We start from the raw sequence: 57,671 nt of genomic DNA on the forward strand, positions 1-57,671 counted from the left end.
AACCCACAGAGGAAAGTGAATTAGAAACAGAATCTTATAGGGAAGTAGCAGGAATATCTGATAAAGCTAATGTTACTTCACATGTATTTTTAGTTCATTTAGCAGTTATAAGTGTTTGTATGACTATAGGATCTATGGCAGGTACATGGATCACTAAAGCAACAGGTGCAGCACTTCCAGGATATGTAGGAGCAATGTTTACTGCAGTTATATTTAGAAACTTAAATGATAAGTTTAACTTTGTTAAATTAGATTTTTACACTATTGATTTAATTGGAGATGTATGTCTTGGAATATTCTTATCAATGGCTTTAATGACTTTAAAACTTTGGGAATTAGTAAATCTCGCAGGTCCAATGATTATAGTAGTAGTTAGCCAGGTAGTATTTATATCATTATATACAATATTTATAGTATTCAGATTCTTAGGCAAAGATTTTGATGCAGCAGTAATGGCAGCAGGTATGGCTGGACATGGACTTGGAGCCACTCCAAATGCAATAGCAAATATGAGTGCTGTTACAGAAAAATATGGACCATCAACAAAAGCATTCTTAATAGTTCCGTTAGTTGGAGCGTTTCTAATAGATTTAGTTGGTATACCTAATATAGTATATTTCATGAATCTATTTAAATAAAGTATAATTTTAAACAGGGTAGCGTCTATAAAAATATAAAAAAACAGAATTTTTTAAAAATTGTTATAAAAATTAGACGATTTATTGATGGTAGTTGTAGTATAATAAAATCAGAAAAAACAAAAAATTCTATTTAAAAAGTAAAGTTTATAATTAAAAATTTAAAATTTATATATTTTGTGTAAAATTTAAGGAGGAATAAACCATGGCAAAATTAGTTGAATGTGTACCAAATTTTAGTGAAGGAAGAGATAAGGTACTTATTGAAAAAATAGTTGATGAAGTAAGAAAAGTTAGTGGTGTTAAATTATTGGATTATTCATCAGATGAAGATCATAACAGAACAGTTGTTACTATGATAGGAGCACCAGAACTAGTAAAAGAAGCAGTTATAAATGCAGCAAAGGTTGCAACAGAACTTATAGATATGACTAAACATGAAGGTGGACATCCAAGAATGGGAGCTACAGACGTTGTTCCATTTACACCAGTAGCAGATGTTACAATGGAAGAATGCATCCAGTTAGCTAAAGAAGTTGGAGAAGCAATTGGAAGTTTAGGAATTCCTGTTTACTTATATGAAGATGCAGCAACAAAACCTGAAAGAAAGAATTTAGCAGATGTAAGAAAAGGACAGTATGAAGGATTCTTTGAAAAGATCAAAGGAGAAGAATGGAAACCAGATTTTGGACCACATGCTATGAATGCAAAGAGTGGATGTACAGCTGTAGGTGCTAGAGTTTCATTAGTAGCATTTAATGTTAACTTAGGAACTGACAATGTTGAAATAGCAAGTGCTATAGCTAAAAAGGTAAGATTTATTGGTGGTGGATTAAGATTTGTTAAAGCTATAGGATTAAAGCTTGAAGAAAGAAACATAACTCAAGTATCAATGAATCTTGTTAACTATGAAAAAACAGCAGTATATAGAGCTTTTGAAATGATCAAAATAGAAGCTAAAAGATATGGTGTTCCAGTAATAGGTAGTGAAGTAATAGGAACAGTCCCAATGAAAGCATTACTTGATTGTGCTGAATACTATTTACAAATTGAAAACTTTGACATAAATCAGATTCTTGAAAAAAGATTACTTGAGTAATTTGTAATTTGCTTTGAAAATTCCTTAAAATAAATAATAAACGTCTATATTTTAAAATATAGACGTTTATGAAAAAACTTAGTAGTATTCTTTAGAAAAAAACGTTTAAATATATTATAACACATTAATTGAAAAATGGAAGTATATTCATAAAACTAAAGTAAGTGGGTGAGAACATTGAAAACTAAAAAAATAGTCTATGCAGCATTATTTATAGCAATGGGAGTAATAATTAGCAGATTCTTTTCAATACAATTACCTATTTTAAGAATTGGGTTTAGTTTTGTTCCAACAATGTTAGCAGGACTTTTCTTTGGTCCTATATTTGGAGGAATAATTACTGCTGCTATAGATGTTGTTGGAGCGACAATTTTTCCAGTAGGTTCCTTCTTCATAGGATTTACAATAAGTGCATTTTTATGTGGAGTTATATACGGAATATTTTTTTACAAGAAGGAAGTTACATATAAAAATGTTATAATATCAGTAATATTAAAAATAGTTTTTGTTGATATATGTTTAAATACTTTATGGCTTTCTATGATGACAGGAAAAGCTTTTATGGTATTATTACCTATAAGACTTATAAAAAATATAATTTTTGTTCCAATAGAAACCATTGTATTTATGACAATTGTATATTCTCTTAAAAATACTTCTCTTGTTAGAAAGATAAATAATGTTTTACAATAGAAGAATAGAAATAAATTTTTATATTACATACAATAAAAATATTTAAATGAGGTGGATGATTATGATTAATAAAGTACCAAGTGATATCGAAATAGCACAAAAGGCAACTATGAAACCAATAGCTGAAGTAGCTGAAAAATATGGAATTTTAGATGATGAATTAGAACTTTACGGAAAATATAAAGCTAAAATATCTTTTGACGCAATAAAAAGATTACAAGATAAAAAAGATGGAAAATTAGTATTAGTTACAGCAATAAGCCCAACACCAGCAGGTGAAGGAAAATCAACAACTTCAATAGGATTAGGTCAGGCTTTAAATAAAATAGGAAAGAAAACATATATAGCTTTAAGAGAACCATCTTTAGGACCTGTATTTGGAGTTAAAGGAGGAGCAGCTGGTGGTGGATATGCTCAAGTTGTTCCAATGGAAGATATAAACTTACATTTTACTGGAGATATGCATGCTATAACTGCAGCTAATAATCTTTTATCAGCTGCAATAGATAACCATATTCATCATGGAAATACTTTAAGAATAGATTCAAGACAGATAGTTTGGAAAAGAGTATTAGACATGAATGATAGAGCTTTAAGACATGTTACAGTAGGACTTGGCGGAAAAGCTTGTGGATTTGTAAGAGAAGATGGATTTATGATTACAGTTGCATCTGAAGTTATGGCTATACTTTGTCTTGCAAGTGACTTAATGGATTTAAAAGATAGATTAGGAAGAATAATAGTTGCGTATGATCTTGATGGAAACCCAGTAACAGCTAAAGATTTAAAAGTAAATGGTGCTATGGCAATGTTATTAAAAGAAGCTATAAAACCAAATATAGTTCAAACTCTTGAAAATACACCAGCTCTTATTCATGGTGGACCATTTGCAAATATTGCTCATGGATGTAACTCATTAATAGCAACTAAATTAGCATTAAAATTAGGAGACATTGTTGTAACAGAAGCAGGATTCGGTGCTGACCTTGGTGCTGAAAAATTCTTAGATATAAAATGTAGATATGGTGGCTTAAAACCAGATGCAGTTGTTGTAGTTGCTACAATTAGAGCTTTAAAAATGCATGGTGGAGTTAAGAAAACAGAATTAGGAAATGAAAACTTAGAAGCATTAGATAAGGGATTTGCAAACTTAGCTAAACAAGTTGAAAATATGAGAAAGTTCGGCTTACCAGTATTAGTTGCTGTTAATAGATTTGTAAATGATACAGAAGCTGAAATAGAATTATTAACAAATAAATGTAAAGAATTTGGAGTTGAAGTTTCATTAAATGAATGTTGGGGAAGAGGAGGAGAAGGTGGAATAGAAATGGCTGAAAAGCTTGTTAATATTCTACAAACTGAAGAATCCCACTATAAACCAATTTATGATGTAGAAGCTTCAATACCAGAAAAACTTAATACAATAGTAAAAGAAATCTATGGTGGAGATGGAGTTGAAATAGACTCAGCTGCTATGAAACAGATTAAAAAACTTGAGGAATTAGGATTAGATAAATTGCCAATATGTATGGCTAAAACTCAATTCTCATTTACTGATGATCCAAGTATTATGGGAGCACCTAAAGGATTTAAGATTAATGTTAAGGATGTTAGAGTATCAGCTGGTGCTGGATTTATAGTATGCCAGACAAGTAATATAATGGTTATGCCAGGACTTCCAAAGGTTCCAGCAGCAGAAAAAATGGATATAGATGAAAATGGCGTAATCTCAGGATTATTCTAATAAGTCACCTTTTATAGATGTCTTAAATTGTGCCTTTAGCCAAGAAAGGCACAATTTAAGACAAAATTTAAAAAGTTAATTTTAGGGGGAAAATGATATGTTAAAAGAAATGACAGTTAAAGAATTTATATATGAAACAGCTTCAGATTCACCAGCACCTGGTGGTGGAAGTATTGCAGCTCTTAGTGCAGCTTCAGCAGCAGCATTAATAGAAATGGTAGCTAATCTTACATTAGGAAAGAAAGGCTATGAAGAAGTAAAAGAAGAAATGGAAGAAGTTAAAAAAGTAGCTTCTGAATATAAAGAAAAATTTGTTAATTACATAGATGAAGATTCAGATTCTTTTAACAAAATAATGGCAGCTTTTAAAATGCCAAAAGATACAGATGAACAAAAGGCTGAAAGAACTAAGGCAATACAGCAAGGATTTAAAGGAGCGGCAACAGTTCCTTTAAATGTAGGTAAAGATGCTTTTGAATTACTTCAGTTAGCTGAAAAGGTAATATTAAAGGGTAATCAAAATGCAGTAACAGACGGAGCAGTAGCAGCAATGTCAGCTAGAACAGCAGTACATTCAGCATTTTACAATGTAAAAATTAATTTAGGTTCTATAAAAGATGAAGAATTCGTAAATAGTGCTAAAAAACAAATGGAAGAGTTAGAATCTAAAGTAAACGAAATAGAACAAGGAATACTTTCAAAAGTTAATTTATAAAATATATACCTCCAAGATGCTATTGACAGTTTATTAAATTAGGTTATAATAAAAGTTATTATAATAAAATATGTAAAAGCTTTGAAAAAGAGGAGTAAAGGGTAATAGTACCAAGAGAGGAAAATCCAATGGGTGGAAGATTTTCTGTATGAGTTTCCTTGAAGGTAGCTTTTGAGCTTCTTTGCCGAAATAGTAGTAGGTAAAGACGGTTTTCTTAATCGTTAAGTTTATAAGAGCCTGTAATTTGTTTTGCAGGAAAAAAGGTGGTAACGCGCGCTGTCGTCCTTTTAAGGACTGGCAGCGCTTTTTGTATAAAAAAATAAGCATAAGGAGGATATACATATGAATGAAAATTTAAATATTGCAAAGACTTATGATCCTAAAGAATTTGAAGAAAGATTATACAAGGTTTGGGAGGAAGAAAAGTATTTTACACCTGAAGTGGATAAAAGTAAAAAGCCATTTACTATAGTAATGCCACCTCCAAACATAACAGGTAAATTACATCTAGGCCACGCATTAGACAATAGTTTACAAGACTTCTTAATTAGAGCTAAAAGAATGCAGGGATACAGCACATTATGGCTTCCAGGTCAAGATCATGCAAGTATAGCTACAGAAGTAAAGGTTGAAAATGAGCTATTAAAGCAGGGTCTTGTAAAGAAAGAAATGGGAAGAGAAAAATTCCTTGAAGAAGTATGGAAATGGTCTGATGAATATAGAGAAAGAATAAGAACTCAGCTTAAGAAGATGGGAGTTTCAGCAGACTTTACAAGAGAAAGCTTCACTATGGATGAGAGCTTAAATAAAGCTGTAAGAGCAGTATTTGTAAAGTTATATAATGAAGGATTAATTTATCGTGGAAATAGAATAGTTAATTGGTGCCCTAAATGTATGACAGCATTATCAGATGCAGAAATTGAATATGAAGAACAAGCAGGACATTTTTGGCATATTAAATATCCTGTTATAGGATCAGATGAATACTTAGAAATAGCTACTACAAGACCTGAAACAATGCTTGGAGATACTGCCGTAGCTGTTAATCCAAAAGATGAAAGATATACTCATTTAATAGGTAAGAAGTTAATGCTTCCTCTAGTAAATAGAGAAATCCCTATAGTTGCTGATGATTATGTAGATGTTGAATTTGGAACAGGAGCTGTTAAAATAACTCCAGCGCATGACCCAAATGATTATCAGGTTGGAAAGAGACATGATCTTCCAGAAATTATAGTTATGAATGAAAATGGAACTATAAATGAATTGGGTGGAAAGTATGCTGGATTAGACAGATATGAGGCTAGAAAAGTTATAGTTGAAGACTTAAAGGCACAGGGATTCTTAGTAAATATAAAAGAGCATACTCATAATGTAAGTTGTCATGATAGATGTGGTTCAGTCATCGAACCTATGATATCAAAACAATGGTATGTAAAGATGGAAGAACTTGCAAAACCAGCTATTGATATTGTGAGAAATAAGGAAGTTAAATTTGTTCCTGAAAGATTTGATAAAACATATTTTAACTGGATGGAAAACATTCAGGATTGGTGTATATCAAGACAGTTATGGTGGGGACACAGAATACCAGTATGGTACTGTGAAGATTGTGGTGAAATGATAGTAGCTATGGATGCACCAACAGAATGTACAAAATGTTCAAGTCATAATTTGAAACAAGATAATGATGTACTTGACACATGGTTCAGTTCAGCATTATGGCCATTCTCAACTTTAGGTTGGCCAGATAAAACAGAAGATCTAGAATACTTCTATCCAACAGATGTACTTGTTACAGGATATGATATTATATTCTTCTGGGTTGCTAGAATGATATTCTCAGGATTACACAATATGAATGACATCCCATTCCACACTGTACTTATTCATGGTATAGTTAGAGATTCTAACGGTAAGAAGATGTCTAAGTCTTTAGGAAATGGTGTAGATCCATTAGATGTAATAGATAAATATGGAGCTGATGCATTAAGATTTATGTTAGTTACTGGTAATGCTCCAGGAAATGACATAAGATTCTATGAAGAAAAAGTAGAATCAGCTAGAAATTTTGCAAATAAGATATGGAATGCATCAAGATTTGTTATGATGTATCTTGACAAAGATCTTATGGAAAAATATAAGGATTGCAAAGATTACACAGCAGCTGATAAATGGATTTTATCTAGAGCTAACACTGTAGTAAAAGAAGTAACAGATAATATAGAAAAATATGAATTAGGAATAGCATCACAAAAGGTTTATGACTTTATGTGGAGTGAATTCTGTGATTGGTATATTGAACTTGTAAAACCTGTATTATATGGTGAAGATGAAAAGGCTAAGGGAGTAGTATTTAATGTATTATTTGATGTTCTTACTACAGGACTTAAATTATTACATCCTGTAATGCCATTTATAACTGAAGAAATATATACTCATCTTCAAGAGGAAGAAAAAACTATAACAACTTCTAAGTGGCCAGAATATAAAGAAGAGTTAAGGGATGAAAAAGCAGAAGAAGATATGAACTATATAATAGAAGCAATAAAAGCTCTTAGAAATGTTAGAGTTGAAATGAATGTACCTCCTTCACGAAAAGCTAAGGTTATGATATATGCTATGGAAGGAAAAGATGCTTTTGAGTCAGGAAAGGTTTATTTTGAAAAACTAGCTTCTGCAAGCGAAGTAACTTTCTTAAATTCAAAAGAAGAAGCACCAGAAAATGCTGTATCAGCTCTTACAAAAGGTGCAGAAATGTATATGCCACTACTTGATTTAGTAGATTTAGAAAAAGAATTAGAGAGATTGAACAAAGAAAAAGAAAAGCTAGAAAAGGAAATAGAAAGAGTAGAAAAGAAACTTTCTAATAAAGGATTCGTAGCTAAAGCTCCTGAAGCAGTTGTTAATGAAGAAAAGGCTAAGGGAGAAAAGTATAGAGAAATGCTTAACTCAGTAATGGAGAGAATAAACAACTTAAAATAGTGAAGAGTGAATAGAGAATAGTGAAGAATAAAGGAGGCTTTTCTTCCTTTGCACTACAGAAAAGCTTCAATTTATACTAATATTTAATTGAGAATTTTTCGTAATGCTAATGGAGAAAAATTAACATTTACTCTTCACTATTCATTCTTAACTCTTAACTAACAGAAAGTGTGGGATTTATTATGAATTATAATGAAGCAATGTCCTATATTGAAAATACAGCTAAATTTGGTAGCAATTTAGGTACTGAAAGAACAGAAAAAATATTAGAATTGCTAGGAAATCCTCATAAAAAGTTAAAATGTATACATATTGCAGGAACAAATGGAAAAGGTTCTACTACTGCAATGATATCAAAAATACTTATAGAATCAGATTTTAAAGTTGGAATGTATACGTCTCCTTTTATAGAAGAATTTGAAGAAAGAATACAAATTAATGGAGAAAATATTCCAAAATGTGATTTGGCAAAAACAGTTACTAAAGTATCTAAAGCAGTAGAAAAAGTAATAGAATTAGGATATGAGCATCCAACAGAGTTTGAAATAATAACTTGTGTTATGTTTCTATATTATTATGAGTCAAAAGTAGACTATGCAGTTATAGAAGTAGGTCTTGGTGGAAGAATGGATTCCACTAATGTTATAACTCCTTTAGTAAGTGTAATAACATCTATAAGCTATGATCATATGCAAATACTAGGTGATACTATTGGTAAAATTGCTTTTGAAAAAGGCGGAATAATAAAAGAAAATGTTCCTGTTGTATTATACCCACAAGAAAAAGAAGCGGAAGAAGTAATTAAAAAAATATGTGAAGAGAAAAATAGCTACTTAACATTAGTAAGTAGGGATTCCGTAAAATATATTGATAAAGATCTATCCAATGAATACTATCAAAATTTTACAGTACAAACTGAACAAAACAAATATGAAGTGCAGCTTTCCTTATTAGGAACTCATCAAATATTAAACTGTTCAGTAGTATTGCATACTATTGATGAACTAATAAAACAGGGAATTAATATTAATAAAGAACATATTTATAAGGCATTAAAAGAAGTAAAATGGGCTGGAAGATTAGAAATCATGAAGAAAAATCCATTAGTAGTGTTAGATGGAGCACATAATATAGATGGAATTACTAATCTTAAAAACAGCGTGGAAAGATATTTTAAGTACAATAAGATGGTTTTAATACTGGGAATACTTGCAGATAAGCAGGTTGAAGATATGGTAAGGACTATAACTCCTATGGCAGATAAAGTTATAGCTGTTACTCCTCATAGTTATAGGGCTGAAAATTCCAATATCTTAATGGAAGTAATTAAAAAACACAATGAAAATTGTGAATCAATAGATGATTATGAAGAAGCTTATAGAAAAGCATTAAGTTATTGTAATAAAGATGATTTAGTTTTAATTTCAGGATCTCTTTATATGATTGGAGATATGAGAAAAATTGTGAGAAAACTTCTATAGAGTACAGAGTACAGAGCATAGAGTACAGAGTGGAATTTTTGCCTTGCAAAAATAATAAATCTGTAATCTGTGCTCTTTTATCTTTTATCTGTTAATAGCTTCTTCTAGTGCTTTTGAAAGTTGATCTGGACAAGAAGTCGCTTTATTTCCACAAGTTATTCCTTTTAATCTGTTAATAGCTTCATCTACTGGCATACCTTCTATAAGATTAGCTAGACCTTTTAGATTTCCGTTACATCCACCAGTAAAGTTAACTTTTCCTACTTTATTATTAATTATTTCAAAATCAATTTTTTTTGAACAAACGTCCTTTGGTTCATAACTATGCATTTATATTCCTCCCTTTGTTTTTTAGGAAAGTTCCTAAGTAATCCTTTTACTATATGATTATACTATATTTAATATGCAACTCAAAACTCAATATTAATTAATAAGATTTTATCTCACTTTTTTGACCCCTTACATATTATATCTGTGAGGAGGGGAATATTATGTGCTATTTATATATTTGTAACACATCTTCTGATTGTATATCTAAGGTAAATTTAAATAACTTTAGAGAGGAAAGCAAAATTACCTTAAACTCCGACAATTATAGGAAAGTGGGTCCTCACGGGATATGTAAATATGAAGACAATCTAATAACGGCAAATAGTTATGGCAACAGTATTTCTATTATAGATATGATAGAAAATAAAGAAATAACAAATCATTTTATTGGAATGCATTGTAATGATGTAGTTGTATATGAAAATAATGCATATATAATATGTGGAGAATTAAATAATGTAGTAGTGTTTGATTTGATAAAGGGTAAGCTATTAGAGGAAATACCTTGTGGAAATCTTCCACATAGTATAGTACTCAATAAGGAGAGAAAATTATTACTAATATGCAATATGGAAAATGACAATGTTACTTTAATTAATTGTGAAAATAGAGAAAGCATTAAAAATATTAAAGTAGGTTCTTATCCTACTAAAGCTATATTTAGTACAGATGGGCAATATATAATTGTTTGTGAAAGTAATTTGGGTTCAGATTTTAGGGGAAGTATTAGTATAATTTCTTTAAAAACATTAAGAGTTCTTTATAGAGTAGAAGTAGGTAATTCACCTGTAGATATTTTTTTAGAAAATCAACTTTGTTATGTTTCTAATTTTGGAGATGGTACTATAAGTGTTATTGATATAAATTATTATGAAGAAATAAAGAAATTAAATATAGGTGGCATGCCTAGGGGAATTGTTAAAGTTGGTAATAATATTTATGTAGGAGATAATTATAATAACCTTCTTATTCAGGTAGACAGCGAAAATGGAAGTAAAAAAAATATACCAATAGGTGGGGAGCCTACAGGTATGATATTGATTTAGTTTATTAGTATGTTTAATATTTTACTATAAATTTCTGAAGACTCATTTTTCCATTTAGTACAAAGATCTCGTGCTTGCTTATTAGAATCTACAGTAACTTTTAAATCAATTAATACTATATTATTTTCTACAGCTTTTAGATTTACAATGAATTTGTCTCTATGCTCAATTGTATAATCAGAAGTTATAGTAACCTCTCTTTTTATAATATTAATATTGTTAGTTAAATAATCATTTATAATATCAATTTTGTTATTTGAGAGCCTATTTTTAAATAGAGAGAGGACTTTTTTTCCTCTTTCTGTTATTTCTAATCTATGTCTATCTTTATCTTCGGTATACTTTAAAAAATTAGAGGAAATTAATTCAGATAAATATTGCTGTAGTGTAAAATAATTAATAAAATTATTTTCTAAAATAATTTGTGTAACTTGATTATTTGTTATAGGAATTTTAATTTTATCAAATATATAAAGCAGAAGAAGTTTATTTTCCGCTAAATCCAAAGTATCTTCAAACATCCTTTATCCTCCCTAGAAAATTAATTTAGACTATATTAATTTTAACTATTCATACTTTATTATAACATAAATTTTTTAAAATGAATAAAACGGTGAAATAAAAATACATGTTTATAAATATATGAGTAATAATTGATGTTAAAGGAAGCATATAAAAATTAGAGAGAAGATAAATATGGGGGTATTATTGTTGAATAAAAAAGTTTTTAGAAAATTAACTGGTGCAATATGTTTGCTTCTTATCAGTATTGTAACTTCTTTATTATTTAATAGCAAAAGTGTATTTTTTAACACCGATAGGAGTATTCCTATATACAGTGTAGGAACAGAAGAAAAAAATATAGCAATTACTTTTGATGTTAACTGGGGAAACAGTAATACAAAAAAAATACTAGATATTTTAGATAAGCATAATATAAAGGCAACATTTTTCCTTATAGGAAATTGGATTGATGATTATCCTGAAGAAGCTAAAGAAATATACAAAAGAGGACATGAAATAGGAAATCATTCTAATACTCACCCTGATATGACTAAGTTATCTAAGGAGTCAATTATAAGGGAAATAAGTACAGCAGATGCTAAGATAATGAAGATAACAGGTGAAAATTCAAAACTTTTTAGATTTCCTAGTGGTTCTTATAACTCTAATAGTGTAGATGTATTAAATAACAATGGATACTATTGTATACAATGGGATGCGGATAGCATAGATTGGAAGGCTCATGGATCAGATAAAGAATATGATAGAATAATGAAAAAAACACAACCTGGTTCTATTTTACTATTTCATAATGATGGTAAATATACGCCTGAAACTTTGCCAAGGATAATAGAGGCTTTAAAAGCTAAAGGTTATAAATTTGTTAAAGTCGGAGACTTAATCTACAAGGAAAATTATTATATAAATCATGAGGGAAAACAAATAAAAAAATAGATATATGTACAAGAAAGCTTAAATCTATTGAAGGAGAAGTATATATGTACTATAATGGAAATATAAGTAAAACATAATATAATTTATAAACAAAGGAAAAGGAAGGTGAATACACCATGGCTTATAGTAATTATAAAATTTGTTGTAGATTGTTATTAACATAAAAAAGTATAAAATATAGACTCCTGTTAAAAATATTGTTAAGATCCAAAAAAATAGGAGTTGATTATATGAGAAACATAGTTGTTTTTGATAATAATAGGGAATTTAAAACTTATTTAAAAAACCAATTAGAATTAATTAATATTGAATGTGTTATAAATGAATGTCCTAAGAAATTTTATGGATCCTGTGATTATGTAATAGTAAATAATGGGGAATATTTAGATGGATATAAAGAAAATCTTTCAGGAAAATATTTATTGATAAATATGGATATGTTAGGTGATTCCATAATTAATTTTAATGGTAATGTAGTTACTTATGGATTAGGTAATAGAAATACTGTAACAGTATCTAGTATGGAAAAAGGCAATGGAAGTTTTGTATATTGTCTTCAGAGAGCTTTAGCTGGGAATAACCTTTTAGTTATTCAACCAGAAGAAATTCCTATAAAAACATATTTTAAAGATAACTATGAATTGTATTCTTTTATGGTTACCATTACTATAGCTTTAATTGAGGGGATTAACAGCGATAGTATTAGAAAATATTTTAACCTAAGAATAAATAATTTACCAAAATAAGTATAATTTCGGTTTTATCTGAATAATTATATGATGTATAAATTATTTAAGATACTAAGGGAAAGAGGGGTTACAATGGACAATTTATTACAAAACAATAAGATCTGTTTAGAGGGAAAAGTGTGTTCTGAACTGGAATTCAGCCATGAAATGTATGGAGAGGGTTTTTATACTTTTCATATTGAGGTGCAAAGATTAAGCGAAATTAAGGACACTTTATTTGTTACAGTTTCAGAAAGACTTATTGGAAATATGGATATACAAGTAGGAACAGAACTAGTAATTGAAGGGCAATTAAGATCATACAATAAGTTTATAGATGGAGCTAATAGGTTAATATTAACTGTATTTGCTAGAAATATTGATTATTGTATTGAAAAAAGTAAAAATCCAAATCAAATATTCCTTAATGGTTTTATATGTAAGCAACCAGTTTATAGGACAACTCCTTTTGGAAGAGAGATAGCAGATTTGCTTCTTGCAGTAAATAGAGCATATAATAAATCAGATTATATTCCAACTATAGCATGGGGAAGGAATTCCAGGTTTTGCCAAGAATTAAAAGTAGGAGATAATATAAGAATTTGGGGAAGACTTCAAAGTAGAGAATATCAGAAGAAAGTTTCTGAAAATGAAAGTATTAAGAAAGTTGCATATGAAGTTTCAATTTCTAAGATGGAAAGGGTTTTGAAAGACGAAAATGATGAAGATATCAATGAAAATGTTTTTGAAGAAGTAAGTGGAGAAGAAATAAGGGAAAAAAATATTACTCAAGAAGATAATGTTGAGGAAGAAAAAGAATTAGTAACTACTGAATAATAGGTGGTAATTAATAAATAATAAAAATATGGTTGCTTTCTTAAATGAAAGTAACCATATTTTTATCTGTCATCTATACTCTGAAATTTACTATCTTAAGTCATCTAGTATTTGAGTTTTGTCTTTAGTCTTTTCATCTATATTTTTAATGATTTTAGCAGGAGTACCAGCTACCACAACTCCAGCAGGTACATCTTCTACTACAACAGAACCAGCAGCTACTACGGAGCCTTCTCCAATATGTACTCCCTCTAATATTACAGAATTAGCTCCTATGAGTACATTATCCTCTATAATGCAAGGATCTTTACTAGGTGGCTCTAATACTCCAGCAACTACTGCGCCAGCCCCAAGGTGAACCCTCTTACCAATTTTTCCTCTTGCTCCAACTACTGCGTTCATATCTATCATAGCGGCTTCGCCTATTTCAGCGCCTATATTTATTACAGCACCCATCATAATTACTGCATTTTTACCGATTTTTACTTTATCTCTTATAATAGCACCAGGTTCAATTCTTGCCTCTAAATTAAGAATATCTAGCATTGGTATAGCTGAATTTCTTCTATCATTTTCTAATCTGTATTTTTTAATTTTATCTTTATTAACATTTATAAAGTTTAATATTTCTTCTCCGTCCCCAAATAAAACATAGAAATTATTTTCTCCATAGGCCTCAATCTTGCCAAAATCTAATCCTTGTAAATTTCCGTCTACATAAGCTTTTACTGGTGTAGATTTTTTAGCATCTTTTATGTATCTGGCTAATTCATAAGGATCTGTTAAATTATAGTTCATAGTTAAGCCTCCCTTTAGTTTATATTTATAATATGTCACTTAATATTAAAATTATAATAAATAATAAAAATAAAGAAAAGGGAAATATTAATTTTAAATAATAAAATTATTGAAAATATATACTTATAAATTATATAATACTCATAATATAAAAAAATGTGATGAATTTTTTTAGAGGGGAGGATTATCCATATTATTTTTGGATAGAAATAAGCATGAGAGATAATTATATTTCAAATTATGTACAGAATATAGAGATATCAGGCATAAGAAAATTTTTTAATAAAGTTGTTCATTATCCACAAGCAATATCGTTAACACTAGGCCAACCAGATTTTCATGTACCTGAGAAAATTAAGAAGGTATTGATAAAATCTATTGAAGAAAATAGGACAGGATATACATCAAATATAGGAATTATAGAATTGAGGGAGGAAATAAGCAAGTATTTAGGTAGTTTTGATATAAACTTTAATGTAGATGAAATTTGTTTAACTGTGGGAGGTAGTGAAGCATTATTTAATACTTTCACAGCTCTATTAAATCCTGGAGATAAGGTATTAATTCCTTCACCTGGATATCCTGCTTACGAAAGCTGTTCTAAATTATTAGGAGCTATTCCTATAAGCTATAAGTTAGGAGAAGGTTTTAAATTAAATATAGAAGAAATAAAGAGAAAAATAGATGAAGAAAACCCAAAAATATTAGTATTATCTTTTCCGTCTAATCCAACAGGAGCTACGTTAACCAAGGAAGATAGAAATGAACTTTATAAAATAATAAAGGAAAGAGATATACTAGTTATAAGCGATGAAATATATAGTGCATTATGTTTTGAAGATAACTATTATTCTATATGTCAGTTTGAAGATATAAAGGATAAAATAATACTTGTAAGTGGTTTTTCCAAAATGTTTTCTATGACTGGATTAAGAATTGGATATGTATGTGCTACGGAAAGATATATGAAACATATAATGAAGGTACATCAATATAATACTAGTTGTGCGCCATCCATAGTACAATGGGGAGTGGTAGAAGGTTTAAGAAATTGCATGCCAGATGTAGAATATATGAAAAAAGAGTTTATAAAGAGAAGAGACTATGTATATGCTAGATTAACGGACTTAGGTTTTAAAGTGAATTTACCTAAAGGAGCTTTTTATATATTTCCATCTATTGAAAAGTTTAATATGACAAGTGATGAATTCTCAGAAAAACTATTAAAGGAAGGTAATGTAGCAGTAGTTCCAGGTTCAGCTTTTGGAAAGTATGGAGAAGGATATATTAGAATTTCCTATGCTTATAGTATGGAAGAGTTAAAAGAAGCTTTAGATAGAATTGAAGAATGGATTAAGAACAATTTCTAAGTATAAAAAAGAAAAAGTTAACTTTATATAACATAGGGAACAGATTGTAGAGTATAGATTGCTAAGTAATTTTTACAGTGAATGATAAAGGGTGTGGTATAATGAAAAACATTATACCACACCCTCCATCATTTATTTTAACTCATTAAACAAGTTTTTTATCTATGATCTATAATTATAATCTAAAAAATTTAATTGGTAATTTTTTAAAATTAATCGTTTATAACATTATTCATATTATAAAGACCAGCATTCTTGCCTTTCATAAACTGGCAGGCTTTAAGAGCTCCCATTGCAAAAACTTCTCTAGATAATGCAGTATGTTTTATTTCAATAGTTTCACCAGTGCCTGCAAATATTATTTCATGTTCTCCTACAATGGAGCCTCCTCGAACAGCATGAATTCCAATTTCAGTATCTTTTCTTTTGGAGTTACCAACTCTTCCATAGGTGAATTCAGTTTCTTCAGATATGGAATCTTTTATTGTATTGGCTAGAAGAAGAGCTGTACCACTTGGAGAGTCTACCTTTTGATTATGATGTTTTTCTATTATTTCAATATCAAAATCTCCATACAATTTATTGCTAATATTTTTTAAAATAGAATTTATGATATTAATTCCTATAGACATATTGGCAGATCTAAATATAGGAATTTCCTTTGATTTTTCATTAATTTTATTTATTTGTTCGTCAGAATATCCAGTAGTACAAAGTACTAAAGGTAACTTGTTTTCTATGCAGTATGACAGTAAGTCATCTAACATGTCTGGTCTTGAAAAATCTAGAACAACATCACTGTCTATTGAACATTCCTTTATAGCAGAAAAGATAGGATATGAATTATTAACATTTGTATTTTTATCTATTCCCGCAACTATATTAATATTATTAAAGGAAATTACCTTTTCTGTTATAACTTTACCCATTTTTCCGTTACAACCGCATAAAATTAATTTTAACATCTTGTACCTCCTGTTATTTTAGTTAATTACTTTAATAAACCATAATTTTTTAATTCCTGTTTAAGAACATTTAGATTTTTTTCTTCCATACTACATAATGGTAATCTAAGATTACCTACTTTCATTTCTAAAAGATTCATAGCAGTTTTTATAGGAATAGGATTTGTTTCTATAAATAATGAATTTGATAAAGCTAATGCATCCAATTGAATTTTTAAAGCTTCATTTATTTTACCATTCATATATGACTCACACATTTGATGAACTTCTTTAGGTATAATATTTGCTAATACAGATATAACACCAATGCCACCTAAAGATAAGATTGGAATTATTTGATCATCATTACCAGAATAAATATCAATTTTATCTCTTAAAAGAGCTTTAATTTCTGCTATTTGACTTATATTTCCAGAGGCTTCTTTAATACCAACAACATTATCACATATATCACATATTTTTACTAAAGTTTTAGGTAATAAGTTTAAACCAGTTCTACCTGGAACATTATATATGATAATTGGTGTATTTACTGCATCATTTATAGCCTTAAAATGCTCAACCAATCCTTTTTGTGTTGTTTTATTATAATATGGTGTTATAACTAAAAGTCCATCTACTCCAATGAATTCAGCCCATTCACTAAATTTTACTGCAGAAAGAGTACTGTTACTTCCTGTTCCAGCTATTACAGGTACTCTTTTGTTGATTTTTTCCACTGTGAATTTTATGGTTTCTTTTCTTTCTTCTTCTGACATTGTTGATGCTTCACCAGTAGTACCACATATGATTATAGCATCCGTATTATTTTGTACATGCCATTCTAAAAGTTCTCCTAGTTTATTAAAGTCAACACCTTGTTCATTAAAAGGAGTAATTATAGCTATACCTGAACCCTTAAATATACTCATGAAAAAACCTCTTTTCTAAAATAATTTTTATTAAATATTATCCTTACATATAATTAATCAAGAAGTATATTTCTTAAATGTTAATATTAGGATATTGTTTTTAAAAATGCATTTCGGGTAACTCATAATTTTTAGTAATGTGTATTAAAATTTCCTTACTATATTATATAACCCATATAATTAAAATTACATAGTTTTTTAATAAAAATAAAAAATATAAAATGTATGCATACTTATTCATTTTATTATGCATGTCAAATGAATAATTTTTTTAATAAATTAGAATATAAAAAATCTATTTTCAGAATAGTAGGAAAATTTTCTAAGTGACTGAGAAGCGGCAGTATATAAAGTTAATAATTGACAATGTGAAGAAACTGTGCTAATATAATTTAAACAAATGAAGGAAAATTCATTTTAAGTTGCTTAACTTTAATATTTCAATTTAAAATAAATATGTATTAATACCAACAATTTCAATAAAATGTTTGGAATAATATGCATAATTACATAATAATGAGAAATATAATTTATAATAGTAATATGAATTTAATATATTCTATTATGGGTTATTTTAAAGATAATAAATTTTTATTATTAACAAAGCCTTTATAAATAAAAAGGGGGAATTCAAGTGAAAAGTAAAAAAATGTTAGCAGCACTTTTAACTGCGACTATGTTATTGTCAACAGCGCTACTTGGCTGTGGTGGAAGCGGTGACAAGAAAGCTGCTGAAGGTGGAAAAGGTGACAATTCTATAGTGCTTATAGCTTCTGATGCAAAGACTTTGGATTCATCAATGGCTACAGACCAAATGTCACATAATGCAATGACTGCGGCATTTGAAGGTTTAACAAGATTAAATAAGGATAAACCTGAAAAGGGTATAGCTGAAAGTTGGGAGACTTCAAAAGATGGATTAAAATGGACTTTTAAGTTAAGAGACGCTAAATGGTCAGATGGAAAGCCAGTTACAGCAAAGGATTTTGAATATTCATGGAAAAGAATATTAAATCCTAAAACAAAGGCTCCATACGCTTCTTTTATGTTTGTATTAAAGAATGGTGAAAAATATTATAAAGGACAAGCAAAGCCTGAAGAAGTTGGAGTTAAAGCAAAAGATGATAAAACATTAGAGGTAGAATTAGAAAATCCAACTCCATATTTTTTACAGTTGACAGCATTTCCATTATTAGACCCACTAAGACAGGATATAGTTGAAGCTAGTGGAGACAAGTTTGGAACAGATCCTTCAAAAATGGTATTTAATGGGCCGTTTGTTATTGATAAGTGGGAAAGAGCATCAAAAATAATAGCTAGTAAGAACCCTAATTATTGGGATAAAGATACAGTTAAACTTGACAAAGTTACTTTCCAAGTAGCAGAAGAAATGCCAACAAGATATAACATGTTCATTAACAAACAGGTAGATGCAACAGCTATAGTTGGAGAATATGTTCAGAAAATGAAAGATGAAGCTAAGGCTGGAAAATATAATTACATTGAAGAAATAAATCCATCATCTTTCTATTTGATATTTAAGCAAAATGGTGAAAATGTAAATAAATTATTAACAAATCCTAAGATAAGACTTGCTATTTCTCTTGCTATAGATAGAGAAGCTTATGTTAATAAGGTTTATCAAAGAGGATTTGTATCAAATGGCTTAATTCCAGCAGCAGTGTATGCTGGAGATAAAGTATATAGAGATTTAGTTCCAGAACCATTAAAGGATATAAAGAAAGATCCTAAAGCTTTATTTATAGAAGGATTAAAAGAACTTAAATTAGATCCAGATCCATCAAAATATACTTTAAGATATTTACCACAAGGAAGTGCTACTTCTGACAGAGCTTATGCTGAATTCTTCCAGGCTCAATGGAAAGAAAAAATAGGATTTAATACAAAGCTAGACACAGCTGCTGATTTCTCAGATTATAATAATAAAACAGATAAGGGTGAATTTGAAATAGCTATGTCAGGATGGGGAGCAGATTATAATGACCCAATGGCATTTGTAGAATTATTTACAACAGGAAATGGAAATAATAACGGAAAATTCTCAAATAAGGAATATGATGAAATAGTTAAGAAAATACAAAAAGAAAGTAACATGGATAAGAGAATTGAATTATATAAGAGAGCTGAACAGATATTGGTTCTAGAACAGGCTGGAGTGGCACCAGTATTTTATAAAGACAAACGTTTCTTTACACAAAAATATGTAAATGGACTTCAAGTGCCATCATTTGGAGGATTATATGAATTAAAATGGACTTCAGTGAATGGAAAATAATAAAATAGAAGTTTAAATGTAAAGCTACAGCAGGGGTTCCCTGTTGTAGCCTTTATATAGCTTTAATAAGAAAATTAAAAAGTGGTATTTTATTTACATAATTTTTTATTTTTTTGGGTTATTTAGGAATAAATCATTTATAATAACTAATATACATAAAAAGTGCTTTAAGAAGGATATGTAGTTGCAGGAAGGAGGAAAAGAATGGTAAGATATATATCTAAAAGATTAGGATATATGTTACTTACATTATGGGTTGTAGTAACGGTTACATTTTTTTTAATGAGTAGTATGCCAGGAGATCCTATATCTTCTCAAGCAAAGCAATTGCCAAAAGAGGTACAACAGAGTTTGAGAGCAGAATATGGATTAGACAAGCCTGTTTCAGAAAGATATGTAGTATATTTAAAAAACTTAACAAAAGGAAATATGGGGGACTCTTTTGTAACGCCAGGTATATCTGCCAATAAATATATAAAGGAGAGGTTTCCGAATTCAGCAAGAGTTGGTCTTCAGGCTGTACTTTTTGGGTTAGCAATTGGACTAACACTAGGTATTATTGCTGGATTTAATAGAAATACAGGTATTGATTATTTTGTTATTTTTATTGCTATATTAGGTGTATCTGTCCCAAGCTTTGTGTTGGCAGCTTTGCTTCAACAAGGATTGGGTGGAAAAGGAGGATTGCCTATTGCAGGATGGTATAATAATGGTGATGGATTTATGAATAGTTTAAAATTCACAATTTTACCTACATTAGCTTTAAGCTTTTCAAGTATTGCTACCTATGCAAGGTATATGAAAACTTCTGTTTTAGATGTTATAAGCCAAGATTATATAACCACCGCTCAAGCTAAAGGAGTTTCAAGAATAGCTATTGCTTGGAAGCATATAATAAGAAATGCCATACTTCCAATTATTACTATATTGGGACCGCAAATTGCATCTATTATTACAGGATCTTTTGTAGTTGAGAAAATATTTGCTATTCCTGGTCTTGGAAGTGCAATGATCGATTCAATAACAACAAAGGATTATAACATGATTATGGGATTCACTATATTTTATTCATTTTTATATATAGTAGCTTTATTAATTGTTGATATATTATATACAGTAGTAGATCCTAGAATAAGATTATCAGGTGGTAAAAGGTAGGAGGGTAGCAAATGGCAGAGTTAAGTAAAGAAAAATTTGAAATAATAGGTTGTGGTAGTTGTAATGCCGATGCTATAGTAAGGCCTAATATGACCTATTGGCAAGATGCTTGGAGAAGACTAAGGAAAAATAAAGTAGCTATTTTTTCTCTAATATTATTAGGGATTATTGCTATAATGTGTGCAGTGGGACCCATTATAGGAAAAATGATATCAGGGGTTAGTTATTGGCAACAAAATACGAATATTACCAATCAAAAACCAGGAGGACAATTTATATTTGGTACAGATAATCTAGGAAGGGATTTATTTTCTAGATTGTGGATTGGAGGAAGAGTATCTATTGCTATCGGTATAGTTGGAACTTTAATTGAAGTAACTGTTGGAGCTATGTATGGTGGAATTAGTGGTTACTTTGGTGGATTAGTTGACGATATAATGATGAGAATAGTAGAAATACTAAATAGTATTCCATATATGATAATTGTTATATTATTTGCTGTTGTGTTTGATAACCAAGGTATAGGAAGTTTATTATTAGCTCTGTGTATAACTGGATGGACTGGAATGGCTCGTTTAATTAGAGGACAAGTTATGCAGTTAAAAGAGTCAGAGTACGTACTTGCAGCTCAGGCATTAGGTTCAGATTCAAGCAGAATAATATCAAAGCATTTAATACCAAATACTATTGGAATTATAATTATCTATATGACATTTGATATACCTGGATTTATATTTGCGGAAGCATTTTTAAGTTTTATAGGATTAGGTATTCAACCACCTAAAACAAGTTGGGGTGCTATGTGTTCGTTTGGACAATCGGTTATGCAATTTTACCCACATGAGTTGATATTCCCAGCTTTAGCAATAAGTTTAACAATGTTATCATTTAACTTACTAGGGGATGGATTAAGAGATGCTCTAGATCCAAAACTTCGTCAGTAGCAAGGGGGATACTAATGGGAAAATTATTAGAAGTAAAAGATTTAAAAGTTTCATTTCACACATATGCAGGTGAAGTTCAATCTGTTAGAGGAGTATCCTTCGATTTAGATAAAGGAGAAACCTTAGCAATAGTTGGTGAATCTGGATGTGGAAAGACTATAACTTCAAAATCTATTATGAGATTAATACCTACTCCACCAGGAGAAATAAAAAGTGATTCTCAAATACTTTTTGAGGGTAAAGATATTTTAAAGATGTCAGATAAAGAATTAAGAGATTTAAGAGGGGAAGCTATAAGTATGATATTCCAGGACCCTATGACATCTTTAAATCCTACTATGAAGATTGGAAATCAAATTGCAGAAAGTTTAATAATACATAGGGGAATGAATAAGAAAGAAGCTCTAGAAGAAGCTATTAAAATGTTAAAGTTAGTTAACATTCCAAATGCAGAAAAAAGAGTTGAACAATATCCACATGAATTTTCAGGTGGTATGAGACAAAGAGCAATGATAGCAATAGCACTTGCTTGTAATCCTAAAGTGCTAATAGCTGATGAGCCTACCACAGCATTAGATGTTACTATACAAGCTCAAATTATGGACCTTATAAAAGAATTACAAAATAAATTAGGAACTGCAGTTATACTAATAACTCATGATCTAGGGGTAGTTGCTAGTGTAGCTACAAGAATACAGGTAATGTATGCTGGTAAAATAATTGAAAGAGGAACTACAGATGAAATATTCTGTAATGCAAAGCATCCATATACATGGGCATTACTTCAGTCAGTTCCAAGGCTTGATACAAAGCATAAAAATAAATTATATTCAATACAAGGAACACCACCAGATCTTTTAAAACCACCAGTAGGGTGTCCGTTTGCATCAAGATGCGAATATTGTATGCAAATTTGTAAAGAGGAAATGCCAGAAGTTACAAAAATAAGTGATACTCATAGTGTTCAATGTTGGCTTCAGCATCCGTTAGCACCAAAGGTAGAAGCTCCAATAGTAGCAGGAGGTGCTGAATAATGGAAAATAATAATTTAATTGAAGTAAAACATTTAAAGAAGTATTTTAAAGTTGGAAAAAATGCTGTATTAAAAGCAGTGGATGATGTAAGTTTCATTATAAAAAAAGGTGAAACATTAGGATTAGTTGGAGAATCAGGATGTGGTAAAACAACCTGTGGAAGAACCGTTTTAGGATTATATGAAGCTACAGATGGAGAGGTACTTTTTGAAGGTGTAAATATACATGGGCTTAAAGGAAAAGAAAAAAGAGCTTTTACTAAAAATGCTCAAATTATATTCCAAGACCCATATGCTTCATTAAATCCTAGGATGACTGTAGGAGAAATTATTGCCGAGGGAATAGATATACACGGATTATATACTGGACAAGAAAGAACGGAAAAAATTTACAACTTATTGGAGTTGGTAGGATTAAATAAAGAACATGCTTCTAGATTCCCTCATGAATTTTCAGGGGGACAAAGGCAAAGAATAGGTATAGCTAGAGCCCTTGCTGTTGAGCCTAAGTTCATAGTTTGTGATGAGCCAATTTCTGCTCTTGATGTATCTATACAAGCACAGGTAGTAAACTTACTAATTAAGTTGCAAAATGAATTAGGATTAACTTATTTGTTTATTGCTCATGACCTTTCTATGGTAAAGCATATATCAGATAGGGTTGGAGTTATGTATTTAGGTACTATGGTAGAATTAGCATCTAGCCATGATTTATATGCTAAGCCATTACATCCATATACGCAGGCTCTTTTATCAGCTATTCCAATTCCTGATCCAGAAATAGAAAAGAACAGATCAAGAATAATGCTAGAAGGAGAAGTACCAAGTCCAATAAATCCTAAACCAGGTTGTAGATTTGTTGGAAGATGTAAATATGCAAAACCTATATGTTCAGAAGCATCACCTGAATTGAAAGAAGTGGAAAAGGATCATTTTGTTGCTTGTCACTTATTTGATTAATAAATAGTTTATATATAGAGTGAGGATAATCCTTGCTCTATTTTATTTTTTATAGAAATTATATAATTGTCTTAAAATAATAAAGAAACATTACATATTTATTCTGAAAAAGTAAAATGCACTTTTTTAAAGTTGTGTATAATTCAATCCCTTCCTGTAAAAACTATCTAATATATATTTGTATTTTTTATTAATTTTAAGGGAAGGGATATTTATGAGTAAAACACCTTTAAAGAAGGTTATAAAGGCTAAATTAAAATCAAATAGAGAATTAACAGAAGCAGAAAAATTAAGAGAAAAAATGAAATATGAAATTGCAGAAGAATTAGGACTAAAGGAAAAGGTAGAAAAGTTAGGTTGGAGTTCTTTAACATCTGAGGAGACTGGAAGAATAGGTGGAATAATGACAAAGAGAAAAAAAGAACTTAATATTCCTAAAAATGTTGACTTGATGAATAAAAATATATAATATTTAGTAAGTATAAATTATCATTAAAAGGGGTATGGAAGATGGAGTGTTATAAAGATTTTGCTCATATATATGATGAATTAATAAAAGGAGATATAGATTATGCAAAATGGGCAAGTACTATGTTAGAGTTATGTGACAAGTATAATGTTAAGAGAAGGGATTATTTAGATTTAGCCTGTGGTACTGGAAATATAACAGAACAAGTTGGTAAATCCTTTTTAAATACCTGGGCTGTGGATTTATCCTATGACATGCTTACAGAAGCAGAGGAAAAATTAAGAGCTAAGAGTATAAAAGGTAAATTTGTATGTCAGGATATAAGTAATCTTAATTTAAACAAAGAATTTGATTTAATAACTTGCTGCTTAGATTCTACTAATTACATAATAGAAAAAGAAAAGCTAGAGACATACTTTAAGGGTGTATACCATCACTTAAAGAATAGTGGAATATTTATTTTTGATATTAATTCTTATTATAAGTTAACAGAAATACTAGGAAATAATATATATAATTATGATAGTGAAGACGTCTACTATATATGGGAAAATAATTTTCAAGAGGATATAGTGGACATGTATCTAACTTTCTTTATTAAAGAAGGGGAAGTTTATAAAAGATTTGATGAATTTCATAGGGAAAGAGCTTATACTAATGAAGAAATAGAAGAAGTAATAACTAAATGTGGATTTGAAATTTTAGATAAACTTGATAATTATGAAGATACATTTTTAAAAGAGGATACAGAAAGAATAGCTTATGTGCTAAAAAAATAGAATTTTGGAGGGATTTTTATAATGGATAAATTGGTAAAGGCTATAGCAGTGGATGGGGAAATAAGAATAATAGGTGCCATTACTACTGATTTAGTAAATGAAGGTGTTAAAATACATAATTGTAGTGCTACAGCAGCTGCAGCTTTAGGTAGAATGTTAACAGCAGGAGCACTTATGGGAACTATGTTAAAATCTGATAAAGATACACTTTCCATAAAAATGCAAGGTGGTGGAGAAGCTAAAGGAGTAGTTGTAACAGCTTATCCAGATGGCCATGTTAAGGGGTATATAGGTAATCCTTATGTAGATTTACCAGCCAATGATAAAGGAAAGTTAGATGTTGGTGGAGCTATAGGGAAAAATGGTATGTTAACAGTAATTAAGGATATGGGATTAAAAGAACCTTATGTAGGACAAATACCAATATATTCAGGTGAAATAGGAGATGATTTAGCTTATTATTTTACTGTTTCCGAACAAACCCCTTCTGCTGTAGGATTAGGTGTTTTAGTAAATAATGATTTAAGTATAAGTGCAGCAGGAGGATTTATAATTCAAATGATGCCTGGAGCAAATGAATTAACAGCTGATTTAATAACATATAGACTTCAGGAAATTTCATCAATAACTGATTTTATATCAAAAGGAATGAGTATTGAAGAAATATTAGAATTTATTTTTGAAGGAATGAATTTAAAAATATTAGAAAGTCTTACACCAGAATATAGATGTGATTGTTCTAGAGAGAAGGTTGAAAGAGCTCTTATGAGTATAGGTAAAAAAGATTTAGAGGAATTATATAATGACAATAAAACTGAAGAGTTGAATTGTCAATTTTGTAATAAAAGCTACCACTTCAATCACCAAGAAATAGGACAATTACTTGAGCAGATCAAATAATAAATACGAATAATTTCTTGAAAAATATATTTAATGTACTTGAAAAGTGTATGATTAAGTAATATAATTAACTTAGAATTGAATATTGATATTTTAGGTACTTATTAGTTTAAAAGAGAAAGTGGTAAAATCCACTGCAGCCCCCGCTACTGTAAAAGCAGACAAATCTCTATAATCCACTGGAATTTCCGGGAAGGGGAGATAGGATGAAGCTTAAGCCAGGAGACCTGCCTAAAATTTTTATGGATTCTTCGGAGGGAAGAGAGAAATAGTTGTATGTGTTTTTTCCCCTCACTTTTGTGAGGGGTTATTTACTTTATCCTATGACTACCCGCTCTAATACTCACATCTAAAGTGAAGTAAAGAGTGGCTACGTTCCTGGATAACGAGTTCTAAGCTTATAACTGTCAATCATCAACTAAAAGGTATATGTGATTTTAGAGGAGTGGAAGAGATGGAGTTATTACAAAAAACTTTAGCTAGTATTAAGGCAGCAGATAAAGAAGCCATAAAAAAAGCATGGGAGAGAATGGATAACCTTTCAAAACCCATAGGTAGTTTAGGTAAGTTAGAAGAAATTGCGGTTAGAATGTCAGGAATAACAGGAAAAATAAAAAATAAAATAAATAAGAAAAATACTATAATAATGGCTGCAGATAATGGAGTGTGGGAAGAGGGAGTAAGCGCTTGTCCACAAGAATTAACAGCTATAATTACTAATAACTATACAAGAGGAATAACTGGTATAGGTGTTTTATCTGATTATGCAAAAGCAGATATTTGTGTAATAGATATCGGTGTTAAGGCTGATTTTAATAATCCTAATATAATAAATAAAAAAATAGCCTACGGAACTAAAAATATGGCAAATGGTCCTGCTATGACAAGAGAAGAAACTATTAAGGCTATTGAAGTTGGTATTGAGGCAGTAGATAATCTCGTTAAAGAAGGTTATGATTTATTTGGTACTGGTGAAGCAGGTATGTGTAATACGTCAACTAGTGCAGCTGTAATAAGTGTACTTTCAGGAATGGATTCTGATATTGTGTGTGGTAAAGGTTCTGGTCTTACAGAAGAAGGATTTTCTAATAAAAAAGCGGTAATTAAGAGAGCTATAGAAATTAATAATCCAGATAAGAGTGATGCTATTGATGTGTTAAGTAAAGTAGGTGGATTTGATATAGCAGGATTGTGTGGATGCTTTTTAGGTGCTGCGAAAAACAGAGTTCCTATAGTTATAGATGGAATAATTGCATGTGCCGCGGCGCTTTGTGCATATAGATTAAGCAATGACACAAAAGATTTTATGTTTCCATCTCATCTATCAGCAGAACCAGGAGCTGTATATGTGATGAAAGAACTTGGACTAGATCCAGGACTAAATATGGATATGAGATTAGGAGAAGGGACTGGATGTCCATTAGAATTTTGTATAATTGAAGCATCGCTTCGTGTAATGAATGATATGGCGACTTACTCTGAAGCAAGTATACATAATAGTGAGTTCTTTGTAGATATAAGAGAAAAATAAATATCGTAAAAATAATAGAGATTTGCTTTTGCAAATCTCTATTATTTTTCTCTTGACAAAAAGATGAATAAGGATTAGAATTTTATTGAGAGTGAAAATCATTATCAATAAAGGAGAGATAATTATGAAAAATTTAGTTGTAATTTATTGGAGTGGAACGGGAAATACTGAGGCAATGGCAAATGCTTTAGCTGAAGGAGCTAAAATTGATGGGGTGGAAATTAAACTTCTTACAGTAGGACAAGCAACAATAGAAAATGTTGAAGGTGCTGATGCATTAGCTTTAGGGTGCCCATCTATGGGTGCAGAACAATTAGAGGAAGGAGAAATGGAACCATTTGTTGAAATGATTTCATCAGCAGTTAAAGGTAAAAACTTAGCTTTGTTTGGATCTTATGGTTGGGGAAATGGAGAATGGATGGAACAGTGGCAAGAAAGAATGGAGGATTATGGAGCTAAACTTGTAGATGATGGATTGATTATACATGAAACTCCTGATGAAGAAGGACTTGAAAAATGCAGAGAATTAGGAAAGTCTTTAGCTAAGGCTTAATTACAAACTATTATTTAAAAAGTGAAAAACGAAGAGTAAAGAAAAACTTTTTAGTCAACACTATAGAAAGTATTTATAAGATTTGAAGTTTTTGTAATAATAACGAAAAGTAAAGGTTACTTTTCGTTATTATTACAGAAGTTGCTTTTAAAAAAAGTGTTTTTTAAAAAAAGTGTTTTTTAAAAAAAGTGTTGACAACTTAAAAGGTTTTGTTTATAATAAATATTGTCTTCATGATTAAATCTATGGGCGCATAGCTCAGCTGGGAGAGCATCTGCCTTACAAGCAGAGGGTCACAGGTTCGAGCCCTGTTGTGCCCACCATAGATTGGCTGGATAGCTCAGTCGGTAGAGCAGAGGACTGAAAATCCTCGTGTCCCTGGTTCGATTCCTGGTCCAGCCACCAAAATGCGGGAGTGGCTCAGTGGTAGAGCGTCACCTTGCCAAGGTGAACGTCGCGAGTTCGAATCTCGTCTTCCGCTCCAATATGGCGCTATAGCCAAGTGGTAAGGCAAAGGTCTGCAACACCTCTATCCCCAGTTCAAGTCTGGGTGGCGCCTCCAGTAAAAAGCAACACCAATTGGTGTTGCTTTTTTATTTCAAATTGAAAATGTAGAAGTAATGAGAAGTTTTAAAAAAAGAATAGATAAGGACAATTCTTTTTTTAAACATTACGAAAAATTATCCTTATCTATATTTTAAACTCTATACTTTATTATTTATAATTATCAATTACAAAAATACTTCCTCTATCTATTAATTTACCATCATGTAAGAATATTGGTTTCACATCATGTTTATATAGAAAGTTCATAACTTCTTTTCCGTAAGCGTAATATTTTAGGTTGCCATAGAAGGCAATTATATTTTCATCTATCATTCCGCAGCACCCACCAATAAATCCATAATTTAGACCAGGCAAAATTATATCACCTGGTGGAAGAAGTAGAACATCGATATTTTCTTCTTTCATAATTGAAGCTATTGCATTATCACTAGTAATAATACCAGTATCTTTTATAATAGCTGTAGAACATTTGGTGTATCCTTGTTTAACATTTATAATTTTTTTATAATTAATCTTTTTAAGCAGAGTCTTATCTGTATATTTTATATTGTGCATAAAACAGTTTTTAAAATTAACTGCATTTAGAATTATATCATAAGGATATTTATCTATTAATTTATTGGAGGATAGTAATACATTATAATTTAAGGATTTTAATATATTTATAAAGTCTAAATTCATATCTTGATGAACGATAACATTTTCATTATCAATTATATGCATCAACATGTCAGGATGACCGCAAACAGCTTCATAAAGATGATTGCTAGGAGGACATTTTAATATTTTATATCCTAACTTTACTAAGCTTAGTTCTTCTTCTTCACTAATTCTGTAGTCCACAATAATATGTTTCATAGTGATTATTACCACAACCTTTCAGTGATTTTAAAATAGAAATAACAGAGTATAGAGAGTATAGAATGTAGGATTAAGAAGATGCATCTTCTATTATATTTTAGGAAAGTTTCAAATAAGGTTTTAAAATTATAAATATAAATAAATGGATATGGGTGGATTTTATAATTAGTTATTATTTTTTATATAATGATTATACTAAAATTGAAAGCCTAAGGCAATTTGTGGTTTGACAAGTTTTTAGTTCTTAAATTGTCGATATTTGAATAAATAATTATGAATATACCATGAAATTAAACGCATACTATTGTAGAAAGGAGTGAGGCTGATGGATTCATTTAAGCTTATATATGAAGAAGATTTGGAAGAAATAATAAAGGGAATACAAGATGTAAAAAACTTTTTTAAAAATAAAAAAATAGACGCAGGAATTTCAGAGAGCATAAATAATGGGACTCACTTCATTAAAATATCTTTCCCTGAAGAAGAGAAGTTAACCAAGAAAAATGAAAATATGTTTAATATATATATAGCTAATATATTGTATAAGGTATTGGTAGAAGAGTTCTTGAATAAATATGTATTAGAATTCCTTTCAGATACTTATTTTTTTCTAAGTGAAGAGGAAATTGAGGAAGTTAAAAATAAAAGTGTAGAAGTATTAAATAACGATAACTGTGTTATTGATGATTCTAATATATATTATATGAATAGAAAAAATGAAATAATAGATAAAATAGTTGGTTGTGTTGAAGAAAATAATGAAATAAATATTAAAGGCTTCTTAACTTTTAGAATGAAAGAATTAAAGAATGAATTACAGAATATGATAGAAAAAGTAGTTGAGGAATATTTAGTAGAGAAGGAATATAATGAATTTATAAAGCTTCTTAAATATTTTGTTGATATACAAGACAGCAAGATAGAAGAAGTTAATATTATTATTGATAAAGAGGGGAATTACATAATACAAGATAAAGACGGCGAAGATATAACAGAAAAATTATTTAGTGAATTTTTAGGAAGTAAGTTTACAGGGGCTGTGAATATGGAGGATATGCTAATCAGTGCATTAATAACCTATTGCCCAGATAAAATAATCATACATTGCTCCGAAAATTGCGTTAATAAAGAATTTATAAATACGGTGAAAAATGTTTTCATGCAGAGAGTAGTATTTTGTGATAGCTGTAAAATATGCAAAAAAATTAATAAGAAAACAAATAATTAATGGTTTTAATATTGACATTATAAAATCTAAAGAATATAATTATAAAAAAAGATGATAAAAAGCCGTGAAAAGGAAGAGTAAATAAGGAAACTATTAAAAGAGATGAAAATCCATAGGTTGAAAGATTTTCTTAATAGGATTTATTGAAAACCACCTTTGAGCTGTATGCTGAACTATTAGTAAGCATGTCCGTTGCCTGCGTTAAAGGTCTAAAGATGATAATAGGATTATTTTTTAGAACTATTGTTAATTTGGGTGGAACCACGGTATTAAAATCGTCCCAGTTTGGGAGGGTTTTTATTTTTTTGTTTTATTATTAATTGATTATTAATTGAAAATACATTTCATAGATAGGGAGGAAAAATAATGATTAAAGTAACACTAAAAGATGGAAAAGTAATGGAGTTTGAAAAAGGAACAAAGATTAGCGAAGTAGCTATGAAAATTAGTCCTGGACTTTACAAAAAAGCTATAGGAGCTAAATTAAATGGTGAAAATTCAGAGTTAATGGCAGAAATTAACGAGGATTGTTCTTTGGATATATTAACTTTTGAGGACAAAGATGGAAAGTGGACACTTAGACATACAGGTTCACATATATTAGCTCAAGCTGTAAAAAGATTATATCCAAATGTAAAACTAGCTATTGGACCTGCAATAGATACAGGATTTTATTATGATTTTGATGCAGACTTTACTATATCACCAGAAATGTTAAGTGATATAGAAAAGGAAATGGCTAAAATAGTTAAGGAAGATATTCAATTAGAAAGATTTGAACTTCCAAGAGAAGAAGCTATTAAGTTAATGGAAGAAAAAAATGAGCCTTACAAAGTAGAGCTTATACAAGACCTTCCAGAAGATGCTGTAATATCATTCTATAAACAGGGTGATTTTGTGGATCTTTGTGCAGGCCCTCATGTACCATCCACAGGAAAAGTTAAAGCTATTAAATTATTATCAGTAGCTGGAGCATACTGGAGAGGCAACGAAAAAAATAAAATGCTTCAAAGAATATATGGTACAGCATTTACTAAGAAGAGTGAACTAGATGAATATTTAAATATGTTAGAAGAAGCTAAAAAGAGAGACCATAGAAAGTTAGGAAAAGAACTTGATTTATTTAGTATCCATGAAGAAGGACCAGGATTCCCATTCTTCCATCCTAAGGGAATGATAGTTAGAAATATACTTGAAGGATTCTGGAGAGAAAGACATACAGAAGCAGGTTATGATGAAATAAGAACTCCTATAATATTAAATGAAGCATTATGGCATCAATCAGGACATTGGGATCATTACAAAGAAAATATGTATTTCACAAAGATAGATGAAGAAGATTATGCAATAAAACCTATGAACTGTCCAGGTTCAATATTAGTATATAAGAGTTCATTACATTCATATAGAGACTTCCCATTAAGATTAGGAGAATTAGGACTTGTTCATAGACATGAGCTTTCAGGAGCATTACATGGTCTTATGAGAGTTAGATGCTTTACTCAAGATGATGCTCATATATTTATGACAAAAGAACAGATAAAAGATGAAATATTAAATGTTATTAAATTAATAGATAATTTCTATAAAACATTTGGATTTGAATATTTCGTTGAACTTTCAACAAGACCAGAAGATTCTATGGGAAGTGACGAAGATTGGGAAGCAGCAACTAATGGATTGATAGAAGCTTTAAATGCAGCTGGTCTTCCTTATATAGTAAATGAAGGAGATGGAGCTTTCTATGGTCCTAAGATAGATTTCCACTTAAAGGATTGCATAGGAAGAACATGGCAGTGTGGTACTATACAGCTTGACTTCCAGATGCCAGAAAGATTTGATCTGGCATATGTAGGACCAGATGGAGAAAAGCATAGACCAGTTATGGTGCATAGAGTTGTATTTGGAAGTATTGAAAGATTCATTGGAATCCTTATAGAGCATTTTGCTGGAGCATTCCCAACTTGGTTAGCACCAGTTCAGGTAAGAGTTATGAATATAACAGATGCACAAAAAGATTATGTAAAAGAAGTAGCTAATAAGCTAAAGGCAAATGGAATAAGAGTTGAAATAGATGAGAGAAATGAAAAGATTGGTTATAAGATAAGAGAAGCTCAACTTCAAAAGATTCCGTATATGATCATTGTTGGAGATAAGGAAATGAATGAAAACAAAATAGCTCTTAGAACTAGAAAAGGTGGAGACTTAGGTGCTATGAGTTTAGATGAGTTTATTTCAAAAGTAACTGAAGAAGTAAAAGATAGAGTTCGTGAATAAAAAAATGTTGACAATGTAATATTAATATAGTAGAATGTAACATGTTAAGAAGAAACCAGCCGTTTCTCACCTTACAGCATAGCTAGTAAGGTTAGATATTAAGTACACATGTATGTTGTATATTAAGGACGGCTCTGCCGTCCTTTTTTATTTGTAATATATATTTGAAAACCACCTGGGAGGTGAATATTATTAGTAAAGATTTCCTCGTAAATGAAGAGATTAGGGAAAAAGAAATAAGGGTTATAACAAGTGATGGTGAACAATTAGGTGTTATATCATCAGCTGAAGCCCTAAGGATTGCAGAAGAAAAAGAGTTAGATTTAGTTATGATAGCTCCTACTGCAAAACCACCTGTTTGTAAGATAATGAATTTTGGTAAATTCGTATACGAACAGTCAAAGAAAGAAAAAGAAGCTAAGAAAAAACAAAAAGTCACTAACTTAAAAGAAGTAAGATTAAGTCCTACAATAGAAGAACATGATATTGAGATAAAGGCTAATAATGCAAAAAAATTCTTATTGGCTGAAGATAAAGTAAAAGTTACAGTAAGATTTAGAGGAAGAGAAGCTGATTATTCCTTTATAGGAGAAAAGATACTTAACTTATTTCTAACAAAAGTTGGAGATATATGTGTTATAGAAAAACCTGCAAAATTAGAAGGTAAAAATATGACAATGGTTCTAGCTCCAAAGAGAGCATGATCGTTGAGAGGAGGAATATACTATGCCAAAAATGAAAACACATAGAGGTGCAGCTAAAAGATTCAAGGTTACTGGAACTGGTAAATTAAAGAGAGCTAAGGCTTTCAAAAGCCACATATTAACAAAGAAAAGTTCCAAGACTAAGAGAAATCTTAGAAAGACTGGATATGTAGCTGAATGTCAAGAAAAAGCAATGAAGAAATTATTACCATACCTATAATTTAGGGCTTAAAAGGAGGTTTATTTAAATGGCAAGAGTTAAAAGAGCGATGAATGCTCGTAAATATCATAAAAAAATATTAAAGCTTGCAAAAGGTTATTATGGTGGAAAAAGCAAGTTATTTAAGACAGCAAATGAATCAGTTGTAAGAGCATTAAGAAATGCATATGTTGGAAGAAAGTTAAAGAAAAGAGATTTTAGAAAGTTATGGATAGCTAGAATTAACGCAGCTACAAGAAGTAACGGACTTTCTTACTCAAAGTTCATGAATGGAATCAAACTTGCAGGAATAGATATAAATAGAAAAATGCTTTCAGAAATAGCTATAAATGATCCAAAAGGTTTTTCTGATTTAGTTCAAATAGCTAAAGCACAAATTAATGCTTAAAATAATGCTTAGAAAAATGCAGCAGTAAAGCTGCATTTTTTAACTTATATGCCCTTTTTATACATATTAATGCTCCATTTTGGAGTTTGACAAGGTATTTTTACATGATATAATTATTGTTAATGTTTATCAATTATACTAATATACGGGGTGTATGTGATGAAAATAAATGTAATAAAAGGTTTTAAACTTACTCCTGTACAAATTTTAGCTATAGGTTTTGCAGTGGTTATATTAACAGGAGCTATTCTTTTAAATCTTCCTATAGCAACGCAAAAAGGAATTAGAACTCCTTTTATAGATTGTTTTTTTGTTTCTACGTCAGCTACCTGTGTAACAGGGCTAGTTACTGTAGATACAGGAACTCATTGGAGTTATTTTGGAAAGACTGTAATAATGTGCTTAATAGAGATAGGTGGATTAGGTTTCATGTCCTTTGCCACATTGATAGCTCTTGTACTAGGTAAAAGAATTACATTAAAGGATAGACTTGTAATGCAAGAAGCATTAAATTCTTTTTCTTTACAGGGACTTGTAAAAATGGCTAGGTATGTGTTGTTGTTTACTTTCACAGTACAAATTGCAGGGGCAGCTTTAATGTCAACACAGTTTATTCCAGAGTTTGGATTGGCAAAAGGATTATATTATAGCATATTTCATTCTGTATCTGCATTTTGTAATGCAGGTTTTGACCTTTTTGGAAATTTCCAAAGCGTAACAGGCTATGCGGATAATGCAGTAATAATACTAACAATTTCTTTTCTAATTATAATAGGTGGCCTTGGTTTTTATGTATGGCAGGAAATATACAATTTTAAAGGACTAAAGAAATTATCCTTACATTCAAAATTAGCTTTATCTGTTACAGCTTTTTTAATAATTGTTGGAACAATTTTGATGTTTATATTTGAATTTAATAATCCTGGTACCATAAAAAACATGAGCTTTAAAGGAAAGTTTTTATCAGCCTTCTTTGCTTCAGTAAGTCCAAGAACTGCAGGATTTAATTCTATCTCTACTTCAGATATGACTACTGCTGGAAGATTTTTAACTACTATATTAATGTTTATAGGAGGATCTTCAGGATCTACTGCCGGAGGTATAAAGGTTACTACAGCAGGCTTATTATTTATGACAGTATTATCTATTATAAAGGGAAGAGAAGATACTGAAATATTTAAAAAGAGAATTTCTAAGGATACAATATATAAGTCTTTAGCTATAACTGTTATAGGTTTATGTTTAGTGATTTTTGTAACTATGGTACTTTCCATAACAGAGCATGGTGCTTCATTAGAGTATCTTTTATATGAAGCTACTTCAGCATTTGGTACTGTTGGATTAACTTTAGGATTAACTACTAAGTTATCATTTATAGGAAAAATAATTATTGCTTTTACTATGTATGCAGGAAGAGTGGGGCCTTTAACATTGGCATTGGCCTTATCAAAAAAGAAAACTTCAAATACTATAAAATATCCAGAAGATAAAGTATTAGTTGGTTAAGGAGTGTTTATTATGGCTAAAAAACAATTTGCTGTTATAGGTTTAGGTAGATTTGGAACTTCAGTTGCTAAAACTTTATATGCTTTAGGTAATGATGTTTTAGCAGTAGACTCTGATGAAGATATGGTTCAAAATATTTCTGATAGCGTAACTCATTCAGTACAGGCAGATGGAACAGATGAAAATAGTCTTAGATCTTTAGGAATACGTAATTTTGATGTAGCGGTAGTAACTATAGGATCAGATTTACAAGCCAGTGTAATGGCAACACTTTTACTTAAGGAATTAGGAGTAAAGTATATAATTGCTAAAGCTAATAATGAATTACATGCAAAAGTATTATACAAAATAGGAGCAGATAGAGTTGTACTTCCAGAAAGAGATATGGGAGTAAGAGTTGCTCATAATTTAGTATCATCAAATATACTTGATTATATTGAATTATCACCAGATTATAGTATTGCAGAAATTGTAAGCCCTAAAGAGTGGCATGGAAAGAATTTAAAACAGTTAAGTGTTAGAGCGAACTATGGAATAAATGTAGTAGCAATTAAAAAGGATAATGATATAAATGTTTCTCCTAACGCTGAGGATATAATTGAGCCAGGGGATATTGTAGTTGCTATAGGCGGAGCGGAAGAATTAAGCAGACTAGAAAACTTAATATCCAAATAAAGGTGGAATAGGCTTGGATACTATTATAAGTAAAGAGAATTCTATAATAAAGGAAATTAAAAAACTTAAAGAAAGAAAGCATAGAAGAGAAGAAAATAAATTTTTGGTTGAAGGTTTTAGATTTGTAAGTGAAGCCTTAGAGTCAGATTTTAGTGTATCACAAATATTTTTATGCGATAATTCTTTAGATAAATATAAAAGTTTTAATATTAATGAGAAGATAAAAGACAATACAAATGTATATTTATTAAATGAAAAAGTATTTAAAGTTATAAGTAGCACAGATACTCCTCAAGGTATTATAGCTGTAGTTAGTAATAAGGATTTAAATATAAGCTATGAAAATGGATTCTATGTTTTAGCGGATAGAATACAAGATCCAGGTAATATGGGTACTATTATAAGAACTGCTCATGCAGCAGGAGCTTTAGGTATAATAGTTACTAAGGGAACTGTAGATGTATATAATGAAAAAACATTAAGAGCAACTATGGGATCAATATTCCATGTTCCTATACTAGAAGATAATAATTTTGAAGTTATAAATGATTTAATCTACAAAGACTTTAAATTATTAGCTAGTTCATTGCAATCAGATAAAAACTTTTTTGACTTACCTTTAAAAGATAGTAAGGTTGTTATATGTATAGGTAATGAAGGAAATGGAATAAGTGATGAAATATATAATATGGCTCATGAAAGCTTTAAAATACCTATGCCTGGTGGAGCGGAATCATTAAATGCAGGAGTAGCAGCATCTATTATAATGTTTGAAGTGGTAAGACAAAATTTAAAATAGCATTGACAATTCTGCTATTAATATGTAGAATTTAAAATTAAAGATGTTATAATTAAATATTTAAAAAACTATGATGAAGAGAGTAAATATAAAAGTTATTTTAGGGAGAAAAGGTCATAGACTGAAAGCCTTTTTATTAATTTTATATTGAAGTTCACTTCTGAGTTCTAATTATGAAATAATAGTAGTGATTAGCGGTGAATAACCGATATATTATAGAGATGAACACAATACATATGTGTTAATCAGGGTGGTACCGCGGATAAAAGTTCGTCCCTATGTGGATGGACTTTTTTTATTATTTAAAAAAATATATTGAAAGGAGCTCTAGTTATGAAAGAAAATTTAGAGAAGATTAAGGAAAGTGCCATAAATGAATTGAAATCAGTTATGGATAAAAGCCAATTAGAAAATATTAGAGTTAAATACTTAGGAAAAAAAGGAGAGTTAACTCAAATATTAAGAGGAATGGGAGGATTAAGTTCCGAAGAAAGACCTATCATTGGAAAGTTAGCTAATGAAGTAAGAAGTGGAATTGAACAATTAATAGAAGATGCTTCCAAGAAAATGAAATCAAAAGAAAAAGAAACAAGACTTCAAAGTGAAACTATTGATATATCAATGCCAGGAAGAAAGCAGACTTTAGGAAAAAGACATCCATTAGATTTAACGTTAGAAAGCATGAAAGAAATATTCATATCCATGGGATTTACAATTGAAGAAGGACCAGAAGTAGAATTAGATTATTATAACTTCGAAGCATTAAACATACCTAAGAATCATCCAGCAAGAGGTGAACAGGATACATTTTACATAAATGATAACATAGTTTTAAGAACTCAAACTTCACCAATACAAGTAAGAACTATGGAAAAGCAGAAGCCACCAATAAAGATGATATCCCCAGGAAAGGTATATCGTTCTGATGCAGTAGACGCTACTCATTCACCTATATTTTATCAAATGGAAGGTTTAGTAGTAGATAAAGGAATAACTTTTGCAGATTTAAAGGGAACTTTAGAATTATTTGCAAAGAAAATGTTTGGAGATAAGGTAAAGACTAAATTTAGACCACATCATTTCCCATTTACTGAACCATCAGCTGAAATGGATGCTACTTGCTTTGTATGTAATGGAGAAGGATGTAAAGTATGTAAGGGAAGTGGATGGATAGAATTATTAGGTTGTGGAATGGTTCATCCTCAAGTGTTAAGAAATTGCGGAATTGACCCTGAAGTTTATAGTGGTTTCGCTTTTGGCTTTGGTGTAGATAGAATGGTTATGCTTAAATATGGTATAGATGATATAAGATTACTTTATGAAAGTGATATGAGATTCTTAAATCAATTTTAGAAATTTGCGAATGGAGGAATAAATAATGAAAGTTCCAGTTAAATGGTTAAAAGATTATGTTAATATAGATATTTCAGCTCAGGAGTTAGGAGATAGATTAACATTATCAGGCTCAAAGGTTGAAGAAGTAATTTCTTCAGGAGATGATATACAAAATGTAGTAACAGCAAAAATTGAAGAGATAAAGCCTCATCCAGATGCGGAAAAATTAGTTGTATGTCAAGTTAATGTAGGAAAAGAAGAACTTATTCAAATAGTAACCGGTGCAAATAACATGAAAGAAGGAGACATAGTACCAGCAGCTCTTCATGGATCAACATTACCTGGAGGAGTAAAAATAAAAAAAGGAAAATTAAGAGGTATAGTTTCCAATGGTATGATGTGTTCAGAAGAAGAGTTAGGCATTGCTGGAGAAAAAGAAATACATGGATTAATGATACTTCCAAAGGATACTCCTATCGGTAAAGATATAAAGGAAGTATTGGGATTAGATAACTCTGTAATTGATTTTGAAATAACATCAAATAGACCAGATTGCTTAAGTGTAGTTGGAATAGCTAGGGAAACTGCAGCAACATTAGGAATAGATTACACTATGCCTAATTTAGATTACAAATGTTCTTGTGAATCTAAAATAACTGATAGCTTAAAAGTAGAAGTAAGAGATGATCTTTGTAGAAGATATGCTGCAAGAGGAGTTAAAAATGTAAAAATAGCTCCTTCACCAGCGTGGATGCAAGAAAGATTAATGGAGGCAGGGGTAAGACCTATAAATAATGTAGTTGATATAACTAATTTTGTAATGCTTGAATTAGGTCAACCAATGCATGCTTTTGATGCTAGAGAAATAACATCTAATACTATAGTTGTAGAAAGAGCAAAAGATGGAGAGAAGTTTACTACATTAGATGAAATAGAAAGAGATTTAACAAACGATATGCTATGCATAAAAGATGGTGAAAGAACTGTAGCATTAGCAGGAATAATGGGTGGATTAAATTCAGAAGTAAAAGAGGATACTACTAGCATAATATTTGAATGTGCTAATTTTGATGGAACTAATGTAAGAGTATCTTCTAAAAAGTTAGGTTTAAGAACAGAAGCATCTTCAAGATTTGAAAAAGATTTAGATCCAAATTTAGTTCAGATGGCTATTGATAGAGCTTGTAATTTAATAAATGAATTAGAAGCAGGAGATGTAATGGAAGAAACTATTGACGTTTACACTAAAAAGCTTGAAGAACATACTTTAGAAGTAGATTCAAATTGGATAAATAAATTTTTAGGTACAAATATTTCTAAAGAAGATATGAAACAATATCTTAATAGATTAGAATTAAGAACAGAGATAAAAGAAGATACTTTAGTTATTACAGTTCCTACATTTAGATGTGATGTAAACATAAAAGAAGATGTAGCAGAAGAAATAGCAAGGATCTATGGATATAATAATGTTCCTGTTACTATATCAAATAATGCTAGCGAAAGAGGCGGAAAAAATAGAAAGCAGCACTTAGATGATAGAGTTATAGAAGCTTTAATAGGAAGTGGATTAAATCAATCAATAAGTTATTCATTCTTTAGTCCAAAGGTTTTTGATACAATATTAATACCAGAAAATAGTCCTTTAAGAAAAGTAGTAAAGATAAAGAATCCTCTTGGAGAGGACTATAGTATAATGAGAACTACTACTTTATCTTCAATGATGGAAGCATTAGCTAGAAATTATTCAAGAAATAATGAAGAAGCTAGATTATTCGAAATGGGAAAAGTATATTTACCAGGAGATGATGAATTAAAGCTTCCAGAAGAAAGAAATGTTATAACTATAGGTTTATATGGTAATGTAGACTATTTAGATTTAAAAGGAATAGTTGAAAATGTAGTAGATCACTTAGGAATATTTGGAACTAGCTTTACTCGTGAAAGTGAAAATCCAACTTTCCATCCAGGAAAGACTGCTAATTTATATATAAAGAGAGATTTAGTAGGAACTTTAGGAGAAATTCATCCTGATGTAGCTGAAAATTATGGAATAGATGAAAGATGCTATATTGCAGAATTAAATTTAGACCTATTATATAATCATTCTAATTTAAATAAGATGTATAAACCTCTACCAAAGTTCCCTGCAGTATCTAGAGACATTGCTATGTTAGTAGACGATAGTATATTAGTTCAGGAAATAGAAGATATAATAATAAAACAAGGCGGAAAAATGGTAGAGAAAGTTAAACTATTTGATGTTTATAAAGGAAAGCAAATACCAGAAGGTAAAAAGAGTATTGCATACTCCATACTATATAGACTAGAAAATAAAACATTGACAGATGAAGAAGTTAATAAAGTTCATGATAAAATAGTTAGAACTATAGAAAATAAGTTAGGTGCACAGCTTAGATAAATTAATATTTTAACTATTAGTGATTTGTGTTAAAATATAGTTAAATATGAATTTATCTGAGAGGGTGTTTACATGAACATAGTAACTGTTAGGATAAATGGAGTAGAGTATAACCTAAAGGGTAATGAAAAAGAAGAATATTTACATAAAGTTGCTAGTTATGTAGATAAGAAGTTGAAAAATATAACAGACAATAATAGCAAACTTAGTACCTCCTCAGCTGCCATTTTAACTGCTATAAATGCCGTTGATGATATGTTAAAAAAAGACGAAGAGATTCAACAGCTTTTAGATAAAATTAATAAAATGGAAGAAAAAGAAAGCAATTTAATTAAAAAAATGAAGGAGTTAAATAGTAAAGCTATTCAATTGGAAAGTTATAATGAAGAGCTTAAGAAAAAGACCCAAGGTAGTCAACATGAAGAAACATTAAAAGCTAAAGAAGCAGAACTGAATTCTATAACTAAAGAACGAGATATTTTACAGGAAGCTTGCAAAAAATATTTGCAGGAAAATAATGTTCTAAAATCTGAATGTAAAGAATACAAGTTCCAAGTTCAGTCTGCAAAATACAAGGTAATGGATTTACAACATAGGTTAATTGAGACGCAAGTTCAATTAGCTAAGGAAAAGAAACAGAACAGTCCTATGTTAAACATGGAAAAAAAACTATAAACAAAAGGTGTGTATTTTAAATACACACCTTTTGTTTATTCGATGACTACCCGCTCTAATACTCACATCTTCTTCAAAGTGGGAGTAAAGAGCGGCTACGTCCCTGGATAACGATTTCTAAGCTTCAGTGTTCTGAAGCTAAGAACTCTGTTTATATAAATATTGTGATATTCACCTAAATACATGCATAATAATAGTCTAAAGATATAGAGACAAATATATAGGGGGATATATTTATGAAAGTTTTATTCTGCATTAGAGGTGACTTTTATAGAAACTTTGCTGGTGATTCAATGCAGGTTATAAAAACAGCGGAGCATTTGAAAAAAATGGGGGTTACCGTAGATATAAATAATGGATATATAAATGATTATTCTGTATATGATATAATACATTTATTTAATCTTACAACTATGGGGGAAACTTATAAATATTATAAAAATGCTAAAAAGTATAAAAAAACTATTGTAATTTCGCCGTTATATTGGAATTTAAAAAAGTATCTTAATTATGAAAAGGATTTCGAAGGAATTAAGCTATGGGATAAATGTAAACCATATAGATATGAAATACTTAGGGGATGTAAAATGGTTTATACTAATAGTGATATGGAGGGAGAATTACTAAAAAGAGAATTTGGTAGGTATTTTCCTTATACAGTTGTATATAGCGGAGTAGAAGTTGAAAATGAAGATGTACCTCTTTATAACTTTAAAGAAAGATATAAATTGGATAATTATATATTGTGTGTAGGGAAAATATGCAAAATAAAGAATCAATTAACCTTAGCTAAAATATGTAAAGACTTAGCGTTAGAACTTGTGCTTATAGGTAATATAACAGACAGAGAATATTATAATAGCTGTACAAGTTTGCCCAATGTTACCTATCTAGGATTTATGGATAGCTATAATATCTATAATGCTTATAGATTTGCTAAATTACATGTATTACCTTCTTTCATTGAAACCCCGGGATTATCATCTTTGGAAGCTGCTGCAAGTGGATGTAATATTGTATCCACAGAAGAAGGCAGTGCAAAAGAGTATTTTAAGGATATGGCTATGTATTGCGACCCTTACAATAAGAATAGCATTGGTGAATGTATAGAAGAGGCTATAAAGAAAAATAAAGATGATGATTTGAAAAATTATGTTCTTAATAATTATAGTTGGGAAAAGTCTGCAATAGAGTTGTATAACAATTATAAAAGGTTGTTAACAAGTTGACAATTGAACGTTCTTTATTATTTACAATCTAGGTTTTGAAGATAGGCTAAAATTTAATTAATAAAAAATGCTTTTTCAAAAGAAGGGCATTTTTTATTTTTTAATTTTAGATTTTCTGTAGAGTAGCAGAAGAAGATGTTATGTAATTATCTATTGCCCTCTATCAATTGTAAGAAATGAAGAGTACTTTTTTATCACTTTAGGTAAAATAAGTTTTAAATGCAAATAATATATTGTATAATAAACTTTAGGATTTAATTAGGAGAGATGTAAATGAAAAAAGTAGAATTACTAGCCCCAGCAGGAAGTATGGAAAGTTTATATGCAGCAGTACAGGCAGGAGCAGATGCAGTATATTTAGGGGGAAGTAAATTTTCCGCTAGGGCATATGCTTCAAATTTTGATGATGAAAATATGAAAAAAGCAGTAGAGTATTGTCATGTTTATGGAGTAAAGGTCTATATAACTTTAAATACTCTTTTAAAAGAAAAAGAAATAGAAGAAGCATTACAATATGCTAAGTTTTTATATAAGATAGGAGTAGATGGTTTAATAATTCAGGATACAGGATTGGTATATCTTTTAAGAGAACAAGTACCTGAACTTGAACTTCATGCTTCAACTCAAATGACTGTACATAATATAGAAGGAGCTAAATTATTAAAAGAATTAGGATTTAAAAGAATAGTTCTTTCTAGAGAATTATCTTTAGAAGAAATAAAAAACATATCTAATGAATTAGGAGTAGAAACAGAAATATTTGTTCATGGAGCACTTTGTATATGCTATTCTGGACAGTGTCTTATGAGCAGTATCATAGGTGGAAGAAGCGGAAATAGAGGAAGATGTGCTCAGCCTTGTAGGTTGCCATATACACTTTTGAATAAAACCTGTGGCATTGAAAAAAAGGGATATCTGTTAAGTCCTAAGGACATAAGCACTTTAGAAAATATTGAAGATATAATTTTAAGCCGTGCTTCTTCACTTAAAATAGAAGGACGTATGAAAAGACCAGAATATGTGGCAGGAGTAGTAGAAATATATAGAAAAGCTATTGATAGTTTAGAAGAAAAAATAGAAGATAATAAATTTGAGCATAAAAAAGAAAGTAAAAAACTTCTTCAGTTATTTAATAGAGAGGGTTTTTCAAAAGCTTATCTTTATGGAAATGTTGGGAAGGATATGATGGCATATTCTTTTCCTAAAAATACAGGACTCTTTCTTGGAAAGGTGAATAAGGATTTAACAATAACCTTGGAAGAAGAGATAAATTTAAAAGATGGAGTAAGAAATAAAGAAAAAGGTTTTACTGTATCTAAAATAATTAAAAATAATAAAGAAGTAGAAAATGGATTTAAAGGAGATAGAGTTAAACTATATCCTGTAAATTATAGTTTTGGTGATGAATTATTTAAAACTTCAGATATAAGTCTATTAAAAGAATATGAAAAATATTATATGAATCCTTATAATAAAAAGGTTAATTTGAATATAGAAATTAATTTTAAAGTAGATTCTCCTATAACTATTTCTACAAATATCAATGGAAAAGATATATTAGTAGAGGGAGATATAGTTCAAAAGGCTATAAAGAGACCGTTAGAAAAGAGCAAGATAGAAGAAAACTTAAATAAAACAGGAGATACACCTTTTAAATTCGAAAGTATAATTTTTAGGAAATACGAAGAAGGCTTCTTGCCAGTATCTTCTATAAATGATATAAGAAGAAGACTTTTATTAATGGTAGAAGAAGAAGTTTTAAGTAAATGGAATAGAGAAGTAAAAACTGTTTTAAAAGAAGAGAAAGTAGAAAAGTATAATAAAATAAAAGGAAATATACCTGAATGCTTAGTTTACATTACTACAAAAGAACAGTTAAAGGCAGCATGTGATTGTGGTATAGTAAATATATGTTTTAATCCTTTTATGAGAAAAAATCAAGTTTCTATAGAAGAACTTAAGGATAAAAATTTAAATATATATCTTAAAATACCTAATATTATAAAGCAGGAATTTAAAACTATAAAGAAATTCATAGAAAATAATGCAAAATATATTAGTGGAATAGTTACTGCTAATTTAGGTATTATAAATGAATTTAAAGAACAAGTTACTATAATAGGTGACTATAAATTAAATATGTTTAATAGTTATTCCATAAATTTTTATGAAGATATATTAAGTGGAAATTGTTTAAGTGTAGAATTAAATAAAAAAGAGATAGAAAATGTATTGAAGAATAATAAGAATAATATTCAAAATTTAGTTTATGGAAAAATAGAAGTTATGGTAAGTGAGTATTGTCCTATTGGAAGCAATTTTGGAGGAAAATGTAAAGATAAGGAATGCAATGGATACTGCAAAGGTAAGGATTTTCAACTAATTGATAGAATGGATGAGAGGTTTTCTGTATTAACAGATAATTTTTGCAGAAGTTATGTTTATAACTCTGTGCCTTTAAACCTTATACCGAATATAAATGAGTTGGAAAATATGGGTATAAGTTCTTTTAGATTAGATTTTATAGATGAGAATTATGACAATACTTTGGATATATTAAGGGCCTTTACTAAGAAAAGTTTCACCAAAGATTTTAATAATTTTACTAGGGGCCATTATAAACGAGGAGTAGAGTAACTAAAAAAGGTGGTTGAGAGAATTGAACGAAAGAGCATTGAGAGTTTTAGAATTTAATAAAATAAAGGAAATGGTAAAAAGTTATACTAGCACAGAAGCTGCTAAGGACTTAATAGAAGATTTAAAACCTTATGATAATATATATGAAGTTAAGGAACATCTGGAGGAAACTAAGGAAGCTCTTAATTTATTAACTAAAAAGGGAGCGCCTCCTTTTGAAGGAGTTTATGATATAAGAGAAGGAGTAAAAAGAGCAGAAAAAGGTTTTTCTCTTATGCCAGGACAGTTATTAAGAATTGCTACAATGTTAAGATGTGCTAGAAGATTTAAAGAGTATATAGATCATAAAGATGAGGAAGAAAGTTATAAGGTTATTGAGGATATATGTGAAGGAATAGTACCGCTTAAAACATTAGAAGATAATATTTTTAATGCTATTGTAAGTGAAGAAGAAATATCTGATAGAGCCAGTAGTGCATTATATAATATAAGAAGGGCTCTTAAGGATAAGAATACTTCTGTAAGGGATAAGGTTAATGCTCTTATGAGAAACTATGCTCCATATCTACAAGAAAGCATATATACAATTAGAGGAGAAAGATATGTTTTACCTGTAAGAGCAGAACATAAGGGGTCAGTGCCAGGACTTGTTCATGACCAGAGTTCTTCAGGGGCAACTTTATTTATTGAACCTATGAGTCTTGTAAATTTAAACAATGAGATAAAAGAATTAATGTTAAAGGAAAAAGCAGAAATTGAAAGAATTTTACAAGAACTTTCAGAGAGAATATATGACAATATTATAGCTGTAAGAAATAATGCTAATATAGTGTGGGAGTTAGACTTTATATTTGCTAAGGCTAAATTTGCTAGTGGCTTAAATTGTATATGCCCTAGTGTAAATGATGAAGGAATAATTGATATAGTAGAAGGTAAGCATCCACTTATTGACCCTAAAGTTGTGGTACCTTTAAATATATACTTAGGGAGAGATTTTACTTCTTTAATTATTACAGGACCTAATACTGGTGGTAAAACTGTTTCATTAAAAACAGTAGGTCTATTACATATTATGGCTATGAGTGGGTTAATGATTCCTGCAAGAGAAAATTCTACAGTTAGTTTCTTTAAAGAAGTTTTTGCAGATATAGGAGATGAACAGAGTATTGAGCAAAGTTTGTCTACTTTCTCATCTCATATGACTAATATAGTAGATATCATTAAAAAGGCAGATGAAAATTCTTTAGTATTATTCGATGAATTGGGTGCAGGTACTGATCCTACAGAAGGAGCGGCACTAGCAGTATCTATTCTTGAAAATTTAAAGAAGAGAAAAGTAAAGATAATGGCTACAACTCACTATAGTGAGCTTAAAGGATATGCTTTAAAAACAGAAGGAGTAGAAAATGCTTCAGTAGAATTTGATGTGGAAACATTGAGACCAACCTATAGATTACTTATAGGTGTACCAGGAAAGTCCAACGCATTTGAAATATCAAAGAGATTAGGATTACCAGAATATATTATAGAAGATGCAAAGGAAAGCATATCAAGCGAAAGTTTAAGATTTGAAGACTTAATTCAGAGTCTTCAGGAGAAAAGTATTAAGGCATCAGAAGATGCAAGAAAATCTGAAATGTTTAAAATTGAAGCAAGTAGTTTAAAGGATAAATATGAAGAAAAATTATATGGTTTGGAAAAAACAAGAGAAAAGCTTTTAATAGAGGCACAAAAAGAAGGAAAAAGATTAATTAAAGAAGCAAAAGAAGAAGCAGATAACATTTTGAAAAATATAAGAGATTTAGAAAGAATGGGATATTCCTCTGATGTAAGACAAAAATTAGAGGAGGAAAGAAGAAAACTTAAAAATAAGTTAGATAAACTCGAGGAAGAAACAGAGAAGAAGCAAAAGGATAAGGGAGAAAAAATAGAAGAAGTAAAATTAGGTGAAGAAGTTTATCTTCCAAAGTTAAATCAAAATGTAGTAATCTTATCAAAGCCTGACAATAAGGGTGAAGTGCAAGTTCAAGCTGGAATAATGAAAATTAGTGTTAAACTTGATGACTTGAGAGTATCTAACAAATCAAAAGAAGAAAATAAGAAAGCTAAAAAAAGAGAAGCAAAATTAAATTTAAGAATGGTTGACTCTTCTATAGATTTAAGAGGAATGGACGCTGAAGAAGCTATTTATTCTACAGATAAATATTTAGATGAGGCCTATATGGCAGGGTTAAAGCTGGTAACAGTTATACATGGAAAAGGCACAGGTATACTTAGAAAAGCTATAAACGATATGCTAAAGAGACATAGCCATGTAAAAACTTATAGATTAGGTGAATATGGAGAAGGCGGCAGTGGTGTAACAGTAGTAGAGTTAAAATAGTTAATTATAATTGATAGAGGGTGTTTTTATTGATAATAGTTAGTGCTTGCCTATGTGGAGTGAATTGCAAATATAGTGGGGGAAACAACTTAAATAATGATATACTAAAATTATTTAAAGAGGGAAAGGCTATATTAGTATGTCCAGAGCAGTTAGGTGGTTTAGAAACTCCAAGGGAACCTCATGAAATTTTACAGGGTACAGGTGAAAGTGTACTAAGCGGTACAGGTAAAGTGATAAGCAAAAAAGGTAAGAATTCCACAGATAACTTTGTAAAAGGAGCTTATGAAACTTTAAAAATAGCACAAAGTTGTAATGCTAAAGTAGCAATACTAAAGGCGAAAAGCCCTTCTTGTGGATGTGGAATCATTTATGATGGAACTTTTTCTGGAAATAAAAAAGAGGGAAATGGTGTTACAGCAGAACTATTAATTAAAAATGGTATTAAGGTTTATACAGAGGAAAATTTTAAGGATAAAAACTTTTAGAGAAGTTTAATGGGGTGAAGAGTCATTGTCGATTTACATGGATGTACCAAAGGAAATAGAAGAAAAAATTTCTCCATATATACAAAAAGGTGAAAATATAAAATTCATAAATATTAAGTATAATGATAAGATTTATAAGGAAATACAATTTAGGAAAAAGGCTTTTGGAAGAGGAAATTATATATTAAAGGGAATTTTATATCTTTCAGAAGAAAATGAAGTAGTTAAAAGTGGACCTATAGTACAAGAGTTGGGAAAGCTATCCTTTCATTATAAAAATATATTTGACAGAGATAATAGATTTTCCTTAATATCTACGCATGAAGATGAAGGAGCTATTAAAAGACAAGAAGATGACTTCCAAAAGGCTATTAATGCTATAAATCTTTTAAAGGATGATATTAACTTTGACATTGAAAAAATGAAAAGTATTATTCAAAAAGTTATTTCTATAAGAAAACAAAAGAATGAGAGCATTGAAAAAATTATAAAATTAGAAGAAGTATTGAAAAGTAAAAACTATGTTTTTGGTGAAGAAATGTTTTCAAAATCTTATTCTATTTTTGAAGATATACTAAGGGAAAATTTTAAAAGTATTAGATTAATATATTCTACTAATGAATATTATGATGAAATCAAAAGAGAATGTACTAAGAAAAAGAGAGGACTTTCAATAAGATTTAATTTGAAAATAAAAGAGAGTTTTTACAAGTTGGATTATGTTCTAGGTTATTTTAAAAAAATAATAAAAACTTATAGTAATATAGTAGATTTTAATGAAAATAGTTATATTAAATTTATAAGAAATAAACATAATGAAATAATAAAAGAAAACTTAAATGGACTAAGAGGATAATATATAAATAATAAATAATAAGGAATGAAAATTGATAAACCATATGATTTTAAAAAATCATATGGTTTATCAATAATCTGAGCTTACTTTAAGAATTAAGAGCTTTTCTTACAAGAAAAGCATCTTTATCTGTACTCTGTTATCTGTCATCTGTACCCTGAAAAAGTGCCTTGCACTTTTTATTTTACTACTTTTATATAATTAACCTCGGGATCTTCTGTACCTTGAACATAAAGACCAGTTTCTTTTAATCTTTGAACATAGTCTATTATTTCATTAGTTATTGTTTCACCAGGACAAAGTATTGGAATTCCTGGTGGGTATGCCATTAAGAATTCTCCACTGATTTTTCCTATACTTTCTTTTAATGATACACAAACTTTTTCGCTATTAAAAGCTTCTCTAGGAATTTTAACCTGACTTGGTATATTAGGAATATCAATAAAGTCAGCTTTTTTATTTCCTTTACCATAAAAGTCTTGACTAATTTCTTTTAATGCTTTTAATAAGGCATCAATATTTTCTTTAGTATCTCCAAAGGAGCCTACTGCTAATACATTATATAGATCAGACATCTCCATTTGAATATGATATTTATTAGATAAAATCATATCTAAATCGTATCCTGTTATGCCTAAGTCTCTACAAGTTATAGTTATTTTAGTAGGATCAAGTGCATATACACCAGGTTCTCCTAAAATTTCTTCACCAAAACAATAAAAACCAGGAATTTTATTTATCTCTTCACGTGCATAATTTGCTAATGAAATAGCCTTGTCTAATAGTTCACGTCCATGAAGGGCTATCTGTCTTCTTGCACAATCTAAGGATGCCATTAAAATATAAGAAGGTGATGTGGTTTGCAATAAATTTAATATTTGCTGTACCCTATGAACATCAACTCTTTTGGAACGAACTTGAAGTAGTGAACATTGAGTTAAAGCACCTATAATTTTATGAGTACTTTGAGCACAAATATCAGCTCCAGCTTCCATTCCGGACATTGGTAATTTAGCATTAAAGCCAAGATGTGGACCATGAGCTTCGTCAACTATTAATGGTATATCATAACTGTGAACTATATCAGCTATTCTTTTTATATCTGTAGCAACACCATAATAAGTTGGATTTATAATTAACACTGCTTTAGCATCTGGATTAGCTTTTAAAGTTTTCTCTACGGTTTCAGGAGTTACTCCATGAGCAATACCTACCCTTTTGTCCAACTCTGGCTGCATATAAACAGGAGTTGCTCCGCTTAAAATTACTCCAGCAGTTACAGATTTATGAACATTTCTTGGAATAATTATTTTGTCACCAGCACTAACTACAGACATAATCATTGCCTGAATAGCACCAGAAGTACCATGAATAGAGAAAAAGGTAGCATCTGCACCATAAGCATCAGCAGCTAGTTGTTGCGCTTTTTTTATAGGACCTGTAGGATGATGTAAACTGTCTACTAATTTAAAAACAGTAACATCAATTTTAAAAGGATTTTCTCCTATAAAACTTCTAAATTCTTCATCCATTCCTTCTCCTTTTTTATGACCAGGTACGTGAAAAGGAATAGTTTCTCTATCAACATATTCTTTTAAAGCATCGAATAATGGAGTTTCATTTTGATCTAATTTATACACCTTGATAAACACCTTCTTTCACAAATTTATACCCGTGAAACTATGAAAAATCAATGGTTCCCGTGGACTTTGTCTTAAAACAATATCATTATAAAGTAAATGTTAGGTAATTGCAATATATATTAGAAATATTTTTTACTATAGGAATCTTAAATGATAAATAACAAAAATTTCCGAAAAGTTAAGCAGAATTTTAATTTTATATTTTTCGTAATATTAATAGAGAAAAATTATCTATATCTATTATTTATTATTTATTTTTTATTATTTATAAATTACTATACTTTAGTGTATGTATTATTGATTTTTTTATATATTTATTAATAAAATATTTATGTAGGTTTTTGTAAGGTATATTATATTTGTAGATTTTTACAATATAACCATAGTATAATATGTTTATGCATATATAAATGTTAACTGTAAGGGGGATATAAAATGAATTATAAAGACAAATATTTTCTTTGGTTAAATTCACAATTTGTAGATGAAGATTCAAAAAGAGAATTAAATAATATTTCTGATGAAAAGGAAATTGAGGATAGGTTTTATAGAGAATTAGAATTTGGAACTGGTGGACTAAGAGGTATAATAGGTGTTGGTAGTAATAGAATGAATATTTATACTGTAGGAAAAGCTACTCAAGGTTTAGCAGATTATTTAAATTATCAGTATGAAAACAACACATCTGTTGCTATAGCTTATGATTCTAGAATAATGTCTAAAGAATTTGCTCAGGCTGCTGCAGAAGTATTAGCTGCTAATGGGATAAAAGTAAATATATTTGACTCTTTACGTCCTACACCAATGCTTTCTTATAGTGTTAGGCATTTAGGCTGTAGTGCAGGTATTTGCATAACTGCATCTCATAATCCAAAGGAGTACAATGGATATAAGGTCTATGGAGAAGATGGAGGACAAATAACTGATGAATGTGCTAAAAACATATTAAGTTGTATAAAAAATGTGGAAGAATTTAATTCAGTAAAAAAAATAAAATTTCAGAACGGAATGGAAAATGGTTTAATAAGTTATATAAAGGATGAAGTAGAAAAAGCTTATTATGATAGAGTAAAAGGCTTAGTAATAAGAAAAGATATGGTAAAGAATCATGCTGAGGATTTAAAAATAATATATACACCTATACATGGAAGTGGTAATATACCTGTTAGAAGAGTATTAGGTGAATTAGGATATAAAAATGTATTTGTAGTTAAAGAACAAGAATTACCTGATGGAAGCTTTAAAACAGCTCCTTATCCTAATCCAGAAATGCCTGAAGTGTTTAATTTAGCTTTAAAAATGGCAGAAAAAGTAAAACCGGATATTATATTTGGTACTGACCCAGATTGTGATAGAATAGGAGTTGTTGTAAAGGATAATGAGGGCATATATAGGGTACTTACAGGCAATGAAATGGGAACTTTGTTAACCCATTATATTTTAATGTCCATGAAAGAGAATAATTCTATACCTAAAAATGGTGTAGTAATAAAAACTATTGTTACTACAGATATGGCAAAGAAAATATGTGAAGATTTTGGTGTCCATATGTTGGAGGTATTAACTGGCTTTAAATATATAGGAGAAAAGATAAAGGAATTTGAAGAAAATAAAGATTATAAATACATTTTTGGGTTTGAAGAAAGTTATGGATATTTAATGGGGGACTTTGTAAGAGATAAAGATGCTGTAATAGGGGCTAATATTATTTGTGAAATGGCTTTATATTATAAAAAATTAGGTATGAATTTATATGATGCTTTAATTAATATTTATAATAAATATGGATTTTATAAAGAGGAATTAGTTTCAATAGAATCGAAAGGTGTAGAAGGAAAAGAAAAAATAGATAAAATACTACATTATTTTAGACATTCTATGGCAACTTCATTAAATGGACATAAAATTATTAGAAAGATTGACTATAAATTAGGAATAGATAAGAATATTTTAAATATAGAAGAAAGTCCTACTGAATTACCTAAATCTAATGTTATTAAATTTATATTTGAGGATAATTCTTGGTTTGTAGTAAGACCATCAGGAACTGAACCTAAAATCAAAGTTTATTTCTCTGTAATTGGTTCTACCAAAGAGGATGCAGAAAATGAAATGAATAGCTTTAAGGAAGCTGTAATGGCAATAATGAAAATAGACTAAAACATTAACTGTTACTAAAGAATAGGAGAGGATTGCATATTGGATATTAAATCACGTTTTTCAGAAAAATTATCCCAGTTATTATTTTTAGAAATTGATGAAAAAAAGGTTAAAAGTATATTTAAACTTCAGACGGATGAAGGAATATATATACCAATTAAATCTGAGGATATAATTAACAAAATAAAATCAGGGGAGCAGATGGATAATATACCTGTTAGCTATTTTATAGAATCTATGTTTTTTGTTATGGGTGCAGATAAAGAATTTAGATTTAATGATTTTTATAAAAAGATAATATTAAATATACCTGAAAGTATCAAATTTATAAAAGGAAAAATATATAAAGCTGTTGATAGTAATCAATATGAAGATGCTTATATAATGTTAAAAGGATTAATAGAAATTGAAAAAAATGAAGAAAATTATAGCAAATTAATAATGCTGGGAGATAAATTAAGGAGTTTGGATAAAGTATACAAAGAAGAAGAACTTAGTATTATAGAGGAAACTAAAGTGAATTTTCCACAGTATGAAATTCCTTATCTATATGAATGTTTAGTAAAGAAAGATGATAAAAAATATGATGAAGCTTTATTTGCACTAAATAATTATTTATCCAATGGTGGGGAAGAAACTGGTGATATTACAGAACTTAAAATATCATTAAGAAATGTAGTGAATTATGAAGAAGCAAAAGAGATACTTTATGATGATCCTAAGAAAGCATTGTCTCTTTTAATTCCATTATTGGATGAGTTTAATGATGATGCAGTATTATATTATTATATTGCTATAGCTTATAGAATTCTAGAGAATTATGAAAAGGCAATATATTATTTAATGGAGGCTGTTAATATAGATAGTAATATGCCCGAAATTGTAAATGAGTTAGGTATTAACTATGCTTCACTTGGAAATTTTGAAAAAGCTATAGAATTTTTAAGAAAGGCTTTTGAAGTTACAAAGTCAGTAGAAATTTGTACCAATATTATAATGTGTTATATAAATTGTGGAAAAATAGAGGAAGGTAAAAAACATTTAGAAATTGCTAAAAAGTTAGATCCAAAAGATGAAATAGTAATTCAATTGGACAATATTTTAAACAGTAATAAAAGTTAAAAGGAATTTAAAGTAAAGTATAATATTAATAGCATTGTATACATTATATATGGATAATACTGTTGCTGGAAAGGAGAAAGTCTAATGAAAGTTAAGAAAGCTATAATACCCGCAGCGGGATTAGGAACGAGATTTTTACCAGCTACTAAAGCTCAACCTAAGGAAATGCTTCCTATAGTTGATAAACCAACTATACAGTACATAATAGAGGAAGCTGTAGCCTCAGGGATAGAAGAAATTTTAATTATAACAGGAAGAAATAAAAGAGCCATAGAAGATCATTTTGATAAATCCATAGAATTAGAACAGCAGTTGCAAGCAACAGGAAAAGAAGATTTATTAAATATGGTTGAAGACATCTCCAATATGGCAGATATCTATTATGTAAGACAAAAGGAACCTAGGGGGTTAGGGCATGCTATAAGCTGTGCTAGAACTTTTGTTGGAAATGAGCCCTTTGCAGTTATGCTTGGTGATGATGTTGTGGATAGTGAAGTGCCCTGCTTAAAACAATTAATTGATTGTTTCAATGAATATAAAACTACCATATTAGGTGTTCAGCAGGTTTCAAAAGAGGATGTGTATAAATATGGTATAGTAAAAGGAATGCATATAGAAGATAGGATTTATAAAGTAAAGGATCTAATTGAAAAACCAAAGGTTGAAGAGGCTCCATCTAATATTGCTATACTAGGAAGATACATTATAACACCTCAAATATTTGATGTACTTCAAAATACAAGCCCTGGTAAAGGTGGAGAAATTCAATTAACTGATGCATTAAGAACTTTAGTTAATCAAGAAGCAATATATGCTTATGAGTTTCAAGGAAGAAGATACGATGTAGGAGATAAATTGGGATTTTTACAGGCTACTGTAGAGTTTGCATTAAAAAGAGAAGATTTAAGAGAGCAATTTATGAATTATTTGTTAAAATTACAGGACAATATTTAAAATAAATACAGCTGAGATGCTTATGAAGAGATTAAGAAATTCAACCCCAGGCATTTATCAAGGGGTTGAATTTTTATTTAACATGTAAATACTCTATATTTTTTATGTCTTATATGTTAAACTTTTGTTATGTAAAAGGAAGCCTGCTTATTGAATATTTTCTTAAATGTTGTAAAATTATTAAAGTAACGTAATATTATTTTGTTTCTAGGATGTGATAATAATGGAAAAAGATAAAAAGCTAATATTATATGATGTTATATTAGTGGTTTTATCACTTTATGTAGCCTTGCTATTAAGATTAGATTTTAGAATACCAATAGAATATATGGAGTTTTTTAAGCTTTCGATTATCCCTGCGATTATTATAACTTTATTTTTCAATAAGATTTTTCATTTGTATGATAGTATATGGAAATATGCATCTATAGAAGAATTAATGTCTATAATTTATTCTATATCATTATCTAATGTAGTTATTTTAATGTATAGTTATTTTATAAACTATAGACTATTGGAAACAAGATATATTAGATTTCCTTATGGTGTGCATATAATATTTTGGTTGCTATCAGTAGTATCATTAGGGGGTACAAGATTCTTATATAGGGTTGTAGACGAAGTTAATACAGATAAAAATTCTGATAAAAAGAAGAAAAAATTATTGATAATAGGTGCAGGAGATGCAGCAGCACTACTTATAAAGGAAATTAAAAAAAGTAATAATTTAAACTATGATATAGTGGGATTAATAGATGATGACTTGCATAAGCGAGGCAAGCATATAAGTGGAGCTAAAGTAATTGGTGGAAGAGAAAGTATTGTAGGTATATGCGAAGAAAGAGGAGTGGAAGAAATAATTTTAGCTATTCCTTCAGCAGATGTATGGACTAAAAGAAGCATAATAAATATATGCAAAAATACTAATGCTAAATTAAAAACTCTTCCTGGTATCTATGAAATAATAGATAGCAAAGTTAGCATGAATAAAATCAGAGATGTAAATATAGAGGATTTATTAGGAAGAGAAGAAGTGAAATTAAATAGTGATAATATAAATAAGTACATTAAGGATAAAACTATCTTGGTTACCGGTGGAGGAGGTTCTATCGGGTCAGAGCTTTGTAGACAAATATCTAGATTTAATCCTAAAAAACTTCTTATATTAGATATATATGAAAACAATGCTTATGATCTACAAATGGAGTTAAACTATAATCATCCTAATTTGAACAAAGAAGTTATAATTGCTTCAATCAGAGATGAAAAAAGATTAAGTGATGTATTTGAAAAATATAAACCAGATGTAGTTTTCCATGCCGCAGCACATAAACATGTTCCACTTATGGAGGATAACCCAGTAGAAGCTATTAAAAATAATATAATTGGAACTTACAATGTAGTAAAATGTAGTCATGAATTTGGAGTGGAAAAGTTTGTACAGATAAGTACAGATAAGGCAGTAAATCCAACTAATGTTATGGGAGCTACCAAAAGATTTTGTGAAATAATAATACAGGCATTTGATACAATAAGTAATACAGAATATGTAGCGGTAAGATTTGGTAATGTTTTAGGAAGTAATGGCTCTGTTATACCATTATTTAAAAAGCAAATAGCTCATGGAGGACCTGTTACTGTAACGCATCCAGAAATTAATAGATATTTTATGACTATACCAGAAGCGGCTCAATTAGTTATACAAGCTGGAGCTATGGCTCATGGTGGAGAAATTTTCGTTTTAGATATGGGTGAGCCAGTGAAGATAGCAGATTTGGCTAAAGATTTAATAAGACTTTCAGGATATCAGCCTGATGTAGATATAAAAATTGAGTATACTGGATTAAGACCAGGGGAAAAATTATATGAAGAGCTATTAATGAATGAGATTGCATTGACTTCTACGGATCATGATAAGATATATATAGAAAAACCAGCGGATAACAGTATAGAATTTGTAGAAAAATCTATAAATGAATTTAGAGAAGTAATTTACAAAGATAAAGAAGAGATATTTAAATTGATTCAAAAGAAGGTTCCTACGTACACTAGAAAAATTAATTAAAGGAGAGAGATAATAAATGAAAGTAGACTTACTAGATTTAAAGGTACAGTATGGTA

Annotated in this window: 50 protein-coding genes, 4 tRNA genes, 1 riboswitch and 4 other annotated features (2 of these 59 only partly in view); of the genes, 47 read left to right on the plus strand and 7 right to left on the minus strand. The window is 29.6% G+C overall.

Annotation, left to right across the window (positions count from 1 at the left end):
- From gltS to T514_RS0123030, 7 genes are all read left to right on the plus strand, one after another.
- Window positions 1–638: the 3' portion of a sodium/glutamate symporter gene (gene gltS / locus T514_RS0123000; RefSeq protein ID WP_027626841.1), read on the plus strand. Its footprint begins 595 nt before the window's first position; only the last 638 of its 1,233 coding nucleotides appear in the window; the start codon falls outside the window, past its left edge; the stop codon is at window positions 636–638.
- A gap of 205 nt (window positions 639–843) precedes the next feature.
- Window positions 844–1,737 carry a glutamate formimidoyltransferase gene (gene ftcD, locus T514_RS0123005; protein ID WP_027626842.1) on the plus strand — a complete coding sequence of 298 codons (894 nt, stop codon included), beginning with the start codon at window positions 844–846 and terminating at the stop codon, window positions 1,735–1,737.
- A 177-nt stretch (window positions 1,738–1,914) separates the two neighbouring features.
- A complete protein-coding gene (locus T514_RS0123010; protein WP_027626843.1) occupies window positions 1,915–2,430 on the plus strand; it encodes a folate family ECF transporter S component in 516 nt (171 codons plus the stop codon).
- Window positions 2,431–2,491: 61 nt separating this feature from the next.
- Window positions 2,492–4,174: a formate--tetrahydrofolate ligase gene (locus tag T514_RS0123015; protein ID WP_207640963.1), complete on the plus strand. Its 1,683-nt coding sequence runs from the start codon at window positions 2,492–2,494 to the stop codon at window positions 4,172–4,174.
- A 97-nt stretch (window positions 4,175–4,271) separates the two neighbouring features.
- Window positions 4,272–4,889 carry a cyclodeaminase/cyclohydrolase family protein gene (locus tag T514_RS0123020; protein ID WP_027626845.1) on the plus strand — a complete coding sequence of 206 codons (618 nt, stop codon included), beginning with the start codon at window positions 4,272–4,274 and terminating at the stop codon, window positions 4,887–4,889.
- 72 nt (window positions 4,890–4,961) lie between these two features.
- Window positions 4,962–5,179: a binding site (T-box leader), on the plus strand.
- 52 nt (window positions 5,180–5,231) lie between these two features.
- Window positions 5,232–7,874, plus strand: coding sequence for a valine--tRNA ligase (locus T514_RS0123025; RefSeq protein ID WP_027626846.1), 2,643 nt, complete (start codon window positions 5,232–5,234; stop codon window positions 7,872–7,874).
- A 182-nt stretch (window positions 7,875–8,056) separates the two neighbouring features.
- Window positions 8,057–9,355 (plus strand): bifunctional folylpolyglutamate synthase/dihydrofolate synthase, encoded by a 1,299-nt coding sequence (locus T514_RS0123030; RefSeq protein WP_027626847.1) that lies wholly within the window; start codon window positions 8,057–8,059, stop codon window positions 9,353–9,355.
- A gap of 84 nt (window positions 9,356–9,439) precedes the next feature.
- Here T514_RS0123030 and T514_RS0123035 read toward each other — a convergent pair whose 3' ends face one another.
- A complete protein-coding gene (locus tag T514_RS0123035; protein ID WP_027626848.1) occupies window positions 9,440–9,685 on the minus strand; it encodes a TIGR03905 family TSCPD domain-containing protein in 246 nt (81 codons plus the stop codon).
- 161 nt (window positions 9,686–9,846) lie between these two features.
- Between T514_RS0123035 and T514_RS0123040 the strand changes: the two genes are divergently transcribed.
- On the plus strand, window positions 9,847–10,731 hold the full coding sequence (locus T514_RS0123040; protein WP_027626849.1) for a YncE family protein: 885 nt from the start codon (window positions 9,847–9,849) through the stop codon (window positions 10,729–10,731).
- Here T514_RS0123040 and T514_RS0123045 read toward each other — a convergent pair.
- Window positions 10,728–11,252: a DUF4364 family protein gene (locus T514_RS0123045; RefSeq protein ID WP_027626850.1), complete on the minus strand. Its 525-nt coding sequence runs from the start codon at window positions 11,250–11,252 to the stop codon at window positions 10,728–10,730. The genes T514_RS0123040 and T514_RS0123045 overlap by 4 nt on opposite strands.
- Before the next feature lie 190 nt (window positions 11,253–11,442).
- Between T514_RS0123045 and pdaB the strand changes: the two genes are divergently transcribed.
- From pdaB to T514_RS0123060, 3 genes are all read left to right on the plus strand, one after another.
- A complete protein-coding gene (gene pdaB, locus T514_RS0123050; protein ID WP_341350176.1) occupies window positions 11,443–12,189 on the plus strand; it encodes a polysaccharide deacetylase family sporulation protein PdaB in 747 nt (248 codons plus the stop codon).
- A gap of 230 nt (window positions 12,190–12,419) precedes the next feature.
- Window positions 12,420–12,935, plus strand: coding sequence for a hypothetical protein (locus tag T514_RS0123055; RefSeq protein WP_027626852.1), 516 nt, complete (start codon window positions 12,420–12,422; stop codon window positions 12,933–12,935).
- Window positions 12,936–13,010: 75 nt separating this feature from the next.
- Entirely contained in the window at window positions 13,011–13,754 is a 744-nt protein-coding gene (locus T514_RS0123060) for a single-stranded DNA-binding protein (protein WP_027626853.1), read from the plus strand.
- 90 nt (window positions 13,755–13,844) lie between these two features.
- Here the strand turns inward: T514_RS0123060 and dapD are convergent, their stop codons facing one another.
- On the minus strand, window positions 13,845–14,552 hold the full coding sequence (dapD, locus tag T514_RS0123065; protein WP_027626854.1) for a 2,3,4,5-tetrahydropyridine-2,6-dicarboxylate N-acetyltransferase: 708 nt from the start codon (window positions 14,550–14,552) through the stop codon (window positions 13,845–13,847).
- Window positions 14,553–14,767: 215 nt separating this feature from the next.
- Here dapD and T514_RS0123070 point away from each other — a divergent pair, with 215 nt between their 5' ends.
- The gene (locus T514_RS0123070) at window positions 14,768–15,922 is read left to right on the plus strand and encodes a pyridoxal phosphate-dependent aminotransferase (protein ID WP_034870093.1); all 1,155 of its coding nucleotides are present in this window, start codon (window positions 14,768–14,770) and stop codon (window positions 15,920–15,922) included.
- Between the two features lie 212 nt (window positions 15,923–16,134).
- Here the strand turns inward: T514_RS0123070 and dapB are convergent, their stop codons facing one another.
- Complete coding sequence (gene dapB / locus T514_RS0123075; protein WP_027626856.1) at window positions 16,135–16,887, minus strand: 4-hydroxy-tetrahydrodipicolinate reductase; 753 nt, start codon at window positions 16,885–16,887, stop codon at window positions 16,135–16,137.
- Window positions 16,888–16,913: 26 nt separating this feature from the next.
- Window positions 16,914–17,798: a 4-hydroxy-tetrahydrodipicolinate synthase gene (dapA, locus tag T514_RS0123080; protein WP_027626857.1), complete on the minus strand. Its 885-nt coding sequence runs from the start codon at window positions 17,796–17,798 to the stop codon at window positions 16,914–16,916.
- A gap of 634 nt (window positions 17,799–18,432) precedes the next feature.
- On the opposite strand from dapA, the gene T514_RS0123085 reads away from it, so the two are divergent.
- The 14 genes from T514_RS0123085 (at window position 18,433) to T514_RS0123150 (ending at window position 28,983) form a co-directional block, all read left to right on the plus strand.
- Window positions 18,433–20,094 (plus strand): peptide ABC transporter substrate-binding protein, encoded by a 1,662-nt coding sequence (locus T514_RS0123085; protein ID WP_027626858.1) that lies wholly within the window; start codon window positions 18,433–18,435, stop codon window positions 20,092–20,094.
- 204 nt (window positions 20,095–20,298) lie between these two features.
- The gene (locus T514_RS0123090; RefSeq protein WP_027626859.1) at window positions 20,299–21,252 is read left to right on the plus strand and encodes an ABC transporter permease; all 954 of its coding nucleotides are present in this window, start codon (window positions 20,299–20,301) and stop codon (window positions 21,250–21,252) included.
- 11 nt (window positions 21,253–21,263) lie between these two features.
- The gene (locus T514_RS0123095; protein ID WP_027626860.1) at window positions 21,264–22,196 is read left to right on the plus strand and encodes an ABC transporter permease; all 933 of its coding nucleotides are present in this window, start codon (window positions 21,264–21,266) and stop codon (window positions 22,194–22,196) included.
- A 14-nt stretch (window positions 22,197–22,210) separates the two neighbouring features.
- Entirely contained in the window at window positions 22,211–23,230 is a 1,020-nt protein-coding gene (locus T514_RS0123100; RefSeq protein ID WP_027626861.1) for an ABC transporter ATP-binding protein, read from the plus strand.
- On the plus strand, window positions 23,230–24,189 hold the full coding sequence (locus T514_RS0123105) for an ABC transporter ATP-binding protein (protein WP_027626862.1): 960 nt from the start codon (window positions 23,230–23,232) through the stop codon (window positions 24,187–24,189). The genes T514_RS0123100 and T514_RS0123105 overlap by 1 nt, the downstream gene beginning before the upstream one ends.
- Before the next feature lie 214 nt (window positions 24,190–24,403).
- On the plus strand, window positions 24,404–24,658 hold the full coding sequence (locus T514_RS0123110; protein WP_027626863.1) for an alpha/beta-type small acid-soluble spore protein: 255 nt from the start codon (window positions 24,404–24,406) through the stop codon (window positions 24,656–24,658).
- A 41-nt stretch (window positions 24,659–24,699) separates the two neighbouring features.
- Window positions 24,700–25,437, plus strand: a complete 738-nt coding sequence (locus T514_RS0123115; protein WP_027626864.1) for a class I SAM-dependent DNA methyltransferase — start codon at window positions 24,700–24,702, stop codon at window positions 25,435–25,437.
- Window positions 25,438–25,455: 18 nt separating this feature from the next.
- Window positions 25,456–26,337 (plus strand): Hsp33 family molecular chaperone HslO, encoded by an 882-nt coding sequence (hslO, locus tag T514_RS0123120; RefSeq protein ID WP_027626865.1) that lies wholly within the window; start codon window positions 25,456–25,458, stop codon window positions 26,335–26,337.
- A 78-nt stretch (window positions 26,338–26,415) separates the two neighbouring features.
- Window positions 26,416–26,586: riboswitch (cobalamin riboswitch) on the plus strand.
- A 205-nt stretch (window positions 26,587–26,791) separates the two neighbouring features.
- Window positions 26,792–27,868 (plus strand): nicotinate-nucleotide--dimethylbenzimidazole phosphoribosyltransferase, encoded by a 1,077-nt coding sequence (gene cobT, locus T514_RS0123125; RefSeq protein WP_027626866.1) that lies wholly within the window; start codon window positions 26,792–26,794, stop codon window positions 27,866–27,868.
- A gap of 124 nt (window positions 27,869–27,992) precedes the next feature.
- Complete coding sequence (locus tag T514_RS0123130) at window positions 27,993–28,421, plus strand: flavodoxin (protein ID WP_027626867.1); 429 nt, start codon at window positions 27,993–27,995, stop codon at window positions 28,419–28,421.
- 247 nt (window positions 28,422–28,668) lie between these two features.
- A tRNA-Val gene (locus tag T514_RS0123135) sits at window positions 28,669–28,744 on the plus strand.
- A gap of 6 nt (window positions 28,745–28,750) precedes the next feature.
- A tRNA-Phe gene (locus tag T514_RS0123140) sits at window positions 28,751–28,826 on the plus strand.
- Window positions 28,827–28,830: 4 nt separating this feature from the next.
- Window positions 28,831–28,905: transfer RNA gene (locus tag T514_RS0123145), tRNA-Gly, on the plus strand.
- Window positions 28,906–28,909: 4 nt separating this feature from the next.
- Window positions 28,910–28,983 (plus strand) — tRNA-Cys (locus T514_RS0123150).
- A 152-nt stretch (window positions 28,984–29,135) separates the two neighbouring features.
- Here T514_RS0123150 and T514_RS0123155 read toward each other — a convergent pair.
- Window positions 29,136–29,846, minus strand: a complete 711-nt coding sequence (locus T514_RS0123155; RefSeq protein ID WP_027626868.1) for a DUF6873 family GME fold protein — start codon at window positions 29,844–29,846, stop codon at window positions 29,136–29,138.
- A gap of 328 nt (window positions 29,847–30,174) precedes the next feature.
- On the opposite strand from T514_RS0123155, the gene ytxC reads away from it, so the two are divergent.
- The 16 genes from ytxC (at window position 30,175) to T514_RS0123235 (ending at window position 49,671) form a co-directional block, all read left to right on the plus strand.
- On the plus strand, window positions 30,175–31,077 hold the full coding sequence (gene ytxC, locus T514_RS0123160) for a putative sporulation protein YtxC (protein WP_027626869.1): 903 nt from the start codon (window positions 30,175–30,177) through the stop codon (window positions 31,075–31,077).
- Between the two features lie 55 nt (window positions 31,078–31,132).
- Window positions 31,133–31,363, plus strand: a binding site (T-box leader).
- 80 nt (window positions 31,364–31,443) lie between these two features.
- The gene (gene thrS, locus T514_RS0123165; RefSeq protein ID WP_027626870.1) at window positions 31,444–33,354 is read left to right on the plus strand and encodes a threonine--tRNA ligase; all 1,911 of its coding nucleotides are present in this window, start codon (window positions 31,444–31,446) and stop codon (window positions 33,352–33,354) included.
- Between the two features lie 40 nt (window positions 33,355–33,394).
- Window positions 33,395–33,509: a sequence feature (ribosomal protein L20 leader region), on the plus strand.
- A 27-nt stretch (window positions 33,510–33,536) separates the two neighbouring features.
- The gene (infC, locus tag T514_RS0123170) at window positions 33,537–34,058 is read left to right on the plus strand and encodes a translation initiation factor IF-3 (protein ID WP_084284865.1); all 522 of its coding nucleotides are present in this window, start codon (window positions 33,537–33,539) and stop codon (window positions 34,056–34,058) included.
- A 22-nt stretch (window positions 34,059–34,080) separates the two neighbouring features.
- Window positions 34,081–34,278, plus strand: coding sequence for a 50S ribosomal protein L35 (gene rpmI, locus T514_RS0123175; protein WP_027626872.1), 198 nt, complete (start codon window positions 34,081–34,083; stop codon window positions 34,276–34,278).
- A 28-nt stretch (window positions 34,279–34,306) separates the two neighbouring features.
- Complete coding sequence (gene rplT, locus T514_RS0123180; protein ID WP_027626873.1) at window positions 34,307–34,666, plus strand: 50S ribosomal protein L20; 360 nt, start codon at window positions 34,307–34,309, stop codon at window positions 34,664–34,666.
- A 159-nt stretch (window positions 34,667–34,825) separates the two neighbouring features.
- Complete coding sequence (locus T514_RS0123185) at window positions 34,826–36,172, plus strand: TrkH family potassium uptake protein (RefSeq protein ID WP_027626874.1); 1,347 nt, start codon at window positions 34,826–34,828, stop codon at window positions 36,170–36,172.
- A gap of 12 nt (window positions 36,173–36,184) precedes the next feature.
- Window positions 36,185–36,847, plus strand: coding sequence for a potassium channel family protein (locus T514_RS0123190; RefSeq protein ID WP_027626875.1), 663 nt, complete (start codon window positions 36,185–36,187; stop codon window positions 36,845–36,847).
- A gap of 13 nt (window positions 36,848–36,860) precedes the next feature.
- Window positions 36,861–37,646 (plus strand): TrmH family RNA methyltransferase, encoded by a 786-nt coding sequence (locus tag T514_RS0123195; RefSeq protein WP_027626876.1) that lies wholly within the window; start codon window positions 36,861–36,863, stop codon window positions 37,644–37,646.
- A 61-nt stretch (window positions 37,647–37,707) separates the two neighbouring features.
- Window positions 37,708–37,927: a binding site (T-box leader), on the plus strand.
- Window positions 37,928–37,979: 52 nt separating this feature from the next.
- The gene (gene pheS, locus T514_RS0123200; protein ID WP_027626877.1) at window positions 37,980–38,999 is read left to right on the plus strand and encodes a phenylalanine--tRNA ligase subunit alpha; all 1,020 of its coding nucleotides are present in this window, start codon (window positions 37,980–37,982) and stop codon (window positions 38,997–38,999) included.
- 25 nt (window positions 39,000–39,024) lie between these two features.
- Window positions 39,025–41,403, plus strand: coding sequence for a phenylalanine--tRNA ligase subunit beta (gene pheT, locus T514_RS0123205; protein WP_027626878.1), 2,379 nt, complete (start codon window positions 39,025–39,027; stop codon window positions 41,401–41,403).
- Between the two features lie 72 nt (window positions 41,404–41,475).
- Window positions 41,476–42,078 carry a cell division protein ZapA gene (gene zapA / locus T514_RS0123210; RefSeq protein WP_027626879.1) on the plus strand — a complete coding sequence of 201 codons (603 nt, stop codon included), beginning with the start codon at window positions 41,476–41,478 and terminating at the stop codon, window positions 42,076–42,078.
- Window positions 42,079–42,314: 236 nt separating this feature from the next.
- Window positions 42,315–43,307: a glycosyltransferase family 4 protein gene (locus tag T514_RS0123215; RefSeq protein WP_027626880.1), complete on the plus strand. Its 993-nt coding sequence runs from the start codon at window positions 42,315–42,317 to the stop codon at window positions 43,305–43,307.
- Between the two features lie 273 nt (window positions 43,308–43,580).
- A complete protein-coding gene (locus T514_RS0123220; protein ID WP_027626881.1) occupies window positions 43,581–45,944 on the plus strand; it encodes a U32 family peptidase in 2,364 nt (787 codons plus the stop codon).
- A gap of 22 nt (window positions 45,945–45,966) precedes the next feature.
- The gene (locus T514_RS0123225; protein ID WP_027626882.1) at window positions 45,967–48,327 is read left to right on the plus strand and encodes an endonuclease MutS2; all 2,361 of its coding nucleotides are present in this window, start codon (window positions 45,967–45,969) and stop codon (window positions 48,325–48,327) included.
- 29 nt (window positions 48,328–48,356) lie between these two features.
- Window positions 48,357–48,815 (plus strand): 2-thiouracil desulfurase family protein, encoded by a 459-nt coding sequence (locus T514_RS0123230; RefSeq protein ID WP_027626883.1) that lies wholly within the window; start codon window positions 48,357–48,359, stop codon window positions 48,813–48,815.
- Between the two features lie 37 nt (window positions 48,816–48,852).
- Complete coding sequence (locus T514_RS0123235; protein ID WP_027626884.1) at window positions 48,853–49,671, plus strand: hypothetical protein; 819 nt, start codon at window positions 48,853–48,855, stop codon at window positions 49,669–49,671.
- Window positions 49,672–49,850: 179 nt separating this feature from the next.
- Here T514_RS0123235 and T514_RS0123240 read toward each other — a convergent pair whose 3' ends face one another.
- Window positions 49,851–51,311 carry an aminotransferase class I/II-fold pyridoxal phosphate-dependent enzyme gene (locus tag T514_RS0123240; protein ID WP_027626885.1) on the minus strand — a complete coding sequence of 487 codons (1,461 nt, stop codon included), beginning with the start codon at window positions 51,309–51,311 and terminating at the stop codon, window positions 49,851–49,853.
- 438 nt (window positions 51,312–51,749) lie between these two features.
- Between T514_RS0123240 and T514_RS0123245 the strand changes: the two genes are divergently transcribed.
- From T514_RS0123245 to T514_RS0123265, 5 genes are all read left to right on the plus strand, one after another.
- Window positions 51,750–53,474, plus strand: a complete 1,725-nt coding sequence (locus T514_RS0123245) for a phospho-sugar mutase (RefSeq protein WP_027626886.1) — start codon at window positions 51,750–51,752, stop codon at window positions 53,472–53,474.
- A 39-nt stretch (window positions 53,475–53,513) separates the two neighbouring features.
- Window positions 53,514–54,596 (plus strand): tetratricopeptide repeat protein, encoded by a 1,083-nt coding sequence (locus T514_RS0123250; protein ID WP_027626887.1) that lies wholly within the window; start codon window positions 53,514–53,516, stop codon window positions 54,594–54,596.
- 84 nt (window positions 54,597–54,680) lie between these two features.
- Window positions 54,681–55,550 carry a UTP--glucose-1-phosphate uridylyltransferase GalU gene (gene galU / locus T514_RS0123255; RefSeq protein WP_027626888.1) on the plus strand — a complete coding sequence of 290 codons (870 nt, stop codon included), beginning with the start codon at window positions 54,681–54,683 and terminating at the stop codon, window positions 55,548–55,550.
- Window positions 55,551–55,773: 223 nt separating this feature from the next.
- Window positions 55,774–57,615 carry a polysaccharide biosynthesis protein gene (locus T514_RS0123260; RefSeq protein ID WP_027626889.1) on the plus strand — a complete coding sequence of 614 codons (1,842 nt, stop codon included), beginning with the start codon at window positions 55,774–55,776 and terminating at the stop codon, window positions 57,613–57,615.
- Window positions 57,616–57,631: 16 nt separating this feature from the next.
- A protein-coding gene (locus tag T514_RS0123265; protein WP_027626890.1) for a DegT/DnrJ/EryC1/StrS family aminotransferase crosses the window boundary here: on the plus strand, window positions 57,632–57,671 show its 5' end (the start). The gene runs 1,064 nt beyond the window's last position; only the first 40 of its 1,104 coding nucleotides appear in the window; the start codon lies at window positions 57,632–57,634; its stop codon lies beyond the right edge, outside the window.

Source organism: Clostridium lundense DSM 17049, assembly GCF_000619945.1.
Lineage (GTDB): Bacteria > Bacillota > Clostridia > Clostridiales > Clostridiaceae > Clostridium_AO > Clostridium_AO lundense.

Coding starts and splice junctions, on each gene's coding strand:
- thrS (WP_027626870.1), top strand. CDS start 31,444: ATGATTAAAGTAACACTAAAAGATGGAAAAGTAATGGAGTTTGAAAAA.
- T514_RS0123155 (WP_027626868.1), bottom strand. CDS start 29,846: ATGAAACATATTATTGTGGACTACAGAATTAGTGAAGAAGAAGAACTA.
- dapB (WP_027626856.1), bottom strand. CDS start 16,887: ATGTTAAAATTAATTTTATGCGGTTGTAACGGAAAAATGGGTAAAGTT.
- T514_RS0123015 (WP_207640963.1), top strand. CDS start 2,492: ATGATTAATAAAGTACCAAGTGATATCGAAATAGCACAAAAGGCAACT.
- T514_RS0123025 (WP_027626846.1), top strand. CDS start 5,232: ATGAATGAAAATTTAAATATTGCAAAGACTTATGATCCTAAAGAATTT.
- T514_RS0123185 (WP_027626874.1), top strand. CDS start 34,826: ATGAAAATAAATGTAATAAAAGGTTTTAAACTTACTCCTGTACAAATT.
- T514_RS0123220 (WP_027626881.1), top strand. CDS start 43,581: ATGAAAAAAGTAGAATTACTAGCCCCAGCAGGAAGTATGGAAAGTTTA.
- T514_RS0123190 (WP_027626875.1), top strand. CDS start 36,185: ATGGCTAAAAAACAATTTGCTGTTATAGGTTTAGGTAGATTTGGAACT.
- dapA (WP_027626857.1), bottom strand. CDS start 17,798: ATGAGTATATTTAAGGGTTCAGGTATAGCTATAATTACTCCTTTTAAT.
- T514_RS0123055 (WP_027626852.1), top strand. CDS start 12,420: ATGAGAAACATAGTTGTTTTTGATAATAATAGGGAATTTAAAACTTAT.
- T514_RS0123035 (WP_027626848.1), bottom strand. CDS start 9,685: ATGCATAGTTATGAACCAAAGGACGTTTGTTCAAAAAAAATTGATTTT.
- pheS (WP_027626877.1), top strand. CDS start 37,980: ATGAAAGAAAATTTAGAGAAGATTAAGGAAAGTGCCATAAATGAATTG.
- T514_RS0123110 (WP_027626863.1), top strand. CDS start 24,404: ATGAGTAAAACACCTTTAAAGAAGGTTATAAAGGCTAAATTAAAATCA.
- T514_RS0123115 (WP_027626864.1), top strand. CDS start 24,700: ATGGAGTGTTATAAAGATTTTGCTCATATATATGATGAATTAATAAAA.
- ytxC (WP_027626869.1), top strand. CDS start 30,175: ATGGATTCATTTAAGCTTATATATGAAGAAGATTTGGAAGAAATAATA.
- T514_RS0123095 (WP_027626860.1), top strand. CDS start 21,264: ATGGCAGAGTTAAGTAAAGAAAAATTTGAAATAATAGGTTGTGGTAGT.
- T514_RS0123215 (WP_027626880.1), top strand. CDS start 42,315: ATGAAAGTTTTATTCTGCATTAGAGGTGACTTTTATAGAAACTTTGCT.
- T514_RS0123105 (WP_027626862.1), top strand. CDS start 23,230: ATGGAAAATAATAATTTAATTGAAGTAAAACATTTAAAGAAGTATTTT.
- rplT (WP_027626873.1), top strand. CDS start 34,307: ATGGCAAGAGTTAAAAGAGCGATGAATGCTCGTAAATATCATAAAAAA.
- T514_RS0123235 (WP_027626884.1), top strand. CDS start 48,853: ATGGATGTACCAAAGGAAATAGAAGAAAAAATTTCTCCATATATACAA.
- galU (WP_027626888.1), top strand. CDS start 54,681: ATGAAAGTTAAGAAAGCTATAATACCCGCAGCGGGATTAGGAACGAGA.
- T514_RS0123030 (WP_027626847.1), top strand. CDS start 8,057: ATGAATTATAATGAAGCAATGTCCTATATTGAAAATACAGCTAAATTT.
- zapA (WP_027626879.1), top strand. CDS start 41,476: ATGAACATAGTAACTGTTAGGATAAATGGAGTAGAGTATAACCTAAAG.
- T514_RS0123070 (WP_034870093.1), top strand. CDS start 14,768: ATGAGAGATAATTATATTTCAAATTATGTACAGAATATAGAGATATCA.
- T514_RS0123130 (WP_027626867.1), top strand. CDS start 27,993: ATGAAAAATTTAGTTGTAATTTATTGGAGTGGAACGGGAAATACTGAG.
- ftcD (WP_027626842.1), top strand. CDS start 844: ATGGCAAAATTAGTTGAATGTGTACCAAATTTTAGTGAAGGAAGAGAT.
- T514_RS0123045 (WP_027626850.1), bottom strand. CDS start 11,252: ATGTTTGAAGATACTTTGGATTTAGCGGAAAATAAACTTCTTCTGCTT.
- T514_RS0123090 (WP_027626859.1), top strand. CDS start 20,299: ATGGTAAGATATATATCTAAAAGATTAGGATATATGTTACTTACATTA.
- rpmI (WP_027626872.1), top strand. CDS start 34,081: ATGCCAAAAATGAAAACACATAGAGGTGCAGCTAAAAGATTCAAGGTT.
- T514_RS0123060 (WP_027626853.1), top strand. CDS start 13,011: ATGGACAATTTATTACAAAACAATAAGATCTGTTTAGAGGGAAAAGTG.
- T514_RS0123260 (WP_027626889.1), top strand. CDS start 55,774: ATGGAAAAAGATAAAAAGCTAATATTATATGATGTTATATTAGTGGTT.
- T514_RS0123040 (WP_027626849.1), top strand. CDS start 9,847: ATGTGCTATTTATATATTTGTAACACATCTTCTGATTGTATATCTAAG.
- T514_RS0123245 (WP_027626886.1), top strand. CDS start 51,750: ATGAATTATAAAGACAAATATTTTCTTTGGTTAAATTCACAATTTGTA.
- T514_RS0123020 (WP_027626845.1), top strand. CDS start 4,272: ATGTTAAAAGAAATGACAGTTAAAGAATTTATATATGAAACAGCTTCA.
- dapD (WP_027626854.1), bottom strand. CDS start 14,552: ATGAACTATAATTTAACAGATCCTTATGAATTAGCCAGATACATAAAA.
- pheT (WP_027626878.1), top strand. CDS start 39,025: ATGAAAGTTCCAGTTAAATGGTTAAAAGATTATGTTAATATAGATATT.
- cobT (WP_027626866.1), top strand. CDS start 26,792: ATGGAGTTATTACAAAAAACTTTAGCTAGTATTAAGGCAGCAGATAAA.
- T514_RS0123100 (WP_027626861.1), top strand. CDS start 22,211: ATGGGAAAATTATTAGAAGTAAAAGATTTAAAAGTTTCATTTCACACA.